Source organism: Flavobacterium fontis (assembly GCF_900129405.1).
Taxonomy (GTDB): domain Bacteria; phylum Bacteroidota; class Bacteroidia; order Flavobacteriales; family Flavobacteriaceae; genus Flavobacterium; species Flavobacterium fontis.
Window position 1 is genome coordinate 1 of record NZ_FQVQ01000006.1, and the last position, 57,671, is coordinate 57,671.

Annotated in this window: 56 protein-coding genes and 2 tRNA genes (1 of these 58 running past the window's edge); 29 read left to right on the top strand and 29 right to left on the bottom strand. The window is 41.7% G+C overall.

All coding sequences use genetic code 11. The annotated features are described in order from the left end of the window. Positions 1–269: 269 nt before the first annotated feature. Positions 270–635 carry a hypothetical protein gene (locus tag BUC17_RS06410; protein WP_073362725.1) on the top strand — a complete coding sequence of 122 codons (366 nt, stop codon included), beginning with the start codon at positions 270–272 and terminating at the stop codon, positions 633–635. A gap of 190 nt (positions 636–825) precedes the next feature. Here BUC17_RS06410 and BUC17_RS06415 read toward each other — a convergent pair whose 3' ends face one another. From BUC17_RS06415 to BUC17_RS06475, 13 genes are all read right to left on the bottom strand, one after another. After that, positions 826–1,914 carry a hypothetical protein gene (locus BUC17_RS06415; protein ID WP_073362727.1) on the bottom strand — a complete coding sequence of 363 codons (1,089 nt, stop codon included), beginning with the start codon at positions 1,912–1,914 and terminating at the stop codon, positions 826–828. 137 nt (positions 1,915–2,051) lie between these two features. Beyond that, on the bottom strand, positions 2,052–2,852 hold the full coding sequence (locus tag BUC17_RS06420; protein WP_073362728.1) for a hypothetical protein: 801 nt from the start codon (positions 2,850–2,852) through the stop codon (positions 2,052–2,054). Between the two features lie 174 nt (positions 2,853–3,026). Next, entirely contained in the window at positions 3,027–3,518 is a 492-nt protein-coding gene (locus tag BUC17_RS06425) for a hypothetical protein (protein ID WP_073362730.1), read from the bottom strand. Further along, positions 3,515–4,474: a hypothetical protein gene (locus BUC17_RS06430; protein ID WP_073362732.1), complete on the bottom strand. Its 960-nt coding sequence runs from the start codon at positions 4,472–4,474 to the stop codon at positions 3,515–3,517. Before BUC17_RS06430 ends, BUC17_RS06425 begins: the two co-directional genes overlap by 4 nt. A gap of 404 nt (positions 4,475–4,878) precedes the next feature. Beyond that, the gene (locus BUC17_RS06435; protein WP_073362733.1) at positions 4,879–5,655 is read right to left on the bottom strand and encodes a hypothetical protein; all 777 of its coding nucleotides are present in this window, start codon (positions 5,653–5,655) and stop codon (positions 4,879–4,881) included. A gap of 266 nt (positions 5,656–5,921) precedes the next feature. Next, positions 5,922–7,169 (bottom strand): peptidase T, encoded by a 1,248-nt coding sequence (gene pepT / locus BUC17_RS06440; protein WP_073362735.1) that lies wholly within the window; start codon positions 7,167–7,169, stop codon positions 5,922–5,924. A gap of 117 nt (positions 7,170–7,286) precedes the next feature. After that, entirely contained in the window at positions 7,287–10,628 is a 3,342-nt protein-coding gene (secA, locus tag BUC17_RS06445) for a preprotein translocase subunit SecA (RefSeq protein ID WP_073362736.1), read from the bottom strand. A 100-nt stretch (positions 10,629–10,728) separates the two neighbouring features. Further along, on the bottom strand, positions 10,729–10,950 hold the full coding sequence (locus tag BUC17_RS06450; protein WP_073362738.1) for a DUF2795 domain-containing protein: 222 nt from the start codon (positions 10,948–10,950) through the stop codon (positions 10,729–10,731). Between the two features lie 146 nt (positions 10,951–11,096). Next, positions 11,097–11,666, bottom strand: coding sequence for a cob(I)yrinic acid a,c-diamide adenosyltransferase (locus BUC17_RS06455; protein WP_073362739.1), 570 nt, complete (start codon positions 11,664–11,666; stop codon positions 11,097–11,099). 99 nt (positions 11,667–11,765) lie between these two features. Further along, positions 11,766–14,696: a M16 family metallopeptidase gene (locus BUC17_RS06460; protein ID WP_073362741.1), complete on the bottom strand. Its 2,931-nt coding sequence runs from the start codon at positions 14,694–14,696 to the stop codon at positions 11,766–11,768. Between the two features lie 40 nt (positions 14,697–14,736). Next, entirely contained in the window at positions 14,737–15,426 is a 690-nt protein-coding gene (locus BUC17_RS06465) for an ABC transporter ATP-binding protein (RefSeq protein ID WP_073362743.1), read from the bottom strand. Between the two features lie 84 nt (positions 15,427–15,510). Beyond that, positions 15,511–16,296 (bottom strand): O-methyltransferase, encoded by a 786-nt coding sequence (locus BUC17_RS06470; RefSeq protein ID WP_073362744.1) that lies wholly within the window; start codon positions 16,294–16,296, stop codon positions 15,511–15,513. Positions 16,297–16,394: 98 nt separating this feature from the next. Continuing rightward, positions 16,395–18,260, bottom strand: a complete 1,866-nt coding sequence (locus tag BUC17_RS06475; RefSeq protein WP_073362928.1) for an ABC-F family ATP-binding cassette domain-containing protein — start codon at positions 18,258–18,260, stop codon at positions 16,395–16,397. A 112-nt stretch (positions 18,261–18,372) separates the two neighbouring features. Between BUC17_RS06475 and BUC17_RS06480 the strand changes: the two genes are divergently transcribed. Both BUC17_RS06480 and BUC17_RS06485 read left to right on the top strand, forming a co-directional pair. After that, the gene (locus BUC17_RS06480) at positions 18,373–19,512 is read left to right on the top strand and encodes a glycosyltransferase family 2 protein (protein WP_073362746.1); all 1,140 of its coding nucleotides are present in this window, start codon (positions 18,373–18,375) and stop codon (positions 19,510–19,512) included. An 84-nt stretch (positions 19,513–19,596) separates the two neighbouring features. Then, positions 19,597–20,904, top strand: coding sequence for a dihydrolipoamide acetyltransferase family protein (locus BUC17_RS06485; protein ID WP_073362748.1), 1,308 nt, complete (start codon positions 19,597–19,599; stop codon positions 20,902–20,904). Between the two features lie 38 nt (positions 20,905–20,942). Here the strand turns inward: BUC17_RS06485 and BUC17_RS06490 are convergent, their stop codons facing one another. Next, on the bottom strand, positions 20,943–21,353 hold the full coding sequence (locus BUC17_RS06490) for a hypothetical protein (protein ID WP_073362750.1): 411 nt from the start codon (positions 21,351–21,353) through the stop codon (positions 20,943–20,945). 9 nt (positions 21,354–21,362) lie between these two features. Beyond that, complete coding sequence (locus tag BUC17_RS06495) at positions 21,363–21,749, bottom strand: hypothetical protein (protein ID WP_073362751.1); 387 nt, start codon at positions 21,747–21,749, stop codon at positions 21,363–21,365. Between the two features lie 675 nt (positions 21,750–22,424). Between BUC17_RS06495 and BUC17_RS06500 the strand changes: the two genes are divergently transcribed. The 9 genes from BUC17_RS06500 to BUC17_RS06540 all read left to right on the top strand — a co-directional run bounded on the left by BUC17_RS06500 (position 22,425) and on the right by BUC17_RS06540 (position 27,459). Beyond that, on the top strand, positions 22,425–23,198 hold the full coding sequence (locus tag BUC17_RS06500; protein ID WP_073362753.1) for a 3'-5' exonuclease: 774 nt from the start codon (positions 22,425–22,427) through the stop codon (positions 23,196–23,198). A gap of 46 nt (positions 23,199–23,244) precedes the next feature. Continuing rightward, complete coding sequence (locus BUC17_RS06505) at positions 23,245–23,856, top strand: fumarylacetoacetate hydrolase family protein (RefSeq protein ID WP_073362754.1); 612 nt, start codon at positions 23,245–23,247, stop codon at positions 23,854–23,856. A 24-nt stretch (positions 23,857–23,880) separates the two neighbouring features. Further along, complete coding sequence (locus BUC17_RS06510; protein ID WP_073362756.1) at positions 23,881–24,225, top strand: Hpt domain-containing protein; 345 nt, start codon at positions 23,881–23,883, stop codon at positions 24,223–24,225. An 18-nt stretch (positions 24,226–24,243) separates the two neighbouring features. Then, complete coding sequence (locus tag BUC17_RS06515; protein WP_073362758.1) at positions 24,244–25,494, top strand: CinA family nicotinamide mononucleotide deamidase-related protein; 1,251 nt, start codon at positions 24,244–24,246, stop codon at positions 25,492–25,494. 74 nt (positions 25,495–25,568) lie between these two features. Continuing rightward, positions 25,569–25,802 (top strand): 50S ribosomal protein L28, encoded by a 234-nt coding sequence (gene rpmB, locus BUC17_RS06520; RefSeq protein WP_073362759.1) that lies wholly within the window; start codon positions 25,569–25,571, stop codon positions 25,800–25,802. A gap of 25 nt (positions 25,803–25,827) precedes the next feature. Next, positions 25,828–26,010 carry a 50S ribosomal protein L33 gene (gene rpmG, locus BUC17_RS06525; RefSeq protein WP_073362761.1) on the top strand — a complete coding sequence of 61 codons (183 nt, stop codon included), beginning with the start codon at positions 25,828–25,830 and terminating at the stop codon, positions 26,008–26,010. Positions 26,011–26,057: 47 nt separating this feature from the next. After that, positions 26,058–26,210 (top strand): DUF4295 domain-containing protein, encoded by a 153-nt coding sequence (locus BUC17_RS06530; RefSeq protein ID WP_073362763.1) that lies wholly within the window; start codon positions 26,058–26,060, stop codon positions 26,208–26,210. A 96-nt stretch (positions 26,211–26,306) separates the two neighbouring features. Continuing rightward, positions 26,307–27,260: a signal recognition particle-docking protein FtsY gene (ftsY, locus tag BUC17_RS06535; protein WP_073362765.1), complete on the top strand. Its 954-nt coding sequence runs from the start codon at positions 26,307–26,309 to the stop codon at positions 27,258–27,260. A 1-nt stretch (position 27,261) separates the two neighbouring features. Beyond that, a complete protein-coding gene (locus BUC17_RS06540) occupies positions 27,262–27,459 on the top strand; it encodes a hypothetical protein (protein WP_073362767.1) in 198 nt (65 codons plus the stop codon). Positions 27,460–27,469: 10 nt separating this feature from the next. Here the strand turns inward: BUC17_RS06540 and BUC17_RS06545 are convergent, their stop codons facing one another. Continuing rightward, complete coding sequence (locus BUC17_RS06545; protein ID WP_073362768.1) at positions 27,470–28,552, bottom strand: serine hydrolase domain-containing protein; 1,083 nt, start codon at positions 28,550–28,552, stop codon at positions 27,470–27,472. 102 nt (positions 28,553–28,654) lie between these two features. On the opposite strand from BUC17_RS06545, the gene BUC17_RS06550 reads away from it, so the two are divergent. Both BUC17_RS06550 and BUC17_RS06555 read left to right on the top strand, forming a co-directional pair. After that, positions 28,655–29,074: a lipocalin family protein gene (locus BUC17_RS06550; protein WP_143161738.1), complete on the top strand. Its 420-nt coding sequence runs from the start codon at positions 28,655–28,657 to the stop codon at positions 29,072–29,074. Then, a complete protein-coding gene (locus BUC17_RS06555) occupies positions 29,074–29,370 on the top strand; it encodes a DciA family protein (protein ID WP_073362772.1) in 297 nt (98 codons plus the stop codon). The genes BUC17_RS06550 and BUC17_RS06555 overlap by 1 nt, the downstream gene beginning before the upstream one ends. A gap of 170 nt (positions 29,371–29,540) precedes the next feature. On the opposite strand, the gene BUC17_RS06560 is transcribed toward BUC17_RS06555, so the two are convergent. The 3 genes from BUC17_RS06560 to bshC all read right to left on the bottom strand — a co-directional run bounded on the left by BUC17_RS06560 (position 29,541) and on the right by bshC (position 32,940). Then, complete coding sequence (locus BUC17_RS06560) at positions 29,541–29,960, bottom strand: nucleoside-diphosphate kinase (RefSeq protein WP_073362773.1); 420 nt, start codon at positions 29,958–29,960, stop codon at positions 29,541–29,543. Positions 29,961–30,086: 126 nt separating this feature from the next. After that, positions 30,087–31,244, bottom strand: a complete 1,158-nt coding sequence (locus BUC17_RS06565) for a T9SS type A sorting domain-containing protein (RefSeq protein WP_073362775.1) — start codon at positions 31,242–31,244, stop codon at positions 30,087–30,089. Positions 31,245–31,344: 100 nt separating this feature from the next. Then, on the bottom strand, positions 31,345–32,940 hold the full coding sequence (gene bshC, locus BUC17_RS06570) for a bacillithiol biosynthesis cysteine-adding enzyme BshC (protein ID WP_073362776.1): 1,596 nt from the start codon (positions 32,938–32,940) through the stop codon (positions 31,345–31,347). 98 nt (positions 32,941–33,038) lie between these two features. Here bshC and BUC17_RS06575 point away from each other — a divergent pair, with 98 nt between their 5' ends. From BUC17_RS06575 to BUC17_RS06615, 9 genes are all read left to right on the top strand, one after another. Continuing rightward, complete coding sequence (locus BUC17_RS06575; RefSeq protein WP_073362778.1) at positions 33,039–35,219, top strand: B12-binding domain-containing radical SAM protein; 2,181 nt, start codon at positions 33,039–33,041, stop codon at positions 35,217–35,219. A gap of 118 nt (positions 35,220–35,337) precedes the next feature. Beyond that, on the top strand, positions 35,338–36,126 hold the full coding sequence (locus tag BUC17_RS06580; RefSeq protein WP_073362779.1) for a T9SS type A sorting domain-containing protein: 789 nt from the start codon (positions 35,338–35,340) through the stop codon (positions 36,124–36,126). Further along, positions 36,127–36,516 carry an OB-fold protein gene (locus BUC17_RS06585; RefSeq protein ID WP_073362781.1) on the top strand — a complete coding sequence of 130 codons (390 nt, stop codon included), beginning with the start codon at positions 36,127–36,129 and terminating at the stop codon, positions 36,514–36,516. It begins immediately after the preceding gene. A gap of 2 nt (positions 36,517–36,518) precedes the next feature. Beyond that, positions 36,519–37,376 carry a DUF5777 family beta-barrel protein gene (locus tag BUC17_RS06590; RefSeq protein WP_073362934.1) on the top strand — a complete coding sequence of 286 codons (858 nt, stop codon included), beginning with the start codon at positions 36,519–36,521 and terminating at the stop codon, positions 37,374–37,376. Positions 37,377–37,387: 11 nt separating this feature from the next. After that, on the top strand, positions 37,388–37,747 hold the full coding sequence (locus tag BUC17_RS06595; RefSeq protein WP_073362782.1) for a hypothetical protein: 360 nt from the start codon (positions 37,388–37,390) through the stop codon (positions 37,745–37,747). An 11-nt stretch (positions 37,748–37,758) separates the two neighbouring features. Then, on the top strand, positions 37,759–38,292 hold the full coding sequence (locus tag BUC17_RS06600) for a YceI family protein (RefSeq protein WP_073362784.1): 534 nt from the start codon (positions 37,759–37,761) through the stop codon (positions 38,290–38,292). A gap of 138 nt (positions 38,293–38,430) precedes the next feature. Next, positions 38,431–38,919: an acyl-CoA carboxylase biotin carboxyl carrier protein subunit gene (locus BUC17_RS06605; RefSeq protein WP_073362785.1), complete on the top strand. Its 489-nt coding sequence runs from the start codon at positions 38,431–38,433 to the stop codon at positions 38,917–38,919. 5 nt (positions 38,920–38,924) lie between these two features. Next, on the top strand, positions 38,925–40,367 hold the full coding sequence (gene accC / locus BUC17_RS06610; RefSeq protein ID WP_073362936.1) for an acetyl-CoA carboxylase biotin carboxylase subunit: 1,443 nt from the start codon (positions 38,925–38,927) through the stop codon (positions 40,365–40,367). A gap of 9 nt (positions 40,368–40,376) precedes the next feature. Further along, positions 40,377–41,918, top strand: a complete 1,542-nt coding sequence (locus BUC17_RS06615) for an acyl-CoA carboxylase subunit beta (RefSeq protein WP_073362787.1) — start codon at positions 40,377–40,379, stop codon at positions 41,916–41,918. Between the two features lie 105 nt (positions 41,919–42,023). Here BUC17_RS06615 and BUC17_RS06620 read toward each other — a convergent pair whose 3' ends face one another. The 3 genes from BUC17_RS06620 to BUC17_RS06630 are packed head-to-tail and all read right to left on the bottom strand — an operon-like array spanning position 42,024 to position 44,808. Beyond that, positions 42,024–42,812 (bottom strand): tetratricopeptide repeat protein, encoded by a 789-nt coding sequence (locus BUC17_RS06620; protein WP_073362788.1) that lies wholly within the window; start codon positions 42,810–42,812, stop codon positions 42,024–42,026. A 48-nt stretch (positions 42,813–42,860) separates the two neighbouring features. Beyond that, positions 42,861–43,550, bottom strand: a complete 690-nt coding sequence (locus tag BUC17_RS06625) for a response regulator transcription factor (RefSeq protein WP_073362790.1) — start codon at positions 43,548–43,550, stop codon at positions 42,861–42,863. After that, entirely contained in the window at positions 43,543–44,808 is a 1,266-nt protein-coding gene (locus BUC17_RS06630) for a sensor histidine kinase (RefSeq protein WP_073362791.1), read from the bottom strand. Before BUC17_RS06630 ends, BUC17_RS06625 begins: the two co-directional genes overlap by 8 nt. 172 nt (positions 44,809–44,980) lie before the next feature. On the opposite strand from BUC17_RS06630, the gene BUC17_RS06635 reads away from it, so the two are divergent. After that, a complete protein-coding gene (locus BUC17_RS06635; RefSeq protein ID WP_073362793.1) occupies positions 44,981–45,397 on the top strand; it encodes a DUF1573 domain-containing protein in 417 nt (138 codons plus the stop codon). Positions 45,398–45,462: 65 nt separating this feature from the next. Here BUC17_RS06635 and BUC17_RS06640 read toward each other — a convergent pair whose 3' ends face one another. From BUC17_RS06640 to BUC17_RS06655, 4 genes are all read right to left on the bottom strand, one after another. Beyond that, positions 45,463–45,912, bottom strand: coding sequence for a hypothetical protein (locus BUC17_RS06640; protein WP_143161739.1), 450 nt, complete (start codon positions 45,910–45,912; stop codon positions 45,463–45,465). A 28-nt stretch (positions 45,913–45,940) separates the two neighbouring features. Further along, positions 45,941–47,242 (bottom strand): 30S ribosomal protein S12 methylthiotransferase RimO, encoded by a 1,302-nt coding sequence (gene rimO / locus BUC17_RS06645; RefSeq protein WP_073362796.1) that lies wholly within the window; start codon positions 47,240–47,242, stop codon positions 45,941–45,943. A gap of 109 nt (positions 47,243–47,351) precedes the next feature. Then, on the bottom strand, positions 47,352–48,884 hold the full coding sequence (locus BUC17_RS06650; protein WP_073362798.1) for an OmpP1/FadL family transporter: 1,533 nt from the start codon (positions 48,882–48,884) through the stop codon (positions 47,352–47,354). Positions 48,885–48,917: 33 nt separating this feature from the next. Beyond that, positions 48,918–49,955 (bottom strand): hypothetical protein, encoded by a 1,038-nt coding sequence (locus tag BUC17_RS06655; RefSeq protein ID WP_143161740.1) that lies wholly within the window; start codon positions 49,953–49,955, stop codon positions 48,918–48,920. Between the two features lie 101 nt (positions 49,956–50,056). Between BUC17_RS06655 and proS the strand changes: the two genes are divergently transcribed. The 4 genes from proS to rpsT all read left to right on the top strand — a co-directional run bounded on the left by proS (position 50,057) and on the right by rpsT (position 52,212). Beyond that, positions 50,057–51,535 (top strand): proline--tRNA ligase, encoded by a 1,479-nt coding sequence (gene proS / locus BUC17_RS06660; protein WP_073362801.1) that lies wholly within the window; start codon positions 50,057–50,059, stop codon positions 51,533–51,535. A gap of 76 nt (positions 51,536–51,611) precedes the next feature. Beyond that, positions 51,612–51,683, top strand: a tRNA-Glu gene (locus BUC17_RS06665). A 50-nt stretch (positions 51,684–51,733) separates the two neighbouring features. Next, positions 51,734–51,805 (top strand) — tRNA-Glu (locus BUC17_RS06670). Positions 51,806–51,960: 155 nt separating this feature from the next. Next, positions 51,961–52,212 (top strand): 30S ribosomal protein S20, encoded by a 252-nt coding sequence (gene rpsT / locus BUC17_RS06675; RefSeq protein ID WP_073362803.1) that lies wholly within the window; start codon positions 51,961–51,963, stop codon positions 52,210–52,212. Between the two features lie 49 nt (positions 52,213–52,261). On the opposite strand, the gene BUC17_RS06680 is transcribed toward rpsT, so the two are convergent. Continuing rightward, a complete protein-coding gene (locus tag BUC17_RS06680) occupies positions 52,262–52,672 on the bottom strand; it encodes a response regulator (RefSeq protein ID WP_073362804.1) in 411 nt (136 codons plus the stop codon). 1 nt (position 52,673) lies between these two features. Further along, positions 52,674–54,374, bottom strand: a complete 1,701-nt coding sequence (locus tag BUC17_RS06685) for a sensor histidine kinase (RefSeq protein ID WP_073362806.1) — start codon at positions 54,372–54,374, stop codon at positions 52,674–52,676. A gap of 137 nt (positions 54,375–54,511) precedes the next feature. Between BUC17_RS06685 and typA the strand changes: the two genes are divergently transcribed. Then, complete coding sequence (gene typA / locus BUC17_RS06690; protein WP_073362808.1) at positions 54,512–56,317, top strand: translational GTPase TypA; 1,806 nt, start codon at positions 54,512–54,514, stop codon at positions 56,315–56,317. A gap of 80 nt (positions 56,318–56,397) precedes the next feature. Here the strand turns inward: typA and BUC17_RS06695 are convergent, their stop codons facing one another. Continuing rightward, positions 56,398–57,671: the end of a T9SS type B sorting domain-containing protein gene (locus BUC17_RS06695; RefSeq protein WP_073362809.1), read on the bottom strand. Its footprint extends 3,826 nt past the window's final position; 1,274 of the gene's 5,100 nt are visible here — the last part of the coding sequence; its start codon lies beyond the right edge, outside the window; it ends in the stop codon at positions 56,398–56,400.

Genomic DNA, 57,671 nt, shown 5'->3' on the forward strand with positions numbered 1-57,671 from the left:
CGTAGTGACACTACTCAAAATGCGTACTATTACTACGTAAAAAGCGTAGTCACACTACGCATGATGCGTAGTCCTACTACTCAAAAAGCGTAGTCCTACTACGCAAGATGCGTACTCACACTACGTAAAAAGCGTAGTAATACCACGCAAGATGCGTAGTCGCACTACGCAAAAAGCGTACTCTCACTACGCATGATGCGTAGTAAACGATAGAAAGGGCGTTCCTTTCCGTGAAAGCCGAATTGTTATTCAATTAAAACCTTGCTTCTATGCCAAAATCGATCAAAAAATACCAGACCCTCCAAGACGACGATGTCCCACACGTAGGCCAACGCTTAAACCAACACGTAAAAACCCTCGGCATCAAAAAAGCCTTCATCCAACGGGCCTTAAACGTCAACCAAACCACGATTAGCCGCTACTTTCGGCAACACTCGATACAAGTCGCGATCCTGTGGCGGTTTAGCCGCGTTTTGAAATTTAACTTTTTTATGGCCCTGGGCGAACAACTCCAAATTCCCTACACCACCCAAGCCGAAAAAGAACTCCGCAACACCCTCCACCTCAAAAACCACGAAATCGAACTGCTTCAGGCGAAAGTTCACTACCTCGAATCCCTACTCAAAAAGACATAAAAAAAACCGGGGATGCCGGTTTTTTTGTTTTTATGTCACGGGAAGGGATTGAGTTAAGGGAATTTTATTTCGGGGGAGCGCACGGATTGCACCCGAGGCTTTAGCCGAACAGACGAAGTAAATCCGCGCGATCGGGTAGCGGGGCATAGCTGGTATGTTGCGCACGGATTGTAAATCCGCGCGATCGGGGTTAATTTTTTTCTACACTTTCGGGTAATTGCAATATTGCTTTTCCTTTCGCTTCAATGTAATCTATGTTATTTGCGGATTTTTGAATTGATTTAATTAGTTCTACATTACTCTCGTATTGTTCATCTTTATCTTCTGTTTTCGGTTTAGGCAATGGTTCTACACGTATTTCAACGCTAAAACCGTTGTCAATTCTATTCGCTAATTTATTTAAGGCAATATTCAATCCATTTTCAATTTCATTTTTTCTACCTTTTTCTTCATTATAATGTTCATCTATTATTTCTTTTGCAATTTTTTTAATTTCTGTTTCCATTAAACCGTTAGCATACTTTTCAACAGAAGCAGTTTCTTTGGCAGGAACACCTTTTTCTGCGAGTTGATTTCTTAACACTTTAATTTCTAAAATTTGCTTGTAATGATTTAATATTCTTTCTGTTGCTTTTGATACTGCATCCGCAACTTGCAAACCAAGTATTACATATAGAAGAAACTCGCTAGACGAAATGGTTTTAACTTTATGATCTTCAGTTTTTCCTGTGACAGCTTCAGTAAACATATTTAAAATAAAATTCAGTTCAGAAATTTCATTTTTTAATTCGACTAACTTGTTATCTATGTATTTTCTAGGAATAGTATAACCTAACTCACACGTTCCAGGCTCAAGTTCTTCTTTTTCAATATTTAGAGATTCAAGACCGCCGATTGTATTTGTAATTCCTGTTTGAATTTTAATAATTTCGTTAACTATTTTATCTATGTCTTCTAATGCTTTAGCTGGTGTAATTATATTAGATGCAAAAATACTATCTATTTCACTTTTTAATTCCTCACCAAAATTCATTTCATTAGTTATTTCTGCAATAGTTTCTTTGAACATTGGAGTGTACGAATTGTATTTAGAAGTATGAAGAGCTTTGTTTAATTCTTCTATACTTGCCACAAGGTTGGTTTGATAAGCTGGCTGATTTGGTTGATTTACTATGTTTTGTAAATTTTCTCTAACGGCTTGAAGATTTCCAAGTAAGTTTGTTTTCTGTAAGTCATTTTGAAAATCAAAAATAACTCTATGTAATCTTTCTACATTCATTTATATTTCGTTTTAAGGTTAATTCGAAAGAAGCTTGCTGGTAACGCCGCTACCGCGCGAATCCTTTCGCGTGGTAACAAATACTAATTATCAGGTAGTTTTAGAGCTACGAAGTCAGGAGACTTCGCAGAGCGGGTTTATTCAGGGGGGAGCGGGAGGGAGGTATGGTTGCTATCAACTATTTCCATTTGATCATTTCTGTAAAGATTCAATAAATATTTGATTTGTTCATTAATTACTTGAGATGTATTTTTCTTATTTAGATATTCCAGAAAATAGTTAAACTTTGAAAAGTATGTATATTTAAGAAGAGTATTTAATTCAGCTTTTGAAACATTATCTAAATCAGAATTCTCAATATCTATATGAAGATTGTGATAGGAAGTTATAATACTAAAAATATTTTGAATTATTGCATGATATGAGTCTTCAACTCTAAACTCTTTTTTTCCTGATGAATTATTTTCTTCTTTTTTTTTAAAGTATTCGATTAAATAAAGATTGATTGCCTGAATTCCTATGAAATTATATTTTTTAGAACTTTTATCTGTTAGTAAACTAATATCAGAAATTAAGCTACCGCCGTGAAAAGATATATTGAAAGAATTAATTTCATTTATAAGGAGCATTATTCTAGTTTTATAATTTGCAAATAAAAAGTCTTTATGCTGACTAACTTTCTGTTCTTTGAATTGATTTTTAATTTCATCATTAGCAATTTTTTGAATGTAAAATGCTAAGAAAGTTAAAAGAGCACCGACTATTCCAATTATAGGTCCTAATATACCGCCAATTGCATCTCCAATAACACCAAAATTTTGTGGTTTGTTATCATAAAATAGAAGTTGTGATAAAATTAATATTACACCAAATGCAACTAATATTATAAGAAAAAAGCTAGCTAATCGGGTTTCATTAATTACTTTCTTAGAATCCATTCAAATTATATTTTTAAGATAATTTTTTAAAATTTTCACTTGTGTTACAACGCTTTTCTGTTACTAGGAGTCAACTATGTTGGTACTTTTTTTACTTTAATGAATTTTTTTTAATGAAAGAAGTTCAATTCAAGAAAAACCAGCAATAGCGCGAAACCGCTTTTAACTGCAGTTTTAATTAGGCTTTTGAAGTTTCAGGACTTTACTAAGAATTAATAGACATCTCCATATAGTTAGTATAGTTATAATTAGTCCAAACATATTATAAAAGAAAAAGTATTTTCTATAACCACCCAATAAAAACAATTTTAAAAAAAAACCAAGCGCAGCAATTATAATGATTGACTTAATACAATTCTTTAGATGTTTAACAGTTTCATAATAAAAATCTGTATTGAAAAATTTATTAAATGTTGGTTCGTTTTCATCTTCGATTGTTTCTTTAGAGTTGTCTTTGAATGTTATAAGGACGGTTAATATTGTCAATATAAATCCGGCTAAGGTTAATGTAATATTTGTTAAATCACCAGTAAGGCTATATGAATCTTGAACATCAGGAATTGAAATTTTATTTTTGCTGTACAAAATTATTATAGTTACAGAACTTATAGAGGCAATTATGTAATCCCAAAATAGTGGTTTTCTAAAGTATACATCTAAGATCATAAATTTTCAATAAAATTATCAAATTCAGGTTTTATCAAATTATACCACTCTCTCGCAGCTTTTATCTGCTTAACATCAACATCAAGAACTATTTCTCTTTTACCGCTTAAAAGGTTGAAGAGTTCATCATTACCATCAATATCTTCATATTTGAACATAAATGATTTAAATGCATCAATATCTAATTTGTTTCCTTTGATTCTAGTTAATAAGTCTTTAATCATATTATTGGCACTAGTATTTAGCGCTTTACTTTGTAAACTGCCACCTGGTGATTGAAAATATGCCTCAATTCTTAAAAATTTCGGATTTAAAATATTACTTAAATTTCTCATTCCAGAGAAATACTTATTATGGACATCTTGGGTGAGTTTATTCAAATCTTGAGGAGCAATTTTTATATCGATATTTAGAACATTTTTTAGTTTAGCTAATGTTTCATCAATCGGAGCATCAAGATATGCGCTAACTTCCGTTGCCTTGCTCTCTTTTAAAACTTTATGAGCAACGTTTCTAAAATAGTATTCTATGTCCGAAATTCTTGGTCCATGATGATTATATTCACAACAAATTATAACAGAGTTTTTGCTGTAATCTATAAAGAAATGTGTTTCCTCTGCAATACTACCTTTAATTGTGTCTGATATAGGGATTAACTTGTACTCTTCCTTCGGCTTTATTAATGGCACTTTTCCATTTCTAAGCAACGCTAATGAACAGCGGATTCTTTTTTCCATATGCATAATTACAGCTCTATTCATAAAGATTTCTCGCTGACTGCCTTGTCTAGATTCATGTCTGTCAATCAAATGTCCTTGATTTTCTTTCATCAACTTATTAGAGATATAAGTAATAATGTTGAACGTTATATCTTTACTGTTGAGACGAACTCCTTTCAAAGGTGTAAACTTTAATGAAAAGAATTGATATTTAATTTCAGTAGTATTTTCAATCATAATTGTGGTCGTGTATTAAAATTGCAGTTAACGTATTACTAAGTACTTCAACTCCTCTCTCATCCCCCCAAAATAAAAAAATCCTCACTCCCTGCACTTAGGGTTTTTCCCTGTTTTTTGAGGTATTTTTCCCCAGCGTTGGGGGTGTTTTTCCGGAGGGCTTGAAATTCAAGGGGTTCCGCAGGGAGTGGTGGTACAGCAAGTAGCTATAAAAACGGCGCTGGGGGGCGCCGTTTTGCTTATTTGTGAAATTATTCTTACTGTTGTAAGGGGATTAAAGACCACGCGAAAGGATTGACTTTGTTGAATTTATTTTTTTGGGGGGAGCGGGGGACTATGAAGCACTTGCTTTAATTTTAACACTAAACCCGCCATTACGCCAAACCGCTGTTAGCTGCTGTTTTTTAGAATATTCCAAGGCTTGTATTTATCCCGATTCCAAACCATGGTCTATTTTGGTAACTCCACTCTTTTGAATTCTCACCAAAATTATTGTCAAACCCAAGCGACAGAACTAATCCAAAATTGTTTCTAGCAAAAATTGAGTTTATACCATAAGTAAATGCTGCATTCGTTCTGTCTGTTGTCCAAGTTGTTGGGCTTTTTACTGTACTTTTTTTCAAGTCTACTGATGACAAACCAATAAACGGTCCAACTGTAATAGAAAAATTATTTATTGCCCTTGGACTAATTGTTGACCAGCCGAATGTTCTTCCATAGTTAATTGTCACGCCTAAACTTGTTGAGATGGTTGAAAAGGATGCTTCAGTTTTTGGTCTATATCGAAATGGTGTCGCACCAACTCCCCAAGTCCAAGCACGAAATGGAACAACAATGTAATTAGTTGGGTCGCCTACTTTGTTTCTTGGAGTCAAATCAATTTCAAACCGTCCAAGTTCAGTGTTGTTTGATATGCAATTAGCCTGACTAGAATATTTGTCGTCTGTAATTGACCAAAAGTCTATCACGGGAACTCCTTTGTCGAGTGTAATAATACCTTTTAGATATTTGCCACAAACTGAAATATCTTTCGATGCTCCACTTTTATCTCTATAAATGAGTTTTAAGTAGCCGCTATCAATGTCTTCCTTTTTTATTTTATGATAAAAATTAGACCTATTCTGTGCAAAAGTTGTTGTCAAAAAAGTGAAAACAAAAAGTAGTAGTAATGTTGGTTTCATATTTCTTTGTTTTTGGTTGTTCTGTTTTTTAAAATATATGCTAACGTCTTGCTTAGTACTTCAAATCTCTATTCAACCTAAATTAAAAATACTATGCGACCCGCCCTCAGGGTTTTTACCTGTTTTCCAAAGTATTTTCCCCCTCTTTTTCCGGTATTTTTCCTGAGGGGTAGAAAACGCAAGGGTTTGCAAGGGTTTGATAATTAGCGGTATAGCCAAAAAAAAGGAGCCCGAAGGCTCCTAGTGTCTTAAAGGTAAAGGTATTCTTACTGGAATTTCGTCGTGGCCGTCAACTCCGCAATCTTTACAATCACGTCTACCGCTTTTTGCATGCTTTCAACGGGTACGTATTCGTATTTGCCATGAAAGTTATGGCCGCCTGCAAAAATATTGGGGCAGGGGAGTCCCATGTACGACAAACGCGATCCGTCCGTGCCGCCCCGTATGGGTTTGATCAAGGGTTCGATCCCCAATTCGCGCATCGCCTGTTCCGCCAAGTCCACAATAAAGTACATCGGCTCGACTTTCTCCCGCATGTTGTAGTACTGGTCTTTTACCTCGGCGATACAAATGTCCTCGCCAAACTGTGCCGCAAAACGCGCGTTAATGTCGGCCGAAATCTGGAGCACCAAGGCCTTTCGGGCTTCAAACTTCGCCCGGTCGTGGTCGCGGATAATGAGTTCCAAATGGGTTTCTTCCAAACTGCCGTTCAAGCCCGTCACATGGAAAAAGCCTTCATACCCTTCGGTCTCCTGCGGAATTTCGTGTTTCGGTAAGGCATTGATAAAATCGTTGGCAATCAACATCGAGTTAATCATTTTCCCCTTGGCATAACCCGGGTGTACGCTTTTTCCTTTGAAGGTAATTTTCGCGCCCGCCGCATTGAAGTTCTCGTACTCCAATTCGCCCAACTGACTCCCGTCCATGGTATAGGCCCATTGTGCGCCAAATTGTTCTACATCAAAAAAGTCAGCTCCACGGCCAATCTCTTCATCCGGCGTAAAGCCCACGCGAATTTTCCCGTGTTTGATTTCGGGGTGTTGCACCAAGTATTCCATCGCCGAGACGATTTCGGTTAACCCCGCTTTGTCGTCGGCACCCAATAAGGTGAGTCCGTTGGTGGTAATCAAGGTTTGCCCTTTGTACAACAACAAATCCTCAAAATACGAAGGCGAGAGCACAATATTCTTTTCAGCATTGAGCACGATGTCGCCGCCGTCGTAATTGCGCACAATTTGTGGCGAAACGCCTTTTCCGGTAAAATCGGGCGAGGTATCGTAATGCGACACAAACCCAATAGTAGGGACCTCATGGTCCACATTGGAAGGAAGGGTTCCCATCACATAGCCTTTTTCGTCGATGGTGACTTCGGTGAGTCCGATGGCTTGTAATTCGTGTACCAGTAAGTTGGCCAAGTCCAATTGTTTGGCGGTACTGGGTGTGGTCGGCGAATGGGCATCCGACTCGGTATCGATGGTGACGTAGCTGATAAAGCGGTCAATAAGATGTTGCATAGGTGCGGTTTTAGTGCCACAAATATAGCAAATCGGTGAGGAGCTGTGGTGCGTTTTCCCCAAAAAAAATCCCCGAATCATACGACTCAGGGAGGTTTTTTTAGCAGCGTTTGGGTTTTATTCTTGCACCAAAACCCATTCGCCCGTGGCCAACATCGACTCGGCTTTTTTGTACTTCATCGATTCGGTTTTGCCACTCAAAATATGTTTAATCGTCACGGTATCGTTGCGATTGATTTTGGGCGTTTCCCGCACAATAGTTTCGGTGCGTTGTGGCATTTCTTGTGCCGCTTGATTGGACTCAGCCACCTCGTTTTCATTGCGCGATTCAGTGTACTGTTCCCGTGGGCGAGTTTCTTGACGCGCTTCGTGTATGTTTTGTGCCGCCTGTTGTTGGGGCAAATCACCTTTAAACAAGAACGAAATTACTTCTTTATTCACGGCATTCAACATGTTTTTGAACAAGTTGTAGGCTTCGAGTTTGTAGATCAACAACGGATCTTTTTGCTCGTGAACAGCCAACTGTACCGAAGTTTTCAACTCGTCCATTTTGCGTAAGTGCTTTTTCCAAGCCTCGTCCACAATGGCCAGCGTGATATTTTTTTCAAAATCAGCAATCAACTGCGCGCCTTGGGTTTCATAGGCTTTCTTCAAGTCGGTCACCACATTCAACGATTTGATGCCATCGGTAAACGGCACGATGATGCGTTCAAATTGGTTGCCCGGATTCTCATACACGTTGGCGATAATCGGAAACGCTTCCCGCGCCGAGCGTTCGCATTTCTCGTTGTAGTATTGGTAAGCCGCTTTGTAGAGACGGCCTGTAATTTCCATCGGATTGCCTTTCTCAAACTCACTCGCCGTAATTGGAGAGGTGATCGAGAAATAACGGATGACTTCAAACTCAAAGTTTTTGAAATCATTGACGGCTTTGTTCTCGCCTACGATGTTTTCGCAGGTGTCATACAACATGTTGACAATATCGAGTTTCAAACGCTCTCCATGCAAGGCATGACGACGGCGTTTGTACACCACTTCCCGTTGGGCATTCATCACGTCATCGTATTCCAACAAACGTTTACGAACCCCAAAGTTATTTTCTTCAACTTTTTTCTGTGCGCGTTCAATCGACTTGGTCATCATCGAGTGCTGAATTACTTCGCCCTCTTTCAAGCCCATGCGGTCCATGATTTTGGCCACACGCTCAGAACCAAACAAACGCATTAAGTTATCTTCAAGCGAAACATAAAACTGCGAACTTCCTGGATCTCCTTGACGTCCTGAACGACCGCGCAACTGACGGTCCACACGACGGGAATCGTGACGTTCGGTACCAATGATGGCCAATCCTCCTGCGGCTTTCACTTCGGGCGTGAGCTTGATGTCGGTACCACGACCGGCCATGTTGGTGGCAATGGTTACCACACCGGCTTTCCCAGCTTCCGCAACGATGTCGGCTTCTTTTTTATGCAATTTCGCGTTCAATACGTTGTGCGGTATATTGCGAATTTTCAACATACGACTCAACAATTCTGAGATTTCCACCGAAGTCGTACCAATCAATACCGGGCGACCTGCTTGGGAGATTTGCACCACATCTTCGATAATGGCATTGTATTTTTCACGTACCGAGCGGTAAATCAAATCGTCTTTATCGATACGGGAGATGCCGCGGTTGGTTGGAATTTCAACCACATCCAACTTGTAAATTTCCCAGAATTCCCCAGCTTCGGTCACTGCTGTACCCGTCATCCCCGCCAACTTGTTGTACATACGGAAATAGTTTTGCAGCGTGATGGTGGCAAAGGTTTGGGTGGCGGCTTCGATGGTTACATTTTCTTTGGCTTCGATGGCTTGGTGTAACCCATCGGAGTAACGACGACCGTCCATGATACGCCCGGTTTGCTCATCGACAATCAAAATCTTGTTGTCCATGATAACGTATTCCACGTCTTTTTCAAACAAGGTATAGGCTTTGAGCAATTGCGTAAGGGTGTGAATCCGTTCGCTTTTCACCCCAAAATCTTGGAACAAACGTTCGCGGGCTTCTGCTTCTTGATCTTTGTCCAAGTTCATTTTCTCGATGGCGGCAATTTCAGTACCGATATCGGGCAAAACGAAAAAGTCGTCGGCGGTATCTTGCGAAAGGTATTTGATACCGTTGTCGGTCAATTCTACCTGGTTATTTTTTTCATCAATCACAAAATACAAGGCTTCATCCACTTTGTGCATGTCGCGGTTGTTGTCTTGCATGTATTGATTTTCGGTTTTTTGCAACAGTTGTTTTACCCCTTCTTCGCTCAAAAATTTGATCAACGCTTTGTTTTTGGGTAACGAACGGTAGGCGCGTAACAATTGGAAACCTCCGTCTTTGGTGTTGCCTTCTTTGATTAAGCGTTTGGCTTCGGCGAGGAATCCGTTGGCCAACTGCCGTTGTAAATTGTATAAGTTTTCAATTTTGGGTTTTAATTCCGTAAACTCATGACGATCGCCATCGGGTACGGGTCCAGAGATGATCAAAGGCGTACGGGCGTCGTCAATCAATACCGAGTCAACCTCATCGACAATCGCATAATTGTGTTTGCGTTGTACCAAGTCGTCGGGCGAGTGGGCCATGTTATCGCGGAGGTAGTCAAAACCAAATTCGTTGTTGGTACCATAGGTAATATCGGCTTCATAGGCTTTACGGCGCGCGGCGGTATTGGGCGAATGGTTATCGATACAATCCACTGTCAAACCGTGGAATTCAAACAATGGGGCTTTCCAGGTGCTGTCGCGTTTCGCCAAATAATCGTTGACGGTAACGAGGTGCACTCCGTTTCCTGTTAGCGCATTTAGGTAAAGCGGAAGGGTAGCCACTAAGGTTTTTCCTTCTCCCGTTTGCATTTCCGAGATTTTCCCTTGGTGCAAAACGATACCCCCAATAAGCTGCACATCGTAGTGGATCATGTCCCAAGTAATTTCTTTCCCGGCAGCATTCCACGAGTTGGCCCAAACGGCATCCTCGCCCTCAAGGGTGATGTATCCTTTGGTGGCAGCCAATTCTCGGTCTAAAGGGGTAGCGGTAACGCGTAAAGACGTATTTTCTTTAAAGCGTTTAGCCGTTTCTTTCACTACAGCAAAGGCTTCGGGTAGAATTTCGTTGAGTGTTTTTTCAGAGGCTTCGTAGGCTTCTTTTTCGAGGGCGTCGATTTGGTTGTACAATTCTTCGCGGGCATCGATATCTTGCGTAGCTTCTGATTCAGCTTTTAAGCGCACAATATCGGCATCAAATTTAGCGCGAGAAGCTTTGATTTTTGCTTTGAATTCGGTGGTTTTCGCCCGCAATTCATCGTGACTCAAACCGGTCAGCGACCCTTCTAAGGCTTTGATTTTGTTGACCAGCGGTTGGATGGCTTTGATATCCTTTTCGGATTTATCGCCGACAAAAATTTTAAGTATACTATTGATGATACTCATGGGAAATTCAGTTTAATATTAGCCCTTACAGGGTGTGCAAATTTACATAAAAAAAAAGCCCCAAAAGAGACTTTTTTTTCAGTTGTGATAGGTTTATTTTTTAGTATTCGTCCTCATTCCACAGATAATCTTCGTCTGTGGGATAATCCGGCCAAATTTCTTCCATCGACTCATAGATTTCTCCTTCATCTTCAATGGATTGAAGGTTTTCAACCACTTCCAAAGGAGCTCCGGTTCTGATGGCAAAATCGATTAATTCATCTTTAGTAGCAGGCCACGGGGCATCACTTAAATACGATGCTAATTCTAATGTCCAATACATCTTCTTCCGATTTTTAAATTACTGCAAAAATAAATTTTTAACTGAGAAAGTCAAGTAAAAATTGATTTATTTTAAGTTTAAAGTTAAGAACGTTTTTTCTTTCGAGAAATCGCTCATTTTTTCTGCGAAAATGGCAACTCAAAAGCTTACTTCCTCGGAATCCATGGGGTTTCCGTGGCGTTTAAGTCTTGGGTCAACTTCCGTGCCAAGACGAAAAGGAAGTCAGAAAGTCGGTTTAAATAGGTAATCACCAACGGTTCTGTGGGTTCGATGTCATTCAAATGCACCGCCAAACGCTCGGCTCTACGGCACACGCAGCGGGCAATATGACAATATGACACGGTGGGATGACCGCCTGGCAATACAAAGTGGGTCATGGGTGGCAGTTCGGCATCCATTTTATCCATTTCGGTTTCCAAATAGGTAACATCGGCTTCGGTGATGCCAAGGTTTTGCAACCGTTTTTCGCCGTTTTTCAATACGGTTTTCTCGGGGGGTGTGGCCAATATGGCGCCTACCGTAAACAACCGGTCTTGCACTTCGACCAATAGCGCTTGGTACAACGGGTTGATGGCTTGGTCGCGCAACAAACCGATGTAGCTATTGAGTTCGTCTACCGTGCCGTAGCTTTCAATGCGAATGTGGTGTTTGGGCACGCGATCGCCGCCAAAGAGGGAAGTGGTTCCGGCGTCACCGGTTTTTGTATATACTTTCATATAGCTTTGCTCTAGGAGTTCAAAAATAGAAAAACCCTTTGGATAATAACGCAGAAAGCAGCCTTTTTAGACTGCTTTCTGTAAATTATCGAGGAACGATTAGTATCCAAAAAGTTCTTCCAAGCTCAGTTTTTTAAATTGTCCTAGTTTGGAAAGGGTTTCGGGACTCAAGCGTTTTTCTGAACCTAAAATCACATAAGTGTAGGGTTTGTGGGCCAAATGCGAATCGTGGTAGGCTCTGATGTCCTTCATGGTGATTTGATCCACTTGGTTGTACACTTGTTGGCGCAGGTCTTGCGAAACGCCCAATTCTTTGGCATTCAAATACGTGTACAAAATGCCGTCTTGGGTGATGCGTTCGGTTTGAATGTCTTTTTTGATTTGCATTTTGGCCAGTTCCAAATTGTCATTCAATTCGGGCATCGTCGTTAGCAAGGCATTCATGGCCACTACGGCTTCTTCAAACTTATCCGCCTGACTGCCAACGTAGGCCAACAGTTGGTACTGATCCTCTGCTTTTTGAGGTTCGACAGTATATCCATAGGTGCTGTAAGCCAGTGCTTTACTCTCGCGAATGGTTTGGAAAACAAGCGAACTCATACCGCCTCCAAAATAGTTGTTGAAGGCCGCAATGATGGTTTTTTGATTCGGATCAAAACGCTCCAAATTACGCACCCAACGGGTTTCGGCTTGTACCATGTCGTAATCGGTAAACAAAACTTGGTTGCTGTTTTGTTCGGTTCGCACAAAGGTTTTAGCCGGAGCAGGCGTGAGGGTAGTCGCAGGAATGGGGTGTAATTTTTTGAGCGATGCCGTCAATACGTTCAGCGGTTGAGGTCCGTAGTACAAAATGGTTTGCCCGCATTGGGTTACATTTTTGATTTTATCGATAAGCTGTTTTGCCGTGAGCGCTTCCAACGTTGCATTGCTGTAAGTATTGTTGAATTTATTGTTGGCTCCATAGGTGGCATAACTCGTTAACGCTTGTAGAATGGCCCCTTTGTTGGCTTTGGCATCTTTACGCGACTTGGCAATTCGGGCTTTCATCGCTTGCAAAGCAGTTTCATTAGGTTGCATATTGGCCATCACATCTTCATACAATTTGACGGCGGCTTCAAAGTTTTCTTGCAATCCTTCAATGGTTACGGTCGTATAATTTTCGCCAGTGGAAACATTAAAACTACAGGCGATTTTGTAAAACGCTTTGGTGATTTGCTCGGCGGTTTGTGTATTCGTTCCGAGGAATTGAACATATTGTGCTGCTAGACCCAAGGTATTGTCGTTAAGGGTCCCGATGTTGTAACGGTAACGCAAACGGAACAACGAATTGTCTTTGTTGGGAACATACAACACTTCGGCATTGCCTATTTTGGCTTTTTGAATGTCTTTGTCAAAATTTAAAAATACAGGCGTAGCGGGCGTTGCAGGCATGTCGTTTACCATTTTCACAAAAGCCGATTGCTTATCGGGGTTGGTCGCAACGGGTGTGATTTGCGGTTTTTCAATTTTCGACGATTGAGGTGCATCTCCTTTACGTTTGAAAACGCATACATAATTGTTGCCCAAGTATTTGTTGGCAAAAGCAATGAGGTCGGCTTTTTTGATTTTCGACAGATTGTTTACATAAGCGACCTGATCTTTCCAATCCAATTCAGAGGTAAAAGCATCCATCAAGGCACTTGCGCGATCGCCATAACTCTCAGATTCATTGATTTTGCTTTTCTTGATATTGTTGATGATGGAAACAATCAATTCTTCATCAAAATTTCCTTTTTTCAAGTTTTCAATTTCACCCAATACCAATGCTTTCACTTCTTCAAGCGATTGGCCGCTGGTAGGGGAAGCCGAGAAGTATAACACTCCATGATCGATAAGGGCATACGTAAACGCATTGGCACGCAGCAATTTTTGCTTTTTCACCAAATTCAAATCCAATAATCCCGCACGACCATTGGTCAACACTTGTCCCACCAAATCTGCCAACAAAGCATCTTTATCTTTGTTGCCAGGTAAGCGGAAGCCGATGGTCAAACTCTCGGCGTCGGGGCCAACGATTTCTTTTTCAACTGGAGCAGCAATCGGATCTTCGGGAGCGAAGGTGTATTTTTTTACAGGTTTGGATTGCATATAGCCAAACATACGGTCGATAGTGGCAATTACCGTATCGGGATTAAAATCGCCCGAAAGGATAATGCCCATATTGTTGGGAACATAGTAGGTGTTGAAGTACTTGCGAATTTCAACCAACGACGGATTTTTCAAGTGCTCTACGGTTCCAATGGTAGTTTGCAATCCGTAATTATGTTTTTGAAATAAGGTCGCAAATAAGGTTTCAAATACCTTACGTCCGTCGTTGTCTAGCGAGCGGTTTTTCTCCTCATAAACGGCTTCCAATTCGGTATGAAAGATGCGCAAAATCGGGTTGCGAAAACGCTCAGCTTGCACGGTAAGGTATTTGTCGATAGCACTGGCGGGCACATCGTCGGTGTAAACGGTTTGTTCAAAAGAAGTAAACGCATTGGTTCCTTGCGCCCCCATTGCAGTCATCATTTTGTCGTATTCGTTGGCAATGGCATAGGTACTGGCAACGCCTGAAATCGAGTCGATTTTTCGGTAAATGATTTTGCGTTGGGCTTCGTCTTTTGTGGTGTTGTATTGTTCGTAGAGCGCATCAATTTTGTCGAGTTCCACTTTTTCTTTGGCCCAATCCAAACTACCATATTTGTCGGTGCCTTTAAACAACATGTGTTCCAAATAGTGCGCGAGTCCTGTATTGGTTGCGGGGTCGGTTTTGCTTCCGGCTTTCACCGCCACATAGGCTTGAATGCGTGGGTCTTTGGGCGTTGGACTCAAAATAACGGTCAACCCATTTTTTAAGGTATAAAACCGCGCTTTCATCGGGTCATTGGTGACATACTTGTAGCGATAGCCAGCAGCTTCGGCTTCTTTCCATTGGTGGTCGGTTTGTTGTGCTTGGGTTTGGTAAACCGCGGAGACGACAAAGAATAAAAACAAAATTGATTTTTTCATGGATGTAAATTTGATGTGTAAAGGTATAAAAAAACCCAACTTATCGGTTGGGTGTATCACTTTCGATGATGCCGTCTCTCAAACGGATAATACGGTGCGCATATTGTGCAATGTCTTCTTCGTGGGTGACCAAAATCACGGTATTGCCGTTGGAATGAATTTCATCAAACAGCTTCATTATTTCAACCGAGGTTTTACTGTCTAAGTTTCCCGTAGGTTCGTCGGCCAAAATGATCGAAGGCTTGTTGACCAAAGCGCGCGCTACGGCTACCCGTTGGCGTTGTCCCCCCGAAAGTTGGTTGGGTTGGTGGTCCATTCGATCGGCGAGTCCCACTTGCGTCAACACTTCTTTGGCGCGGGCATGGCGATCGGTTTTATTGTATCCGGCATAGACCATGGGTAAGGCTACATTATCAAGCGCGGTGGTTCGGGGTAAAAGGTTAAACGTTTGAAAAACAAAACCGATTTCTTTGTTGCGCACTTCAGCCAAATCGTCGTCGTGCATTTGCGAAACGTCTTTTCCGTTGAGAATATAGGTGCCTGAAGTGGGGGTGTCTAAACAGCCTAGGATATTCATCAAAGTCGATTTTCCCGATCCCGAAGGTCCCATTAAAGCCACGTATTCTCCTTTATTGATTTGGAGGTCAATACCTTTGAGTACATTAATGGTTTCACTTCCCAATTGGAAATCGCGTTTGATGTCGGTGATGTTAATGAGTGATTCAGCCATAAGGGTATAATTCAGCTTGCGGCAAAAAAGCCTGTCCTCTTATAAGTAAGCTGCTTTGTAAAAATGTTACAGCGGTACGAAAATTTAAACCCTTAGGGTAAAATGTTCTTTGGCCAAGCGTTGTTCGTTGCGAAAAAAAACGAGACCCCATTGAAAGGTATCGAGACTTACGGTAACGTTGGGATGATTTTTGATGTTTTCCCAAGCCTCCTCCATGTCTTTTGACCAATGAATATCGTCAAAAATCCACACGGAATCGTTAGTGGCAGTAGGTACTAATTGTTCGAAATACGTTAAAGTGGCGGCTTTCGAATGATTGCCATCAAAATAGATGAGGTCAAAAGAGGACGTTGTTTGAAGGTTGGATAAGGCTTCCGAAAATTCGGTGGTGATGAATTCAATCGAACGCGTGGTGGGTTGCCATTTTTGCAGTTCCGATTGGGCGACGGTATGCGTGTTGCGACATCCTTCGAGGGTAGTAATCTTTGCCTTCGGATTTCCCAAATGCAGGGCTGCAGTCGCTAATCCCAGCGAGGTGCCAATTTCTAGCATGGATTGGGGTTGAAAATACTGCACGAGTCGAAATAACAATTGCGCTCTTTTGGGCGAAATTCCTGCGTTTTTCGCGATGGCATTAATGGCTCGGGTATTGGATGTGAACACGCGCGAACCCGCACCGAAGTCGGTTACTTCTATGGTGTTGGAGTTTGCTAAAAGTTGGGTTCGGTAGCTAGCGAGCTTTTCATACGCCGGGTATTTTTTTTTATCGTAAAAACATTGGGTCACCAAATCAAATACAAACGGCGAATGGACTCCATGTTCGTTTTTGGAGTGCCATAAGAAATGGATGTACGCTAAAATTTGGTTCATAGGTTTTCGACTGCTTTCTTCAATTACTGTACACTGATCACTTTAAACTGCGGCTGCCCACTGTGACTGCCCACTGATCACTGATCACTGCATACTGCTCAAGACTCCATCTTCGCCGACAATTCAAACCAGCGTTCTTCTTTCTCTTCCAAGGATTTGATGATTTTTTGCAATTCCAAAGCCTTGGTTTCAATGGCATCGGGGGCTAATGTACCAGCGGTGAACTGTTGTTCAATTTGTTTTTTTTCGTATTCCAAGTCTTTGATTTCGCGTTCTATTTTCTGGAATTCTTTTTGTTCGTAGAAGGAAAGTCCTTGTTTGACCTGCTTTTCTTTCCAGTTTTTGGCCGTGTTACCGTCTGTTTTTTCCTCTTTCTCAGGCGCAGTACTGTCTTCATAGGCCCGGAAATCAGAATAGTTGCCCGGAAAATCTTCAATTTCTCCTTGCCCTCGGAAAACAAAAAGGTGGTCGACAATTTTGTCCATGAAATAGCGGTCGTGGGAAACGACCAATAGACAGCCAGGGTAATCCAACAAGAAATTTTCCAACACATTCAAGGTCACAATATCCAAGTCGTTGGTAGGCTCGTCGAGAATCAAAAAGTTTGGGTTCTGAATCAACACGGTACACAAATACAAGCGCTTCAATTCGCCTCCACTCAATTTTTCGACATAATCATGTTGCTTTTTGCGATCAAACAAAAAACGCTCGAGTAAACCGCCTGCAGAGATGGTGCGTCCTTTGGTCAGCAGAATGTATTCGCCGTATTCTTTAATGATATCGATGACCTTTTGCTCGGGTTTGGGGTTGATGCCACTTTGGGTGTAATAGCCAATTTTAATGGTGTCGCCGATAACCACTTTTCCTGCATCGGGTTGTAATGTTTGGGTAAGAATATTGAGAAAGGTCGATTTTCCCGTACCATTTTTACCAATAATTCCGATGCGTTCGCCCCGATTGAAGGTATAATCAAAGCCGTCGAGAATGACTTTATCTTGGAATTTTTTGGAGACTTTATGCAGTTCGACTACTTTGCTGCCCATGCGCTCCATATTGATTTCCAGTTCTATCACATGTTCTTTCCGTCGGGAATGCGCTTTTTCTTTGATGACATAAAAGTCGTCGATACGCGATTTGGACTTGGTCGTCCGGGCTTTGGGTTGGCGACGCATCCAATCCAATTCTTTCACAAAAAGGTTTTTTGCTTTTTCAACTGAAGCATTCTCACTAGCGATGCGCTCTTCTTTTTTCTGCAAATAATAGGAGTAATTTCCTTTGTATTGGTAGAGTTTGCCGTTGTCGAGTTCGATGATTTCATTGCACACGCGTTCCAAGAAAAAGCGGTCGTGCGTCACCATAAACAAGGTCATGTTTTCTTTAGCGAAATAATTTTCCAACCATTCAATCATCTCTAGGTCGAGGTGGTTTGTGGGTTCGTCCAAAATCAATAAATCGGGACGGTTGATGAGAATTATCGCGAGGGCTAAGCGCTTTTTTTGACCTCCCGACAAACTTTTCACTTTGAGTTTTAGATCATCGAGTTTGAGTTTGAACAAAATCTGTTTGTATTGCGTTTCAAAATCCCACGCATTATGCCGTTCCATGTTTTCAAAAGCTTTTTGATAGGCTTCTTCGTCCTCGGGATTTTCTAGTGCTTTTTCGTATTGTTCGATAATTTTCAGGGTATCATTATCACTGGCAAAAATGCTTTCCTCGATGGTGAGCTCGGGTTGCAATTGCGGTTCTTGAGCCAAAAAAGCCATTTTGATGTCCTTACGCATTACGATTTGCCCTGTATCGGGGGTGTCTTCGCCGTTAATCATTTTGAGCAAGGAGGTTTTTCCTGTACCGTTTTTGGCTACAAAAGCAATTTTTTGGTCCTTGTTAATGCCAAACGATAGGTTTTCAAAAAGGGTGCGTTCTCCGTAGGATTTGGCGATATTTTCAACCGATAAATAATTCAAAATTGAGGGAATTTTAAGTTCTGATTTCAACGAACAAAAGTAACGGATTCAGGGGCAATCACCAATTTTATTTCCACGTCAATTAATAATAGGCAATTCCTATCTTTGTGCCATGCAACTCTCGGTCGTTATATTGAATTACAACGTTAGATACTTTTTGGAGCAATGTTTATACAGTGTTCAAAAAGCAATTGCACCGTTGGAGGCCGAAATTATTGTGGTGGACAATGCCTCTTCCGATGCCAGTTGCGCGATGGTTCGAGAACGTTTTCCCGAAGTCAAGTTGATTGCCAATACAGAGAATTACGGTTTTCCAAAAGGGAACAACCAGGGCGTTGCTGCGGCAAAAGGGGAATACATTTGTATTTTAAATCCCGATACCGTGGTGGCTGAAGATACCTTTACCAAAATTTTTTCGCATTTGGCGACACATCCCGAGTTGAAAGCAAATTTGGGCATTTTGGGATGCAAGTTGATCGACGGCACGGGCCATTTTTTACCCGAAAGCAAACGCGGCATTCCTACGCCATGGGTGGCTTTTACCAAGATTTTTGGCTTGTACAAAGTGTTTCCAAAATCAGCGCGATTTACACGGTATTATGCCGAGCATCTCACTGAAAATCAATCGGGAGCGGTCGATATTCTGGTCGGTGCTTTTATGGTGATGCCACGGGAGGTGTATCTCGAGTTGGGCGGCTTTGATGAAAACTGTTTTATGTATTCCGATGATATTGATTTGAGTTATATGAGTTTAAAGTCGGGACGAACAAATTATTACTTCGCAGCGACTACAGTGGTTCACTACAAAGGCGAGAGTACAGTGCGCGATGGCCTGTATATGAAGCGTTTTCGGGAGGCCATGCAGTTTTTTTACCAAAAGCATTTTCGTCGTTCCCTTATTTTTGACGGCATGATGTATGGAGGGAGTTTTCTTTTTTCGTTGTTCAAAAGTAGGCAACAAAAGAAGCGCACGCTTCCTTTTCAAGCGATTGTTGTTTTTACCAAACACCAGTTGCAACTCCCATCGGTTTTCCCTGTGACTTATTTGAATACGTTGCATGATTTTCCCTCGCAGAAGTACAAGGCTGTTCGCATCATTTTTGACACCCGGTCGTTCTCCTTTGAGGAAATTATAGCATTTATGCAACAGTTCAAGGGTTCAAGCGGTAGCTTTCGCAACTATATGCCCCATTATGAGGGTTTGATAGGAAGTGATCACGCAAACGATGTAGGTGGGGTAGAATTTTTGTGAAATTTTACACAATGAACTGTAAAGACACGTAAGAATTAGTATTTTTGCAATCCAAAATAGCAAACACAACGATATACTACGAATATGGCAAAGTTTGAATTGAAATTACCGAAAATGGGGGAGAGTGTTGCAGAGGCAACCATTACCAATTGGTTAAAAAACGTGGGCGATACCATTGCTGCTGATGAAGCGGTTTTGGAAATTGCCACAGATAAAGTGGATAGCGAAGTACCCAGTGAAGTTTCGGGAACGCTTTCTGAAATCTTATTTCAAGTCAACGATGTCGTAAAAGTAGGACAAACGATTGCCATTATCGAAACCGAAGGTGGTGCTGTTGCTGAACCCGTTGTCCAAGCCGTAGCAGCTGCTCCTGTGGTTGAAGCGGTGGCTGCTGCTGTGGAAGTAGCGAAAGAGATGGCTGCTCCAGCTGATTTTTCAGGTTCGGATAAATTTTATTCTCCTTTGGTTAAAAATATTGCCAAGGAAGAAGGAATTTCTGTAGCCGAATTGGATACGATTGCCGGCTCGGGTAAAGACGGCCGTGTCACCAAAGAAGATTTGTTACACTACATCAAAAATAGAGGAAACCAACCTGCAGCGCCTGCCACTACCTCGGCTCCTGTAGCGACACCGGCTCCTGTGGCCGTTCCTGCAACGCAAGCAGTACCTGTTTCAGTAAACGGTGCCGACGAAATTGTCGAAATGGACCGTATGCGCAAATTGATTTCAAAGTACATGGTCGAATCAGTGCAGACTTCGGCGCACGTGCAGTCGTTTATTGAGGTTGATGTGACCAATATTGTGAAATGGCGCGATAAGGTGAAAAATGAGTTTGAAAAGCGCGAAGGGGAGAAGCTTACCTTTACTCCGATATTTATGGAAGCGGTGGCCAAAGCGTTGAAAGATTTCCCCATGATGAATATATCTGTTGAAGGCGAATACATTATCAAGAAGAAAAATATCAATTTGGGAATGGCTGCGGCCTTACCCAATGGCAATTTGATTGTTCCCGTGATTAAAAATGCCGATCAGTTGAATTTGGTGGGTATGGCCAAAGCGGTGAATGATTTAGGAAACCGCGCCAAAGCAGGGAAATTAAAACCCGATGATACCCAAGGCGGAACGTATACTGTAACCAATGTAGGAACGTTTGGTTCGGTTTTTGGGACGCCAATCATCAATCAACCTCAAGTGGGAATTTTGGCTTTGGGGGCGATCCGAAAAGTGCCAGCAGTCATCGAAACGCCAGAGGGCGACTTCATTGGTATCCGTCATAAAATGTTTTTATCACACAGTTATGATCACCGCGTGGTCGATGGTGCTTTGGGCGGAAGCTTTGTGAAGCGCGTCGCCGATTATTTGGAAGCGTGGGATAGTAACCGTACGATTTAATACAACCTATAAAACCCGACATCACGTCGGGTTTTTTCTTACGCACTCGGTTTGATGGTAATCACCACAGATTCCTCAAATCGGTATTCTCCTTTTTTATAAATCTCTTTATTCGAGAGTATTACCTCATAAGTGTAAATTCCTTTGGGGAGTTCCAACAAACACTCTTTTCCGTCGTTTTGGACAACAAGTTCTTTCTTGATTTCCTCACCATCTTCTCCTTTTCCAGTAATTCGGAACGTTATTTTCTCGGTTAATTTGTTTTTGATGCATACCTGATCGAGGGTTGTTTTGGACGCGTTGGAATTTCCTTTAGCGATTTTAAAAATCGTTAGTCCGTTCAACAACAATTCGCCTCCCCGAATCACCGTTTGTAAATCTGCTTGGGCTTGAGCACCCGAAAAACAAAATATCCAGAAAAAGAGTCCAATTGTACGAAATTGTAACATCCTTAAGTCTTAACCTGTTATGGATGCGATGAGCATTCTTCGTAATCGGGTAACTGTGGCTGCTACTTCAGCGCAGCCCACGGTTGCAGAAGCAGTAACGGTAACACTCGCCAAACCCACAGACATGGTAACACTAACTTCAAGAGAGACTTCGCATTTATCTGCATTACGTTGCGTTTCGGTGTTGACTAGAGCACCTTCTTTAAGAATAATTTCCAGTCCTTCATCAAATTCGGCTAGGGATTTAAATTGGTAGGCTACCTTGTCGGTATTCGTTTTACTGACCAAAGAAATGGATTGCACAATCGCTTTTTCGGTCAATGTTTCTTTGTTTTGCGCTTGGGAGGGGATTCCGATGAATAGAGTGGCGATAAGGCCAAAGATTAGATTTTTCATAATTTTGAATGGCTTAAAAATGAGGTCCGAAGACCGGTTTTGATTTGTTAGTTCTGTCCTTTGAAGTATAACAAATCGTCTAATTTCTTCAAAGGTTCCTTTCCATTAAGTAATGCGCGGAAACAGCATTACGGGGTCACAGTTGGGGGTTAGCCACGATTTAACCGAAGTTGGACTTTAGTTATGGATTAAAAAATTAGTATCAACACCTTCAAGTTTTTCGAAATTCAACTGGAAATGTTCAGATTCCCATTACAGGAAATGAGTTGATTTAAGGGCATCCCTATGGGAGTTGAATTGGACTATATTTTAACGAATTAAAAAAAGAGTATCTAAGAATTCCGTCCTTACTATAAATTCACAGGAGGTTTTACGATCCTACGTCTCAGCGCCTTCCTTTTTCTATTTATCGCTTTCATTGGGCATGGAGTTGAAATCATTTTAAAGGTGTTTATTGTTGAGGTAAAACTATCGCTTTTTTTCAAAGGAGCTTTACACTAAAAGTGTACTATTTGTTAAATTTTATCATTCTTTGTGCTATAAAATGCTAGTAATAAATTGAATATATATAGCTTGTGCTTCAAAAAAGCACCAATACAACATGCGGTAAATTATGTTGAAATATCGATTAACGGTACATGCAATCCCGTATATTTGTCCGCTTGATTTGTAAAAATGGAATTAAAATTAAACCGACCGCTTTGTTTTTTTGATTTAGAAACAACCGGAATTGATGTGGCGCGTGACCGCATTGTTGAAATTTCAATTGTTAAGGTATATCCCAACGGGAACCAAGAAAGTCGCACGTGGTTGGTAAACCCCACCATTCCCATTCCCCCACAAGCAACGGCTGTGCATGGAATTTCCAATGAAAAAGTTGCCCAAGAGCCTACCTTTAAAGAATTGGCCCCTCAAATCCATGCGATGATCAAGGACTCTGATTTGGCCGGATACAATTCCGATCGCTTTGATATTCCGTTGTTGGCCGAGGAGTTGTTGCGCGCGGAGGTGGATTTTGACATGAAAAATCGCGTCGCCGTTGATGTGCAAACCATTTTTCATAAAAAAGAGGAACGTACTTTGAGTGCAGCCTATCGTTTTTATTGTAATCAAACTTTGGATAATGCCCACAGTGCTGAAGCAGATACCAAAGCAACTTTTGAAATTCTCAAAGCGCAATTGGACCGTTATCCCGATTTACCCAACGATGTTAAAGCACTTTCAGAGTATACAACACGAAAAAAAGCGGTTGATTTTGCAGGGTTCATTGCATTGGACGATAAAGGTCGCGAGATTTTTACTTTCGGGAAGCATAAAGGCGCTCTTGTGGAAGATGTTTTTGAAAAAGAGCCCGGTTATTTTGGTTGGATTCAAGGAGCTGATTTTCCATTGTACACCAAAAAGGTGCTTACAGGCATCAAACTCCGTAAGTTAAATACTAAATCCTAATCGCTTTTTAAGTTAGGGTAGGGTAAAACCGCTTAAAACTGTTACCATGAAAATCATTTGTATCGGAAGAAATTATGTGCAACACATTGCCGAACTTCAGAATGAGCGTCCTGAGGCCCCGGTTGTGTTTTTAAAACCGGATTCTTCGATTTTACTGAAGCAACACCCTTTTGTGATTCCCGAGTTTTCCAACGATGTGCATCATGAAGTAGAGGTTTTGGTCAAAATCAATAAAGTCGGAAAATACATCGATGTTAAAATGGCGCATCAATACTATGACGAAATTGGATTAGGCATCGATTTTACAGCCCGCGATCTTCAAGAACAACTCAAAAAGAAGGGATTACCTTGGGAAAAAGCAAAAGCATTTGACGGTTCAGCGGTTATTGGTGAATTTTATCCGAAATCTGATTTTGAATCGGTTGAAAATATTAATTTTGAGTTACATTCCAACGGAAACGTGGTTCAAAAAGGAAATACAGCGCAGATGTTGTGGAAAATAGACGAGCAAATTGCGTATGTTTCACAGTATTTTACGTTAAAAAAAGGAGACATCTTATTTACGGGAACCCCCGAAGGTGTCGCCAAAGTTCATCCCAATGATAAATTGGAAGGATTTATTGAAGGAAAAAAAGCATTTCGAATACACATTAAATAAAGGCAAATAATCGAATATCTACGAATGGCAATTAATTACAACCTAGCAAAAGTATATGCACTATCGGATAATGATCCGGAGTTTGTCATGCAAATCATCACCTTGTTTGTTACTGAAGTTCCACAAGACTTGCAACAAATAGAATTGGGCATCAAAACCAAAGACCACAAATTGGCCTATGCGTATGCTCATAAAATCAAACCCACACTCGATTTGTTGGGGATGACTATGGCCCATGAAGAAATTTTACAAGTGGAAGCTTGGACCAAAGCTGAAGGAAAACGCAAAGAAATTGAAGCTACTTTTGAAAGTATTCAGGTTCAAGTTGAAAAAGCGGTTAAAGAGATAAAAAAAGATTTCGAAATTTAATCGGAAATTGATTTTCTTATGAAAGCTGCCATTGTCACCATTGGAGATGAGATCCTTATTGGGCAAATCGCCGATACCAATTCAACATTTATTGCTAAAGCTTTGGATAGAATTGGGGTGCAAACCGTGGAAATGCGTTCCATAAGTGATCAACGGGAAGCGTTGCTGCACACCTTTTCGGCCTATCAGAATCAAGTCGATTTTGTAGTGATGACCGGAGGTTTGGGACCTACCAAAGATGATATCACCAAAAAAACCTTAGCCGACTACTTTGAAGACACTTTAGTGCGCAACTCCGACGTTGAACAGCATGTAGTTGCGCTCATTGAAAAGGTTTTACAACGGCCTGCTTCACAGCTGAATAAAGACCAAGCGTTGGTACCTTCCCAAGCGCAGGTACTTTTCAATGCTGTCGGAACAGCTCCGGGGATGTGGATTCAAAAAGAGCAAACGGTATTTATTTCGATGCCCGGTGTTCCTTATGAGATGAAACATTTGATGGAACAACAAGTCATTCCCAAAATAGCCGCCGAATACCAGCGTCCTTATATTCTTCACAAAACCTTACTAACCTATGGTTTGGGCGAAAGTGTCGTCGCAGAGCGTATTGAGGCTTGGGAAAATCAATTGCCCGAATACATAAAATTAGCCTATTTACCTGCTCCGGGGCGCGTACGTTTACGTCTTACTGCACGCGGAACCGATTTAAAACTATTGGAAGAAGTAGTAGCTCAAGCAGTAGCAGCGGTTACCCCGTTGATTAGCGATATTCTGGTTGGTTTTGAAGAAGACGAAACGATAGAAGTGGTTGTGGGTCGATTGTTAGCACAAAGCGGTCAAACGTTGGCCACCGCTGAAAGTTGTACGGGAGGAAAAATAGCCCAACTGCTCACATCCGTTTCAGGCGCTTCTGCCTATTTCAAAGGAAGTGTAGTGTGTTATGCGACCGAAATAAAAACAAAACTTTTGGGTGTCGACCCTCAGCTGAATGCCACCCATAGTGTAGTCAGTGCCGAAGTGGCAAAAGCGATGGCTTTGGGCGTGCAAACGCAAATGCAATCCGATTATGCTTTGGCGACAACCGGTAATGCCGGACCCCAAAAAGGCGAATCGGATGCCGAAGTGGGCACCGTATTTATTGCCTTGGCTACCCCGCAAGAGGTTGTTGTTGAGCGCTTTAATTTTGGTCAACCCCGTGAGAAAGTAATAGACCGAGCTACCGTTAAAGCCTTGGAAATGCTGCAAAAAGAAATTTTAAAAAATCTATAATATTTTTTTGTGTGTAAGGTTTCTTTTTTGTTTCTTTGCACCCTGATTTTGAATAACGATAAAAGAAAAGCATAATGTCAAGAGTTTGTGACCTTACAGGTAAGAGAGCGATGGTTGGAAACAACGTTTCTCACGCGATGAACAAAACGAAACGCAAGTTTTCTGTGAACTTAGTTAAAAAACGTTTCTACCTTGCTGAAGAAGATAGATGGGTTACCTTACGTGTAGCTGCATCAACGATTAAAACAATCAACAAAAAAGGCATTGCGGCTGTATTGAAAGATGCAAAAGCAAAAGGCTTTATTTAATCGGTAATCCTTAATATTAAAGACAATGGCAAAGAAAGGTAATAGAATCCAAGTAATCTTAGAATGTACTGAGCACAAAGAATCAGGGATGCCTGGTACGTCTCGTTATATCACGAAAAAGAACAAAAAAAATACGCCAGATCGTATGGAGTTGAAAAAATTCAACCCGATCTTAAAGCGAATGACTGTACACAAAGAAATTAAATAATTACGAGATTTTTATTGTTTTAAAAATTTCAAATACCCTTTTGAATCATGGCAAAGAAAACCGTAGCAACGTTACAAACCGCTTCAAAGAGATTAACAAAAGCCATTAAAATGGTAAAATCTCCCAAAACAGGTGCTTATACTTTCGTAGAGGCGATTATGTCTCCTGAAGAAGTTGATGAGTATTTGAAAAAGAAATAATCAGAAGCGAACCCAATATATTAAAGCTACTTTCACTTGAAAGTGGCTTTTTTATTTATATTTGTCGAACAAAATTCACTGTAGTTGTAGTTCCTTATGAGCTTTTTTAAACGCATATTTTCCTCCGAGAAAAAAGAGACCTTAGATAAAGGTTTGGAAAAAACAAAAACAAGTTTCTTTTCCAAACTCACCAAAGCTGTTGCCGGGAAGTCTAAAGTTGATGATGAGGTGTTGGATAATTTGGAAGAAATTCTTGTTTCCTCCGATGTTGGGGTTAATACAACTCTTAAAATTATTGAGCGTATTGAAGAACGCGTGGCCCAAGACAAATACCTCGGAACCGATGAATTGAATCAAATTTTACGCGAAGAAATTGCAGGGTTACTCTCCGAAACCCAATCGGGTGAAGAAACGGAATTTGTTATACCCACCTCCTCACGACCTTACGTGATCATGGTCGTAGGGGTCAACGGCGTAGGAAAAACAACCACCATCGGAAAATTGGCCCATCAATTCAAAAAAGCGGGGCACCAAGTCGTACTCGGAGCTGCCGATACCTTTCGCGCCGCAGCGATAGATCAATTGCAAATCTGGGCCGATCGCGTGGAGGTTCCCATTGTAAAACAACAAATGGGTTCTGACCCAGCTTCTGTAGCATTTGACACCTTACAATCGGCTGTCGCGCAAAAAGCAGATGTCGTTATTATCGATACCGCGGGCCGTTTACACAACAAAGTGGGCTTAATGAACGAATTGTCTAAAGTTAAAAAAGTAATGCAAAAAGTAGTCCCCGATGCCCCACACGATGTGCTTTTAGTATTGGATGGCTCCACGGGACAGAACGCTTTTGAACAAGCCAAACAGTTTACTGCGGCCACTGAAGTGAGTTGTCTCGCAGTCACCAAATTGGACGGAACCGCCAAAGGAGGCGTCGTTATTGGGATCTCCGATCAGTTTCAAATCCCGGTTAAGTATATCGGAGTAGGTGAAGGGATCAATGACTTACAAGTGTTTAATAAATACGAATTTGTAGATAGTTTTTTCGCGTAACATGAAAAAAGTTATTCATTGGTACCGTAATGTACCTTTTTTAATTCTCATCCTCTTAAGCTTCGGCATTGGACTCTTATCCAAACTCGTAGAAGGACATTTTACCGACATCGCCATGGGCATGCAGCTTATCGCTTTCTTTTTCCTGCTTTCCGGTTTGATTCGTTTTTTTGACCGCGTTCTCTTTAAAACCAAATAAAAAAATGCGCCTAAAAAAGCGCATTTATTTTTGTCCATAACGTATCATCAAAATCCGATAAAGCCATATTCACCGAATCTGCAGCCTCACCCATTCGTATCACGACCATCTTTTTACTTGGAACCACATAGATTTTTTGATCGTTTTTCCCCAAAGCACAATACATATCCGCAGGCCCATTGGGGATGATCGAACCGTTAAATTGAAACTGAGTTTGCGGCAATCGATATGTCGATTTTCCATTCAACCACCACATATAGCCATAGGCTTGATTTAAATTTTGGGACGTATTCACCGCCTCATTAAAAAATGCTTCATTGACAACCTGTACGCCATTCCATTTCCCTTTATTCAACGCCAAAAGTCCAAATCGCGCCATATTTCGCGTGGTACTCCAATACACACTCAAATCATCACCACTCGCAATCCAAGCACCACCAGTCATACCAATACGGTCCCGAAGTTTGGTGTTAAAATACGTACTCCACGATTGACCACTCGCCGCAGCCACTACATCCTGTAATTTTACATACACATTGTGATAGGCCCAACGCGTTCCTGCATCGGCGACGTACAACAAATTTGACGGATTCACACTGTCGCCCATGCTGTCATCCAAGCCCGAATTCATCGACAACAAATTTTTGCATGTAATCAAATTCTCCTTGGCCAAAGGAGCGCTCGTCCAACCTGTTCCCAAATAATCGGATACTTTGTTGTTAATATTGATAAGCCCCTCTTGCTGCGCTATCCCAGTGACGGCTGCCGTCAACGTTTTCCCTGCACTCGCCCAATACCAAGGCGTTGTAGCGCTGTGCCCGTTCAAATAGTACTCCATGACAATGCGACCATTGACCAAAATCATAAACGATTTGGTGTTTTTTAAAGTCAAATAATCGACCAAAGGTTGTACTGCAGCTTGATTCCAACCCAAGGCAGCTACCGATTGCGTCTCCCATGTATTACTTCCATCACTAGGCGGAAAATACATTGTTTCCTCGGGAGGCGTTGGACTGCTATTGTCCGAATCCGAACAGGAAACGGTGAGTAACAAACTGACAATAAGCAATGAGGCGTAGGCTATTTTTCTCATGATCAACGATTTTTGAGGTTAGAGTCTTTTTGGAGAAAAAGGTTTAATCAAAGGTACTAGAATATCGCACAAAATCGATACCTTTAGGTTTTTAGAATGACTATGAAAAGAAGCTTATTTTTAGGAGGAATGGCCGTGCTTTTGTTCGCATGTTCTTCTCCCATTCCCGAAAAAGATTTGGTTAAATTAAATGGCTATTGGGAAATTACCAAAGCCGAACATCCCGAAGGAGAACCGATTGACTACAAAGCGAGCACCACAGTCGATTACCTTCAAATCAAAGGCAAATCGGGTTTTCGTCAAAAAGTAATGCCACAACTTGATGGAACATTTCGCACCAATACGTTGCAAGAAAAAATTACATTAAAGGACTCCAATGCCACCTGGTACCTGCATTATCAAACCGATTATGGACGCTGGAAAGAAGCCCTAGTTAAACTTTCCGACTCGGTGCTTGTGCTTAAAAACGACGAAAATATCGAATACCGTTACAAGAAATTCAAACCCTTCTCTCGAAAGTAATCATGAAACGTCAAAGCAATGAGAATTCACTTGCCGAAGTATTAAAAGCCTTCGTACAAACGCATAAACTGGAGGCAGGACTCGATCGCGTCGATACCGAGCACGTATGGCGCACCCTTTTGGGTAACGGAGTGAATAGCTATACCCGCGAGGTCGTTCTCAAAGGCAGTACGCTCTACGTGACACTTTCCTCCGCCGTATTGCGCGAAGAGTTAAGCCACGGTAAGCAGAAAATTATCAGCATGCTCAACGAAGCCTTAGGCAAAGAATGTATTAAAGAATTGGTGCTGCGCTAAAATAAGAAGCATCAACCTCACCGACATAACAACCCCCTTCCTGCTATCCGCTTTATCTCCCGAAGGGTCGGGAGGATGCCGCTTCTATCAGGGCTAAAACGAACCGAAGGATTTCAAAACAAAAAAAGCCGATGAACAATCATCGGCTTTGTATGGTAGGGTGTTTTGCATTAAAACTGCTCTCTTCCTGCAAAGTGGAAAGCACCTTCAATCGCTGCATTCTCATCTGAGTCCGAACCGTGAACGGCATTCTCTCCGATAGAAGTTGCATATTTTTTACGGATTGTTCCTTCCGCAGCCTCCGCTGGATTGGTCGCTCCAATCAAGGTACGGAAATCGTCTACCGCATTGTCTTTTTCTAAAATTGCAGCCACAATCGGACCGCGTGTCATGAATTCTACCAATTCCCCAAAGAACGGACGCTCTTTGTGAATGGCATAGAATTGCTGCGCATCGGCTACCGTCAATTGCGTTAACTTCATCGCTACGATTCTGAATCCACCTTCAGTAATCATATTTAAAATCCCACCGATGTGGCCTTTTTCAACCGCATCCGGCTTAATCATGGTAAATGTTCTTGTACCTGCCATTGTGTAAGTATTAATTTTCGGGTGCAAAAGTAGTGTTTTGATTCAGAAATCGGAAATCATTTGACCATAAAATAAAAAATCCCCAACAGTTGCCCATTGGAGATTTTTACTAACGTAACTCACTATTTAATTTTTGATCGCTTTCAATGTTTGTGTTCCTTGTGCGCTTACCATTTTTAGTAAATACATCCCTGGAACTAAATGAGCGGCTTCCACCGAAAAAGAAGTTGCATTCGGACGGTATTGCCCCACTTGTTTACCGCTTAAATCTAAAATTTCGACAACATCCACTACGGTAGTGCCCTCAACCTGCCAAGCTGTTGCGGTGGGATTGGAAGTTAAAACAAAACGAGGCGTTGAAAAAGTCGGTTGACTCAATAGGTCCGTAAAACTATACGCTCCCGTCAACGGTTCAAACTGAACCAAATAGGTACTGGCTGTTGTAATATTGATATCGTTTCCATTGTTGGTCGCGGTTCCAGTTGGGAAATCATTGCCCCCCCAATTAATATCCCAAGTATTGTTTTTACGGAATTTTACAGCGCCAGTAGTTAAGGCAACTTGTAACGAATAATTAAATCCATCGGTCGTATTCATATCCACATCCGTATTCCATCCGTTTAAGGCCGAACCCAAAATTCCAATTAAAGGAAATTCAAAGTTGTATTGCCCAGTCGTGCGGTTAAAAGTCACATACCACTCTCTTCCCGTTACGGGAATAGTTGGCCCCGATGCAACAGCCACTCCCGATGGAAATGCAGTGCTCCCGAAGGTTAGATTGTTGTTGCCATTCAAACGGAAATAGGCATTCCCCGAAGTAAAAACAAAGTTGGATAATGTATAGTTCACTTCATCACTGGTAGCCATAGCAACCCCCGGACCTCCAAAGCCCAATTGCGCATCGACAGCCGGTCCCCACAACTCTACTGTTTGAGCTGTGGTATTGCCTACAAAAGAGTATGCCCCCGTTAATCGGTTGAAGGTAACATCATACGTTCCCGCCAAAGTTGGAATATTAGTACCTCCAGGCGCCCCATTTCCATTCGGAAAAGTCGTACCGCCCCAGTTATTGGCCCAGCTAAAATCTTGACGAAACTTAACCTCTCCTGTGGTTACCACCAAATCATTGACGGTATAAATGATATTGTCGGTGCTAGCCAACGTAATTTCAGGGCCATTGGTAGGAGGCCAGCCGTTGACGCCCGTTCCCACAATGGAAATGGTTTGTGCTGAAGCACTCAACGCAGTCACAAGCAACGTTGAAAAAAGTAGTTTTAGTTTCATCTAGATTTTGTTAAAAATTTTAACAAAACTAAAGTAAAATGCTGATTTACAAAATCTAAAAGTTGGACTTTACCTACGATAACGTTGTAGTGTTTATAAATTATTCCCAAACCATCACACTAAAGTAGGGATGGAGTGGATCGAGTTCTGCATACAATCGAGTAATCCACTCGGGACCGTAGGCGAGATAAAAGGAACTAAAATTGACGCTGCGTTCTTGCAATCCACGAGAAGGGAACAATTCCAATTGCAAAGCCTCAACGGCATTGAGGTGAACTTCATGTTTCTTTTTTTCGGCGCGTAGCAGTCTTTTTTCGAGATGTTCCAATCCTTTAAGCTGCTTTTGGGTTTGTGCTTTTACCGCCCCCATGAAGGAAGGGTCGGTTTGTACGGCAAGTTTTTCCAAGGCCGCAAACTGTTCCTGCAATAATTTCTTTTGCGCTGTAAAGTCGTAATGAACGGTTTGAATCGTTTGTACTACACGGGTACGAAGAGCTGAAGTGCTGAGAAACAAATCGGCGAAGCTCACTCCCAGTTTGGCCGCCTTTTTGGCTTGTTTCGCCGTGGCATGAAGTACAGCATTGCGTAAAATCAACATGGGAAAGGGAACCTCAAATTGCTGAAATTGCGTTTTTAATTGCAGCCAATAGGCAATTTCACCACCCCCGCCGATATACGCTAAATTGGGCAATACAATTTCTTGATAAAGCGGACGTAGCAGTACATTCGGACTTAAACAATCGGGTTGTGTTTCGCAAAGGCGTTCAAAATCTTCAAGCGCATACCGAATGCCACTGTCGTGGCGAATAATCCAATCTCCTTCTCGGATGAGTCGCTCTCGAATACCCGATTCCAGGTAGAACAAATTGAGTTCCCTCGGATTCACTTGCGCTTTGTAGGAGGACATTCGCTCGAGTGTTTCCTGATTGGTTTTATACGTGATTTGTTCATGAATTTCCCGCAACGCATAGGGTAAAAAAGCTGTTTTTCCCCAGGTTTGGTCGCCATCAAAAATGAGCAAACCTTCCTTATCAAAAAGTTGATGCACCAGATAGCGCGTAGCCTTAGCCAACGTGCGACCTTCAGCATACGAGGCGTGAAAAAGGGCTTTCAAATAGTGTCCGCGTTCACTATCGGGAAAGACGGTATTAATTCTATTTCGAACGCCTTCAAAAGACGCATCAAGTACAAAACGACCCACAGCCCCTTGTTGCGAAGTCTCCCAAGTAATTTTTTCATCGCCCCATCGAAACGATTGAATTTCCTCAAAATCATGATCTTCTGTAGCCATCCAATAGACAGGCACAAAACGGTAGTGAGGATAAGTTTTTTGTAAGCTTTTGCAGAGATTAATGACGGAAATGATTTTATACCAAAAAAACACGGGACCCGTAAACAAGTTCAATTGGTGTCCTGTTGTGATGGTAAATGTCGTCGGTTCATGTAGGGCATTCAAATGCGCTTCGGTAGCTTCCGAAAGCGTAAAGCCTTCGTATTGCCGACGCCATTCGATAACCAAACCATTACGTAGCGCGGTGCTGTAATGGGCTGCTTTTTCTTGGCATTGTGCTTCAAAATGCGAAAGGCTTGGATAGCGATGGTATAACGGTTGTACCGATGCCTTTTGGTCCAAATAATCCCGAATGAGTTCGGAAAACTGGGGCAATTCACGGTAGTCGATACAATCGGTGGGCATGGGCTAATTTTTGTCAAATGTAAAGAATTTTAAAAATAGCTTCCTTTTCAAATTCCTAATTGTGCGTTAAATTCTATTTTTGTAAAAAATCCGAATCCTTGGCAGCACTGCTTCTTATCACACCTCCATTCACGCAACTCAATACGCCCTATCCGGCAACAGCGTACTTGAAAGGGTTTTTAACAACCCGCTCGATTTCGTCGTATCAAATGGATTTGGGACTCGAAGTGGTATTGGATTTGTTTTCCCCCAAGGGGTTAGAAGCCATTTTTGAAGCGTCAAAGGTCCAAGAATCAATGTCCGAAAATGCGCAACGGATTTACCAGATGCGCTCAGTGTATATTCAAACTATTGCTGCTGTAGTCGGTTTTTTGCAAGGCAAACAGCCCAACTTGGCCCGACAGATTTGCTCAGGAAATTTTTTGCCTGAAGCCTCTCGGTTTTCGCAGTTGGATGATTTAGAATGGGCATTCGGTGCCATGGGATTGCAGGATAAGGCCAAACATTTGGCTACCCTATATCTCGAAGATGTATCGGATTTCATTGTGGAGTGTGTCGATGCAAATTTTGGATTTTCGCGCTATGCCGAACGCTTGGGCCGCAGTGCCAACAGTTTTGATCTCCTCTATGAGGCGCTGCAACAAGCGCCTACCTTTGTCGATGAATTTACGGTACAACGCTTAGCGGCGACCATGCAACGCGAGCAACCTGCTTTGGTTTGTTTTTCGGTGCCATTTCCAGGCAATTTATACAGTGCTTTTCGCTGTGCCCAATGGATAAAATCCCATTATCCCAATACAAAAATCGCTATGGGTGGGGGCTTTCCCAATACGGAGTTACGCCAACTGACCGATCCGCGAGTTTTCGATTTTTTTGATTACATCACCCTCGACGATGGAGAGCGCCCTATCGAACTTTTATATGCCAACCTTCAGTTGCCAGCGGTACAACAGGTGTGGAAACGAACCTACCTCCGGGAAGCGGGTGAAGTGGTGTATAAAAACGATGCCACACTAGGCGATTATAAGCAAACCGAAGTGGGTACTCCTGACTATTCCGATCTTTTGTTGACGGAGTATCTTTCGGTGATTGAAATCGCCAATCCGATGCACAGTTTGTGGAGTGATGGCCGATGGAACAAACTGACGATGGCGCACGGTTGTTATTGGGGCAAATGCACCTTTTGCGATATTTCACTCGATTATATCAAAGTTTACGAACCCATTCACGCCCGAATGTTGGTTGATCGCATGGAAACGTTGATCGCGCAAACCGGCGAATCGGGTTTTCATTTTGTCGACGAAGCAGCGCCTCCTGCGTTGATGCGCGAATTGGCGCTTGAGATTTTACGGCGCAATTTGGTAGTGACGTGGTGGACGAATATACGGTTTGAAAAGAGTTTTACCCGCGACCTCTGTTTGTTGCTCAAAGCGTCAGGATGTATTGCGGTTTCTGGGGGACTCGAGGTCGCCTCCGATCGGTTGTTGGCGCTCATTCAAAAAGGGGTCACGGTAGCGCAAGTGGCACAGGTAACCCGAAATTTTACCGAAAGTGGTATCATGGTTCATGCCTATTTGATGTATGGGTATCCTACGCAAACCGTACAGGAAACTATTGATAGTTTGGAAATGGTGCGTCAATTGTTTTCCTTAGGGATTGTACAATCGGGTTTTTGGCATCAATTTGCATTAACAGCACATAGTCCCATTGGATTAGATCCCGAGGCTTATGGAATTATTCCACAAAAGCAAGCGATCTCTTTTGCCCATAACGATATCGAATTTACCGATCAAACAGGTATCAATCACGACCGTTTCAGCTATGGATTACGGAAATCGTTGTTCAACTATATGCACGGACTCTGTTTGGACGATCCGTTGCAAAATTGGTTTGATTTTAAAATTCCACACCCCAAAGTTTCCCCCAATTTTATTGTATCGGCGCTTGATGACGAGCGAATTCTCTTACCTAAATCCACGGCTAAAATAATTTGGGGCGGACTTCAACCGGAGTGTACTTCTTTTCAAAAACAAAAAAAAGGGAAAACCTGGCCCATGCTCCACATACGAGTGCATGCTCTTCATGGAGTGATAGAAACGGTACTCTCTGAGCCAGAAGGACGGTGGTTGATGAATCAAATAAAACAATTAACGCCAAGCCATCCGCAACAAACCTGGGGAGCATTGCAAAAATCGTTTGAAATGGAATTTGAAGATTTTGCTTTGTTTTGGACTTCAAAAGGTGTTTTGCCCTTACGGGAAATGTTGTGGGTATTATAGTATTTTTTTAATTTTTATAGTAGGGGAAAAACCTTTCTGAATGTTTTACGTAAATAGAATAAGGAGAACATTTGTTTTGTTCGAACATTTTTACGTATCTTTAAACAAAAATAAAACTATGAAAAAAATTACTCTTTTACTGTTTTGCTTGGGAGCTTTCCATGCCTTTGGGCAACAAAAAGCTACGGGTGTAGTGAATCTTTCGACCAATGTGCGTGCCAATTTTTTATTGGATAGCAACACATCAACAGTTACTCTAACGATGATTGGCCCCAATGACCGTTGGTTTGGCTTGCAATTTGGTTCGTTTACAGGCACCCAAGGAATGGCCGTTGGGCAAGATTTGGTGTACTGGAACAATACTGCAAATGTAGTTGACGCGCGTTTCAATGGCGAAGGTTTTTCGCCCATTACCGACACGACCAATCACTGGACACTGGTATCCAATTCCAACAACACACCCTCTACGGGGTTACGTACCATCGTTTGTACGCGTGCCTTAAGTACGGGCGATAGCAGTGATTATACTTTTAATTTTGACGATACGACCCTAGATATTGCTTGGGCAAGAAGTAGTACCGCTAATTACACAATAAATAACCATGGTGGAGCCAATCGCGGGTATGCTATCGACACTCCATTTACTAATTTAAGTACGCAAGAAATCGCTCCAGTGGCCGTAAGTGTTTATCCCAATCCCTCCCGCGGAGCGGTAACCGTTAGTGCAACTTGGGGTATTGAAACGGTGAGTGTGTACGCGCTTTCAGGACAGTTAATTCGCACGCTTTCATTTTCCACTACTGAAAATGCTAAAGAAGTTCAAGTAGAGGGTCTAGCCGTAGGTTCCTATCTTCTAGAAATCCAAGGCGAAGGACAAAAAGCTTGGAAGAAAATAATTGTCGAGTAAATGAAAAAATCCTTTAAAATAGGGCTTATAGGTTTACTGCTTGTAGCTGTTGCGGGATATTTTGGGTATCGATATGTCTATCACTCCGAACGACGTGATGTTCAAAAGGAAGCCGCTGCATTTACACTGAAAGCCCTAGACTTACATCAAGCTTTTGTTGCTAACACCGAAAAAGCAAATGCTACATATTTGGAAAAAGCCACTGAAGTTTCGGGAACCGTCACTGCGACTGAAGGGAACCAACTAATACTGGATGAAAAGGTTGTGTGTATTAGTCAAACGCCTTTGACAACCAAAGTGGGGGCTAAAGTCACCGTAAAAGGACGTGTCATCGGATATGATGATTTTCTCGATGAAATAAAAATGGATCAATGTACTTTAATTCCTTAACCATGAAAAAAATAGTAGCCTTGGCTTGGATCGCAATGGGTTGTTACTCTACATCCTTGCATGCACAAGACGATTTATTAAACGAACTCAATCAAGACCAAAATAAGAAAGAAACGGTTAGCGCAGCATTTAAAGGACAACAAATTTGTACCATGCAGTCGACCAAAATGGCGGCAAAAGGCGAATGGTATTTTTTAGTAGCCCACCGTTTTGGAGATTTGACCAACGGTTTTGAAAACTTTTTTGGATTGGATAATGCCCTCACAAAATTAGGAGGCTTATACGGTGCAACAGAGTGGCTTACTTTAGGTTTTTCGCGTCATACGCTTGCAAAAACGTATGAATTTTCGGGTAAGTACCGTCTAATGGCCCAAGAGGTAGATGGTTTTCCCGTGACCATTGTTGGGTACCATACCATGGATATTAATTCCCAATTGGAAAAGGAAGAGTATCCAGAATTATCAGGAACCGATCGGTTTGCTTTTTCCAATCAGCTGTTGATTTCACGTAAGTTTTCAGAGAATTTTTCGCTACAACTTACTCCAATGTACATTCACAAAAACTTGTACGACCCGTTACTGGAAGAAAAGAGTCAGTTTTTAATGGCTTTAGGAGGACGTTACAAGTTCTCTAAACGCTGTAGCTTTAACTGGGAATACGCGCAACGTTTCAATACCGTTTCCAATGACCCTTATCAAAATCCACTTACCGTGGGTGTCGATATCGAAACGGGAGGCCACGTCTTTCAGTTGGTATTGTCCAACAGTCAAGCGATGAATGATGTGAGCTATTTTACCACAGCGACAGGGGATTTTAATCGTGGAATCTTCTTCGGATTCAACTTATACCGTGTATTTTAATTGCAATTGCTATGAAAACGAATTATTTTAAATTGTCCTTAATCGGAATATTGTTTTTGGGACTTATAGGGTTACAATATGCTTGTGAATCGTCTACATTTGAAGAGGCTTCGGGTATCGTTACGAATCCCTCCTACAACAAAAATGTCAAACCTATTATGACCAATAATTGTACAGGTTGCCACAATGGAGTGGATGAGTTTTCGTTGTTGACCTATGAAGACGTAAAAGACAATACACAAAATGGTAATTTATTGTGCCGAATTAAAGGAACAGCCTGTGGTGAAATTATGCCTCCTACCGGAAAAATGAATACCACACGGATCGCCATTATCGAAAACTGGGCGGCCAACAACTACCCATTGGATTAATACAAAAGGCTATGAAAAAGAATTTACTGTGTTTGCTACTCCTGCTCAGTGGAATGCTACACGCCCAAAAAATGATCACCCGAACGGGGGTTGTTAAGTTTGATGCCACTGTTCCGGGAGCTACCGATCAAGTGGCCGCCACCAACAATGCCGTTTCGGCCCTCTTGGATAAAAATAGTGGTGATTTTGCCATCCAAGTGATGATTAAGTCTTTCCGCTTTAAAATTCCGTTGATGGAAGAACATTTCAACGAGAATTACATGGACAGCGATAAGTTGCCCAAAGCTACCTTTAAAGGGAAAATCGTTGGTTTTCAACCTCAAAACGGGACCTATGATGTAGAAGGTGATTTGACAATTCACGGAGTGACACAGAAAGTGAAAACCAAAATGACATTGAAAGTCGAAGGCGGAAAAATTCATTTGGACGGTACCTTCACGGTCAAGCTCAAGGATTACGATTTAACAGTACCCGCTTTGGCCAAGAAAACTTTGTCAGAAACAGCCAAGCTTACGGTTGATTTGACCTTAGAAAACAAAGCTTAAAAAAAACATATTAGGGTAGTAAGACGAACTTCGGTTCGTCTTTTTTTTGACCTATACGTAATTACCAAATTAATTGATTTTTGTCATAGCGCAATCGATTTCGATTCCCTAAATTTACAATCCTAAAATAACAGCACTATGCAAAAATCCTATACCCTTTCTGTGCATACAGGGGCCACATTTGAGCTCGACGAAAGTTCGTTGCAACAACTCGATGCCGTGGCTACGGGACACCATTCGTTTCATGTTTTAAAAAACAATCGGTCCTATACGGCCGAAATCATAGCGGCCGATTTTGTCGCCAAAAAATATACCATAAAGGTCAATAACAATACCTATGAAGTATCCATAGCCGATGAATTAGATCAATTGATCAGTCGCATGGGAATCGAGCGGGGACGCCATAAAGTGGTCAATGCCATCAAAGCCCCGATGCCAGGGTTAATTTTGGAAATTAATGTTCAGGTTGGCGATGCGGTTCAAGAAAACGACCCGCTGTTGATTTTAGAAGCCATGAAAATGGAAAATAGTTTTCTATCCCCACGGGAGGGCAAAATCAAGTCCATTGCGGTGGTGAAAGGACAAGCGGTAGATAAAGGCCAACTTTTAATTGAATTTGAGTCATGAAAAAAATAACCAAATTATTAGTGGCTAATCGCGGCGAGATAGCCATCCGTGTGATGAAAACCGCGAAGAAAATCGGCCTCAAAACGGTAGCGGTGTTTTCTGAAGCCGACCGCAATGCCCTTCATGTAAAATTTGCAGATGAAGCCATGTGTATAGGACCCGCACCCTCAGCCCAATCCTATTTGAAAGGCGATAAAATTATAGAAGTAGCGCAGGCATTGGGCGTAGATGCCATCCATCCGGGCTATGGTTTTTTAAGTGAAAATGCATCGTTTTCGGCATTATGTGAGAAAAACGGGATTATTTTCATCGGACCCCAACCGAAAGCTATCGAAATGATGGGAAGCAAATTGGCCGCCAAAGAAGCTGTAATGCACTATGACATTCCGATGGTACCCGGCGTAGACCATGCCATTGTTGATGTAGAAGAAGCGAAAAAAACAGCTAAAGAAGTGGGCTTTCCCATTTTAATCAAAGCCTCTGCCGGTGGTGGAGGGAAAGGAATGCGTATCGTTGAACGCGAGGAAGATTTTGAGTCCCAAATGGAACGTGCCATTAGTGAGGCGACTTCGGCTTTTGGCGATGGTTCGGTGTTTATTGAAAAATATGTGTCCAAACCGCGTCATATCGAAATCCAAGTAATGGCCGATAGCCATGGCAATGTGGTGTATGTGTTTGAACGGGAATGTTCGGTGCAACGCCGCCATCAAAAAGTAGTTGAGGAGGCTCCTTCGGCGGTACTTACACCCGAAAAACGCAAAGAAATGGGGGAGGCAGCTGTAAAAGTAGCCCAGGCCTGTGACTACCTGGGAGCGGGAACCGTAGAGTTTTTACTTGATGAAAACCTGAATTTTTATTTCTTGGAAATGAATACCCGTTTGCAAGTGGAGCATCCTGTAACCGAGATGATTTCGGGATTGGATTTGGTTGAATGGCAAATTCGCGTTGCCCGTGGAGAAGCCTTACCGATGAAGCAGGAAGACTTGCAAATTCAAGGCCATGCGATGGAATTACGTGTCTATGCCGAAGATCCGATGAATGATTTCCTACCCAATGTGGGGAATCTTGAGGTATACCGCTTGCCCGAAGGCGAAGGAATTCGTGTAGATAATGGTATTGCCGAAGGAATGGATGTGCCGATTTATTATGACCCAATGTTGTCGAAGTTGGTGACGTATGGGAAAACGCGAGAGGAAGCAATTGAAAAAATGATTGAAGCGATTGACCAGTATATTGTAAAAGGAGTAGCGACAACTTTGCCCTTTGGGAAATTCGTGATGCAACATGAAGCGTTTCGTTCGGGGGAATTTGATACAGGTTTTGTGAAAAAATATTACGATGCTGAAAAGTTAAAAGTTCAAATGGATACCGAGGCAGAAATTGCAGCTTACCTCGCATTACAACAATATAGTAACGATAAAAAAATCTTGCGCGTACCCAACGCCTAGTTAGAAATCATGGAAGATAAAAATAAAGTTTTGATGGAGAAAATCGCCTTAGCCCAATTGGGAGGAGGCGCCAATCGTATTGCGAAGCAACATGAGAAAAAGCGTTTAACGGCTCGAGAACGTGTTCTTTATTTGTTGGATGAGGGTTCGTTTGAAGAAATCGGAATGCTAGTCACGCACCGAACAACCGAGTTTGGTATGGACAAAGAAATCTATTATGGTGATGGAGTGGTAACCGGTTACGGAACCATCAACGGTCGTTTGGTCTATGTATTTGCTCAAGATTTTACCGTTTTCGGCGGATCACTTTCTGAGACCCATGCGGAAAAAATTTGTAAGGTGATGGATTTGGCCCTGCGTAATGGCGCGCCGATGATAGGTTTGAACGATTCGGGTGGCGCTCGTATTCAAGAAGGTGTTCGCTCATTGGGAGGGTATGCCGATATTTTTCACCGCAATGTTCAGGCGAGTGGGGTGATTCCTCAAATTTCTGCGATCATGGGACCTTGTGCAGGCGGTGCCGTGTATTCCCCCGCGATTACCGATTTTACCATCATGGTCGAAAACAACAGCTACATGTTTGTTACGGGGCCTAATGTGGTAAAAACAGTGACCAATGAAGAAGTAACCTCCGAAGAATTAGGGGGTGCGAGTACCCATTCGACCAAATCAGGCGTGGCCCATTTAACCTCACCGAATGGGATCGAATGTTTGGAAGATGTAAAACGTCTTTTGAGTTACATGCCCCAGAATAATAAAGAAAAAACACCGCAGTTGCCCTATGTATTGGGCGAGGAGTTGCGCGAAAAATTGGACACCTTAGTTCCCGAAAATGCCAACAAGCCTTATGATATGCATGAGGTAATCGATGGCGTTGTCGATGAAGATTCCTTTTTTGAAATACATAAAGATTATGCCGAAAATATTGTTGTCGGATTTGCCCGTTTGGCAGGACGAAGTATCGGTATCGTGGCCAATAATCCCATGTATTTGGCGGGTTGTTTGGATGTAAAGAGTTCGATCAAAGCTGCCCGTTTTACCCGTTTTTGTGATTGCTTCAACATCCCGTTGTTGGTGTTGGTAGATGTCCCCGGATTCTTACCCGGAACGGACCAAGAATGGAATGGAATTATTGTTCATGGAGCTAAATTATTGTATGCATTGAGTGAGGCGACGGTTCCCAAAGTAACAGTCATTACCCGAAAAGCCTACGGAGGAGCGTATGATGTAATGAACTCGAAACACATTGGTGCCGATATGAATTTTGCATGGCCTGGGGCTGAGATTGCCGTGATGGGGGCCAAAGGAGCGTCGGAAATTATTTTTAAGAAAGAAATCAATGAAGCCGCTGATCCCGCCGCTAAGTTGCTGGAAAAAGAAGCCGAATATGCCGAATTGTTTGCAAATCCCTACACAGCAGCGCAACGTGGTTTTGTGGATGAGGTGATTGTACCCCGCGATACGCGAAGAAAATTAATCAAGGCTTTTGCGATGCTGGAACATAAAGCAGTTCCCCTTCCGCAACGAAAACACGGAAATATCCCATTATAAGTAAAAAACCTGCCAGTAGTGCAGGTTTTTTTTGAGTCTATTGAAATAGTTATTGCTAAAGCTTGTGAAGCTTCCTATTGAATAAGCGATGATATTGCAATAAGGCTATTTACAGGTGTTTTGTATTATTTCTTTAGCTTCAGTAACACCAAGACTTAAGGCTTTTTTTAAGTCAGCACAAAAATTACCTTTGGATTTGGTGTTAATGATATAAACCGCACGATTGAAAAAGTATTGGCCATTATTTGGAGCTATAATACACAATTGATTAAAATCAGACAATGCATTTTGTCCTAAACTCGCTTTGCAAAATGCCCGATTTTCCAATGCCGTTTCATTATTTTTCTCTTGCGCCAACACTTTATCAAAAAGTACGATAGCCTCTTTGCATTTGTTTTGTTGGGACCAAAGGATACCTTTATAGGTTAATGCATCGATATCATTCGGTTTGAGACTTAAACAAAAATCAATATCTGTAGTTGCTTTTTCCCAATTATTCATTTGTAAATAGGTATAACCGCGATGTAAGTGACCTAAGTAGGAATTTGGTTTAACTTCTATAAATGAGTTAAAGTAGTGTATCGCTTTTGTGAATTGCTTTTTTTTGGTTTCAATCATCCCTAAATAGCATAGGGGTTCTTCTGCTTGGGGATTTATTTCGAGGCATGAATTCATATCCGTTTGGGCTTCAGCCAACTGCCCAAGTGTAAAATAGTATGTTCCGCGAAGAAAATAATTGTCGTAATTGGATTCGGTTTCGATCATTTTCGTCAATTCTTCAATGCTTTTTTGCAATGCAATTGTTTTCTCTGTTTGTTGTCCATTACATAGGAATACAAAAAAGAAGTTGATCCATAGGAAACATCTAAAAATTGAACACGTTTGTTGTCTCATAAGGTCTTTTATTTTAATGATTTAAATTTGGCTTTAAAAACATTTCCCTTATGCCTCACTGCTAAATTTAAATCCAATACCGTGTAAGTTTTCAATAGTTATCCCCTCTTGTCCAGCAAAAATTTTGCGCAAGCGGGAAATGAATACATCCAAACTTCGACCCATAAAGTAATCGTCTTCACCCCACAAGGCTTTCAAAATTTCTTCACGTTTAAGGACTTGATTTTTATGGTCTAAAAAAAGTTTGAGTAAATCCGATTCCCGTTGGGTGAGCGAAATGGTCTCGGTATCATTAAATATACGATAATTGGCCGCATCAAATTGATAGGTTCCCACGGTATAAAACGGGCTAGGAGGGGGTGTTGTTTTTTTATGGGAACGCCGTAAAAAAATATCGATTTTTAGCATTAACTCCTCAATACTAAAGGGTTTTACCAAATAATCGTCGGCTCCAATTTTAAGTCCCCGAATGCGATCTTCCTTTAATGTTTTGGCGGAAAGAAAAATAATGGGTATTTCCTGGTTCTTTTTTCGAATGGCTTCTGCCAATTCAAAACCATCCATTTTGGGCATCATAATGTCTAAAATGCACAAATCGTATTCATTTGAAAGAAAACCCTCCAAGGCTGCAGTTCCATCGGCAAAATGGTCTACGGCATAAAAATTTTCCAGATGATCTTTCGTCAGAAACGCAATGGTTTCATCGTCTTCGGCATACAGAATTTTGAAGTTATGCATAGTGCTTTTTAGGAATTAAAATCGTTATCGTCAATCCGTGTTCTTTATTATTTTGGGCGCTGATCTTCCATTGGTGTTGGGTGCAAATCTTTTTCACATAAAACAATCCCAAACCAAATCCATTTACCTCATTGCTTTTTTGGTCGGCAACGCGATAAAATTTATCAAAGATCAAATTTAAATTTTTGGGCGCTACTCCAATTCCATTGTCTGTAAATTGCAACCGTAACCCATGGCGTTCCTCGTCAACTCGAATTTGAATACGTGGGGTAAGGTTACAGTACTTGACCGAGTTGTCCAATAAATTGTAGATAATGTTTGAAAAATGAAACCGATCGGCTTCAAGGGTATACTCGCGTTCGGCTTCAATCGTTACAGTAACTTGTTCGTTTTTTAATTTAATGGTTTCAGCGGCCTCTTGCAATAAAGGGAGTAAGGCTAATTTTTCGGGTTGTAGGGCTAGCGGAGATTCATCGCTTTTGGCAATATTCAACACCTTTTCGATATGGTGATTTAGTTTTTTACTTTGATTGATAATGATTTCAGTGTAATCGAGTAATTTTTTTTGCTCGCGTATAACCTCTTGCTTGTTGAGGTAACTCGAAGCAAGTAGGATAGAGGAGAGGGGTGTTTTGAATTCATGGGTCATGTTGTTGATAAAGTCCCGTTGCAATTCGGAGTATTTTTTTTGTTGGATAATGGTGTAAATGGAGTACACATATACCAAGAGCACAATCATCAGCGCAAACGACAACACAAACCAAAACCGAAGCGAGCTTAATAAATACGATGTTTCGTTGGGAAACCGCACGGCAAAATAATAGACGAGATTTTTGTGCTTCGGAAAATAGACATTATGCTTACTGGGTTTTTTATCGCTCATCGCTACATAGTTGCCATACACCATTTCATCACTATTGCAATTGTACATGGCATATTCAAAGTCGGTCGTGATGTTCATTTTGGCAAACTCCGTCTTCAGATAATATTCTAAAATATCGGGCTGAAAATCGTTTTCAACATTGACAATATAGTAGTCGTTGGCCACTTTCTCCACCGGATTGTTGGGGGGTAATTCACTGTCTTTCCCTTCATAGAGTTTTTTAACTACTTCCAAGAGGGCAATATGTGTTTTTTGGGTGAATTTTTTTTCCTCCAAGCTAAAGGCTTCCCGTGTCCAAAGCAATTGAGCAATGAGAATGCCTAAGGTAGCAATCATCCCAAGAACAATGACAATATTGAGTTTTTTGGTTTTCAAAAGTGATAAATTGAGTCTCAAAATTACTTAAAAAATAAGTGGATACCGACTGTTAACAAGTCATTAACAAAGATTCGAGAGCGGTTAACAAACCACAATCGAAATTGGATTTACATTTGTATCAAGAAATTAGAAAACTTACTTTAATTATAAAACCAATAATTCATTTCGTATGAAAACAGTAAAAATTACTTTAGCGGCTTTAGCCTTCGGATTGATGTCATTCACGACAACAACCGTAATTGATCAACCTACTATCGTTTCAGCCAAAGATGCTTCGCCTGTAGTGTGGAAATCAGAAACTGTAGATGTGGGTGAAATTCCACAAGGAACTCCAAAGACCATCGAGTTTTCGTTTAAAAACACAGGAACGAAGTCGGTGTTGATTACCAATGTTAAACCTTCTTGTGGATGTACAGCAGCCGATTATACTAAAGAAGCTGTAGCGCCTGGAAAAACAGGATATGTAAAAGCGACTTACAATGCCGCAGCAGCTGGAGCGTTTGCCAAAACTATCACGGTAACCACCAATGCTGAAGAAACGCCCAAAGTGTTGACTTTTAAGGGAACTGTGGTTGCAAAATCATAAGTTTTCGATATAAAGGTGATTAAGAATAACGAAAAACTCCTGAGGTGACTCAGGAGTTTTTTATTTTAAGAACGGGTCTTCATCGCTTCCATCCTTTTTTGACGGTCCAAAATGATTTCCTTAAACTTTTTCTTTTGTTCGTCATTCAGGAAGTTCATTACATTGCGTTCTGCCGTTTCATTAATGGCACTAATTTCGCTCAACTTTTCATCTTGTGCCATGTTTTCTTTTTTCATAATGGCATTGATTTTTTTGGAGCTGGCATCAAATTCTTTTTGCACAATAATCACTTGTAATTCGTCCAGTTTTAAATCGGTTTTCAGTTTATCTACCGTTTTTTGTACCGATTCAACGCGTTCTTTTTCAAGTTGCTCAGGAGTCTTCTCACGAGCCATCGGCGGTTGCATACCCATACCCGAGCGCCCCATGCCTCCCATACCGTTATTCATCATGCCCATTTGTGCCCAACCCGTGAGCGTTAGTGTACAGCAAAATAGTAAAGCGATTTTTTTCATAAAAACTTCATTTTCGTAAAGATACAAATTATATCGGTTCTCCGTAAAGGTCAAATTCACTCGCATCAAAAATTCGAATCATAGCAAATTCTCCTGTTTTTAAATAGTGTTGAGAAGCGTCAATCAAAACTTCATTATCAACATCGGGACTATCAAATTCTGTACGCCCAACGAAATAATTCCCCTCTTTTCGATCGATGACACAACGAAAGGTTTGACCAATTTTTTCCTGATTTAATTCAAAAGATACTTGCGATTGAATATCCATGATTTCTTGTTGACGCGCTAATTTTGTAGCTTCAGGAACATCATCCTCAAGCGCATAAGCGCCCGTATTTTCTTCGTGGGAGTAGGTAAAACAACCCAAGCGTTCGAAGCGCATTTCTCGAACCCAGTCTTTCAAAATTTGGAAATCCTCCTCCGTTTCGCCGGGATAACCCACGATTAAAGTGGTACGAATAGCGATGCCTGGAACCGCTTTCCGAAATTCATTTAACAGTCGGGTCGTTTTTTCCTGGGTAGTTCCGCGTTTCATCGATTTTAAAATGGCATCGGATATGTGCTGTAAAGGAATATCGATATAATTGCAAATCTTCGGTTCCCGTCGCATGACCTCCAATACATCCATAGGAAATCCTGAAGGGAAGGCATAATGCAAACGAATCCACTCAATCCCCTCCACCTTTACTAAGGCTTCCAAAAGTTCGGCTAAGTTTCTTTTCTTGTATAAATCCAAACCGTAATAGGTGAGATCTTGAGCAATTAAAATCAATTCTTTTACGCCATTTTTGGCCAATCCCTCGGCCTCTTTTACCAATTTTTCAATCGGTTGGGACACGTGTTTTCCGCGCATCAAGGGAATAGCGCAAAAACTACAAGGACGGTCACATCCTTCGGCGATTTTTAAATAAGCATAATTTTTAGGTGTTGTAGTGAGTCGTTCTCCCAAAAGTTCATGCTTATAATCGGCACCTAAAGCCTTTAGCAAAAGTGGTAACTCTGTGGTTCCAAAGTACTGGTCGATATTTGGAATCTCTTTTTCCAAATCGGGGCGGTATCTTTCAGAAAGACAGCCGGTGACAAATACTTTATCTACCACGCCACGTTCTTTTTTATCGGCATATTCCAAAATGGTATTTACCGATTCTTCTTTGGCATTATCAATAAATCCGCAGGTGTTGATGACCACAATATTGCCTTCTTGTTCATGCACAACTTCTTTTCCGTTGGCGCGCAATTGTCCCATTAAGACTTCACTGTCGTACGTATTTTTGGAACACCCTAAAGTGATGACGTTGATCTTGTTTTTTTTGACCGATTTGGTTCTCATAGTTTTTGAAAAATGGACTGCAAAATTAGGCTATTTATTTCAGTCTCAAAAAGGAAACCGCATAAAAAAAGCCATCGATAACCGACGGCTTTTATAAGGTATAGTGAAATTATAATTCAAAAAGAAGGGTCACCGAGATGTTGTCAAATACGGCACGACTGCGCGCTGTATCGGTTAATCCGCGGTTGAACATTTGTTGGTTGAAATTGCGCCAACCGTGACTGTAGGATACATCTAGACGCGTATCCCCAAAATTGTACCCCAATCCTCCCGAATAGGTTGTCAAATTACCCATGGTATAGTGGTTTTTATAGGGACTTTCAGACCAACGATATCCTCCGCGAAGACTCCATTGTTTGTATTTGTATTCTGTTCCTAAGCGAATTTCTGTAGCCGCCTGTAATTGATTGTCGATAGTGGCATTTTCGGCGCTAAAATCGCGTTGCGGGGTAAAGGTGTTGCCTTGGTAAAACTGCTGCGAGATATCAGCACTGATTAAACCGCGTTTGCCAAACAAAAAGACCCCCGATGCGGTAACTCGATCGGCTGTACGCAAACGATAAGGTTCGAATATCATGGTCACATTCGGATCCACGACCACCGAATTATACTGCGTATTATTGGCATCTGCATTCAAACCAAATCCCGATGTTGCAATGTATTGACGTAACTCATCGTTCAAGCGAAACCATGTCGGCGATTGATAAGCAAGTCCCAAACGCGCATTTTTATGTACTTTAAAAATAGCCCCTAATTGAACAGAGAACCCGTTGCCATAGGTATATAAATCATTGTTGAAACGCACCCGATCTACTGTAGAGCCGGTGGGATAGCGGGGATTTGAATTGGCTTCAAAGAATGAAGTGCTTTGGCGGTAATCGACAAAATGAAAGTTCAAATTGATTCCAAGCATCAACCAATCTTGGTATTGTGCTGAACCATTTACCGATAATTTACTGGAATACCCTGAGGAGTTCAATAAAAAGCTTTGCGCATAATTTCCACCGGGGGCAATATTCGTAAAGTAGGAAGTATTGTTTGGATTATTGCTTACCGGGTCTATGATATAGGAGTTGTATCCTAAATAGGCTTGTTGTTCGTTAAAAAACAATTCATCGTAAAAGAAATCGTTGAGCACTCCAAAAGGAACGGCTTCAGAAGGATTTCTACCGTTGGCAAAACTAAGGAAGTATTGGTCAATGGAGTTGTTGGGATTGACGCCGCTTAGAAACACTGAATTGTTCAGGTTTTGCGTGTTCTCGTAATTCAAGGCTACCGCAAATTTATTCCAATCAGATTTTTTTAAAGGGTCAACAAAAACCAACACACCGCCCGCTTGATTGATGTCAAAGTGATTGTTGTTCTCCCGTTGTTGGGTCCCAAAATAATTGGTACGATTGGTCGTGTTAAAATTGGTAAGCGTGGCGCCAGCTTGATTGTTGCTGAAAATTACGGAACCTGCTGGATTGACTGAAATGGCACTTAAATCACCGCCTACGGCACCAAAGGCACCTCCCATAGCGCGAAATCGAGCCGTTCCATTAAGGTCTTGCACCGAATACCGTAAGGCATCCTGAATGTCTTGACTCCAGCCAGAGGTCATCACCAACCCTGTGAAGCATAAGGCAAATATCTTTTTCATAGTAAACAAGTCTTAGTGAGTAAAGGGAACAAATTAACGACGACCACCGCCACCGCCTCCTGAACGGCCACCACCGCCAAAACCGCCACCGCCGCCGTAGCTTCCGCCACCGCCATAACTTGAACGCGATGGAGTATAGCTTCGGGTGTTGGACTCACTGCGTGAAGGGCTACTACTCGGAGTAGTGTTATTACGCACGGTTCCTGTGTTTGGCGCACTATTGGGACGTGTGTTATTGGTAGAATAGTTTTGACGCACGCCGCTATTGCCGCGGGTAATGTTTACGGGACGCACCCCATTGGTGTAATCTGCACGTCCGTTGCGAACAGTATTGCCTCGGGTAAAATTATTGCTTCGAGTGAAACCATTATTTGCACGTCCGATTCCGCTGTTGCGTCCATTAAGTGCGGTTGGATTTCGGTAAATGGTGTTACGACGTCCTCCGTTGTAGGCGAAGTTGTTGTTCCAACCGCCACCCCAGCCCCAGCCCCAACCGGGTCCGTACCAAGAGTTCCAACCCCAGCCCCAACCAGGACCATACCAGTTGTTCCAACCCCAGCCGCCCCAGCCGCCCCAGCCCCAGCCGGCATTCCAACCGAGACCCCAGCCGCCGTTCCAACCCCAGTTGTTCCAGCCCCAGCCGCCCCAGCCAGCATTCCAACCAAGACCCCAGCCGCCCCAGCCGCCATTCCAACCCCAGCCGTCATTCCAAGAATCATAATAGTTGACGGTGACATTGGTAGCATTATTCCCCCATCCATTGTAGTTGGAAGAAGCCGTGCGTGCCGCTGTGTTTTGAGTACTGTCTTGTGGTGTGGTATAATTTTCAACATCCGTAATCAATTCTTGACTCTCCTCATTTAAGGAGCTGAAATAATTACGGTAATATTCGCTGTTGCTATTGTCCTGTCTTGGAGCACTAGCTCGAGTGGTTCCAGTGCTGCCATATACGCCATCATTATCGTAATAGGAAGAGTTTTGATAGGAGCCGCAAGAAGTGACCAAAATTCCCAAAGTGACTACGGGGAGCCAACGGAAATTACGGATTTGGGAAAGGAAATTTGTTTTCATATCTATAGCATTTTTATTGTTGGTCATTACAAAAATAGTTAGTTTTGCCAAACTAATTAGTTAAAATTTGATTAAACAATTTTTGTGCCAAACTGTTCATTATGAGTAAGAACTTAACAAAGCGAGAAGAGGATTATTCCAAATGGTATAACGAGCTAGTAGTAAAAGCCGATTTGGCTGAAAACTCTGGGGTGCGTGGCTGTATGGTGATCAAACCTTATGGATATGCCATTTGGGAAAAAATGCAAGCCGAGTTGGATCGGATGTTCAAAGAAACCGGTCACAGCAATGCCTATTTTCCTTTGTTTGTGCCCAAAAGTATGTTTGAAGCAGAAGAGAAAAATGCGGAAGGATTTGCGAAAGAATGCGCTGTAGTGACGCATTACCGTTTAAAAGCTGATGAAACCCAAAAAGGGAAACTTATCGTTGATCCACAAGCCAAATTGGAGGAAGAATTAGTCGTTCGACCTACCAGTGAAGCGATTATTTGGTCAACGTATAAGAATTGGATTCAATCCTACCGTGATTTGCCCTTGCTTATCAATCAATGGGCAAATGTAGTGCGCTGGGAAATGCGTACCCGTTTGTTTCTTCGTACCGCTGAGTTTTTGTGGCAGGAAGGGCATACCGCGCATGCTACCCGTGAAGAAGCCATTGCTGAAACGGAACAAATGATGCAAGTATATGCTGATTTTGTTGAAAATTTCATGGCTATTCCCGTAATCAAAGGGGTGAAAACACCCAATGAACGTTTTGCCGGAGCGGAAGAAACCTATTGCATCGAAGCTTTGATGCAAGATGGAAAAGCCTTGCAGGCGGGGACATCCCACTTTTTAGGGCAAAATTTTGCACAAGCTTTTGACGTGAAGTTTGCCAACAAAGAAGGGAAACAAGACTATGTGTGGGGCACCTCTTGGGGGGTTTCAACACGCTTGATGGGGGCTTTGGTTATGACGCATTCCGATGATAATGGGTTGGTGTTACCACCCAATTTAGCGCCAATTCAAGTCGTTATTGTACCCATTTATAAGAGTGAAGAAGAATTGGCGGCTATTAGTACGGTGGCTCATGAAATCACAGCGGCTTTACGCAAGTTACGCCTCTCGGTTAAGTTTGACGATCGTACGACACAAAAGCCAGGATTTAAATTTGCCGAATGGGAACTCAAAGGCGTACCCGTTCGTATGGCGATTGGTCCCAAAGATTTAGAACAAGGAACGGTGGAACTAGCCCGAAGAGATACGTTAACCAAAGAAGTGGTTCGCCGCGAGGGCGTAGAAGCCTACCTTGTTGATTTGATGGAAACGATTCAACAGAGCTTGTATCAAAAAGCATTTTCGTACCGCGACAGTCATATTACTCAGGTGGATAATTTTGATGAATTCAAAACGATTTTGGAAACAAAAGGAGGATTTTTGGCAGCCCATTGGGATGGTACGCCAGAAACCGAAGAAAAGATCAAAGAATTGACCAAAGCAACCATTCGCTGCATTCCTTTAGACCAAGTAAAAGAGGAGGGGAAATGTGTGTTTTCAGGGGCTCCTTCCACAGGTCGTGTCTTGTTTGCCAAGGCATATTAAAAAAAATAAAAAAGTTTAAAAGCGGACTTGCACGTGTAAAAAATAGTTGTATTTTTGCATCCGCATTTGAGCAGTAGGCCCGTTCGTCTATCGGTTAGGACTCAAGATTTTCATTCTTGCAAGAGGGGTTCGATTCCCCTACGGGCTACAAAATAAAGGCAATTGAAGTGTGACATTTTATGTTACTGCCACTCAAATGGCCCGTTCGTCTATCGGTTAGGACTCAAGATTTTCATTCTTGCAAGAGGGGTTCGATTCCCCTACGGGCTACAAATTAGTTGTAAATTAGTTTTGTAAAACAAAGGTTTTGTGTCTCAAATCGTTGTTTTATTAGTTAAAACCAAAGTGATTACCGAGTAATTGTGGGAGGTTTTTCTTTTTTAACTAATAGTTATAAATAATTATTACAATTAAATTACAAAACAATGGCAAATCACAAGTCAGCGCTAAAGAGAATTAGAAGTAACGAGAAACGAAGAGTTTTAAACCGTTATCAACACAAAACAACACGTAATGCCGTGAAAGCGTTGCGTATGTCTACGGATAAAGCAGATGCAGCAGCCAAATTGGCAAGCGTTATTTCTATGATTGACAAGTTAGCAAAGAAAAACATCATTCATGATAACAAGGCTTCCAACTTGAAGTCCAAGTTAACGAAACACGTCAACAAACTGTAATCTATTTTTATAGTATAGTATGCAAAAGCCTCCAATTCGGAGGCTTTTTTTATGTGTTGTTATTCTTTAACTCTTCGAGCATCTCTCTTGTTATCGGTTTCGATAAAAAGTCCAATACCATAGGATACGATTTTGATTTTTCGATGTCCTTTGGGTCTATAGTCGAGGAGAGCACAATTACTTTTAGCTGTGGAAAAATTTCGTTGTAACGTCGTTCCGTAATGATATCTAGAAATTCCCAGCCCCCCATTACGGGCATATTCAAATCCAAAAAAAGAAGTTCGGGCAAATCGGTTGTCGGTGTAATTCCTTTTTGCGAAAACGACTCTAAATAGGCTAACGCGTCTTCTCCATTGTTGGCAATCTCAATGGTTTCGGAAAACTCACACTTTTGAATGACTTTTTTACATAACATTAATGTAATGGGGTCATCGTCTACACAGAGTATTTTTTTGTACATTTTAATTGTTTTTAAAGGTAATCGTAAATGTTGTTCCTACGCCTACCTCACTATCTATTGTGATGCTTCCTCCCATGGACTCTACTTGCGATTTGACCAAATATAAGCCCAAACCTTTACTGTCGGGATTGTCATGAAAACGTTGGTATAGTCCAAATACTTTATCGCGATGGCGTTTGAGGTCAATTCCCAAGCCATTGTCTTTGAAGGTAATTTGTGTTTCGGTGCCTAAATTTTTAGCAGCGACTAAAATTTTCAATTGACGGGAAGGATCGCTGTAGCGGAGTGCATTGGTAGTCAAATTTAGTAAAATACTTTCAAAATACGAGCGATTTAAGAACAAGGTATTTACTTTATCGACATCCAGTTTAATAATTGGATTTAAGTTGCTGATTAAAAAACTGAGTTGGTTAAAGATGTTTTCAAACACATCCCGTATCACAATCGGCTCTTTATCTATAGCTAAACTGTCTTTGATGATAATGATATTCACCAAATCATTGACTGTATCGTTGAGTTGTTGGGTTGATTTGCTAAATCCTTGAAGGATTTCTTTTAATTCATAATCCTCAATTTCAATATCCTCCAACAAATTTAATAATCCGGTCAAATTAGAGAGAGGAGCGCGTAAGTTGTGAGAAGTGATGTAAGAGAACTGCTTTAAGTCGGAGTTGTTTTGTGTCAATTCTTTAATCAATTGTTCGCGTTCTTTTTCCTGCTCTTTTTCCTCGGTGATGTCGCGTTGAATGGAAATCCAATGCGTGTGTTGATTTTCATGGTTGGTAATGGGAATCAAACTTAAATTCACCCAATAGTTAGTGTTGTCCTTACGTTTGGTCAGGGTTTCCAAGGTAAAAGCCTCTTTCTTTTTTAAGGCATCGGCAATTTTTTTGACATCCCTTTTGTTTTGAATACGTTTAAAAAAGAAGGTAGCCGACTGGTGTAAAACTTCTGCTTGGTCGTATCCTGTCATTTTCTCGAAAGCGGGATTCACATATACGATTTGATCTTCAGCATTTTCAGAGGCACCAACAGCGGTAATCAATACGGTATCACGATTTTGAATAATTACCGTTTCCAATAAACGCAATCGTTGTTCTTCTTCTTTTTGTCGAGTGACGTCCTGCATGGCACCAATCATTCGCACCACATTGCCTTCCTCATCTTTGACCAGAAATCCACGGTCATATACATAGCGGTATTGCCCATTGGCGTCCATAAATCGGTATTCATCCTGCCATTTATCCGAACGTTGGGCGATATACGAATATAGTTTTACCGACATCTTTAAACTGTCTTCCGGGTGAATTTTGTCAAACCACCACTGTAAATTGGCCCCAACCTGGTCTTTTTTATACCCAAAAACACCTTGTATTCCTTTGTTCCAAATAAAACTGTTGGTTTTAACATCCCAGTCCCAAATCGTATCGCTTGTAGCTTTGGAAACAATTTCAAAACGTTCGTTGGAAATAGACAATTCTGAGAATTCCGATTCAAACTGCGCCATGTAGCGCTCTGTAGTTCCAATTTTTTGCGCTAGAAAGTACGTCGTAAAAAGCGCAATTCCCAACGCCAAACCCAATCCGATTCCCAGCTGCCATGATGGATTGTTCCATTGTGTAACCACAACCATACCTGTAAAAATCAGGGCAAATAAGGTGAGGAATACCGGAAGAAAAAAACGTGGGTTTGTGTGTTTCATTATTCCAAAAATAACAAAAAAATAGGATAAAAAACATGTTGTAGTATTAATTCACTTTTACATAGCGTAAAACTATTGCCTTGAGGATGCCTGATTTCAGAAAATAAAAACTACCTTTGCGCCTTCAAAAAAATCACATGGAATCAATACGAAATATTGCCATTATTGCCCACGTTGACCACGGAAAAACCACCTTGGTTGACAAGATTATGTACCACTGCCAGTTGTTTCGCGAAAACGAAAATACCGGCGATTTAATTTTGGACAACAATGATTTAGAACGCGAACGCGGCATTACCATTACCTCCAAAAACGTTTCGGTGGTATACAAAGGAACCAAAATTAACATTATCGATACACCAGGCCACGCCGACTTTGGTGGCGAAGTAGAACGGGTATTGAATATGGCCGATGGCGTATGTTTGTTGGTTGATGCCTTTGAAGGTCCGATGCCCCAAACACGTTTCGTATTGCAAAAGGCCATCGACTTAGGGTTGAAACCTTGTGTGGTGATCAACAAAGTGGATAAAGAAAACTGTACTCCTGAGGAAGTGCATGAAAAAGTATTCGATCTCATGTTTGAATTGGGTGCCGAGGAATGGCAGTTGGACTTCCCAACAGTTTATGGTTCGGCCAAAAATAACTGGATGTCCGAAGACTGGCAAAACGTGACCACATCTATCGAACCTTTGTTGGATATGGTGGTGAATCATGTTCCTGCGCCTAAAGTGTCAGAAGGAACCCCTCAAATGTTGGTTACTTCGTTGGACTTTTCATCGTTTACGGGTCGAATCGCTATCGGACGCTTAGAGCGCGGTACGCTGCGTGAAAATATGCCTGTTTCTTTAGTGAAAAGAGACGGTTCAATCACCAAATCCAAAATCAAAGAACTACATACTTTTGAAGGTTTGGGCCGTAAAAAAGTAGCCGAAGTACACGCGGGAGACATTTGTGCTTTGGTAGGTATTGAAGGGTTTGAAATTGGAGATACCATCGCTGATTTTGAAAATCCTGAAGCCTTAAAAAGTATTGCGATTGATGAACCAACCATGAGTATGTTGTTTACCATCAATGACTCTCCGTTCTTTGGTAAAGAGGGGAAATTCGTTACTTCACGCCATATCAAAGATCGTTTGACCAAAGAACTAGAGAAAAACTTGGCCTTACGCGTGAGCGAAACCGATTCGGCCGATAAGTTCATGGTGTTTGGTCGTGGGGTATTGCACTTGTCTGTTTTAATCGAAACCATGCGTCGCGAGGGGTATGAATTGCAAATCGGTCAACCCCAAGTTATCATCAAAGAAATTGACGGGCAAAAATGTGAACCTATTGAAGAATTAACCATCGACTTACCTGAGAATGTTTCGGGTAAAGCGGTCGAATTCGTAACGGTTCGTAAAGGGGAAATGCTGAGTATGGAACCCCGTGGCGAGCGAATGATTATCAAATTTAACATTCCATCTCGTGGAATCATCGGATTGCGTAATCAATTGTTGACGGCTACTGCGGGAGAAGCTATTATGGCGCATCGATTCATCGGGTATGAACCTTTAAAAGGAGATATTTCGGGTCGTATTAACGGTTCGTTGATTTCTATGGAAAATGGAAAAGCCATTCCGTATTCCATCAATAAGTTACAAGACCGTGGTAAGTTTTTTGTTGATCCCAACGAAGATATTTACGAAGGACAAGTGGTCGGTGAAAACTCTCGTGCGGATGATTTGGTGATTAACATTACCAAAACCAAACAGTTGACCAACTTCCGTTCTGCGGGCGCCGATGATAAAACGCGTATTGTTCCCGCCATCAAGTTTACTCTTGAAGAAGCTTTAGAATATATTCAAAAAGATGAGTATGTGGAAGTAACACCCAAGTCGATTCGTTTGCGTAAAATTTTGTTGAGCGAAAACGATCGTAAGCGTTTCAAAAATGCTATGGTGTAACACCTCCATTCTAACAATAAAAAAAGCCATCAATTCTTTCATTGATGGCTTTTTTAGTATATGCTTTTTAAGCATTCAGGCTAACGCTTCAAGGCAAAATTTCCTTTCACTATTCGACCGTCCTCCAGTTGAATGACATACCAGTAATCATCGCCTGGCAGTAAGGCTCCATTATAAGTACCGTCCCAACCCGCGCCCAATGCCCCGATTTGTTTCAATAACTTCCCATAACGGTCGTAAATAAAGATTTGCGTATTGGGATAAAAAGTATTCGTAACGCCCCGAATGTTCCAAGTATCATTAAATCCATCGCCATTGGGTGTGAAATAGGCGGGGATGCCCAACACAGTGACCAAATAGGAAGCTATACCACATCCATTTAAGTCTTTTACATAGACCGTATGCACGCCCATGGGGACTTGCGTAAATACATTTGAACTTTGATGCGGGCCATACGATTCATCAATGCTGTACACATAATCACCATTGCCAGAAACGTTTACCGTGATGGTGTTATTATCGACCAAATCTACAACGGTTACCGAATCTATCGTCGCAATAACAGAGCTGTTCACTTCGACAACGCGCACAACAGTACATCCTTGAGGATTGGTAACTTCAACGCTATACGTCCCTTCTTGATTGACCGTGAGGCTATACTGGGTTGCCCCCGGAATGAGGGTTCCCTCAAAATACCATTGGTACGTGTAGGTGGGAATCAAGTTGTCTTGCGCCACATCGGCTGTTAGAGTGGCAGTGAAAAAAGGTAAATTAGAACAAATCAAGGTATCATCCCAGCCTTGGGCATTGATGTCGACCAAAGGCCTTGGATGCACCACAAAGGATAGCGGATAGGTTGCCGAACAGTTCGTGTTAATTGGATTGGTCAATGTGACCAAAACCGTTTGTGTTCCACTGATAAACGGATTTGGGAGTTGATTGGCGTAAACTGTACCGTTGGCCAAGGTGTAGGTCAACGTAAATCCAGTTTGCCCTTGAAGTAAATCTTGCGTGAGCGTTGTGGTGTCAAAAGCTACCGTGCCGTTTTGAAGCGCGGGATCGGTTTCATCATCACAAACCTCAAATCGATTGGGGGCTACCGCAAACAATTCGGGTAAATCATCAACAATAAAAGTTACCGTAGTGGTACGGAAACAGGGCCCATCCACAGGAATGTTGTTGGCATTAGCTACTCTTACCTGAATCGTTTCGGTACCGGTTACCGTATAGGTAGGAGGAAACGGTGCAGGAATTGGCGTCCCATTTCCAGCAAGGTATTCCACAACAACACCCGTTTGCCCTTGAAGAAGGCTACTTTGCAACGTAGCCGTATTGAAGGTAAAACTACCGTCTT

Excerpts from the sequence above, each read along its gene's own strand:
- BUC17_RS06410 (WP_073362725.1), top strand. The coding sequence starts at position 270 with ATGCCAAAATCGATCAAAAAATACCAGACCCTCCAAGACGACGATGTC.
- BUC17_RS06415 (WP_073362727.1), bottom strand. The coding sequence starts at position 1,914 with ATGAATGTAGAAAGATTACATAGAGTTATTTTTGATTTTCAAAATGAC.
- BUC17_RS06420 (WP_073362728.1), bottom strand. The coding sequence starts at position 2,852 with ATGGATTCTAAGAAAGTAATTAATGAAACCCGATTAGCTAGCTTTTTT.
- BUC17_RS06425 (WP_073362730.1), bottom strand. The coding sequence starts at position 3,518 with ATGATCTTAGATGTATACTTTAGAAAACCACTATTTTGGGATTACATA.
- BUC17_RS06430 (WP_073362732.1), bottom strand. The coding sequence starts at position 4,474 with ATGATTGAAAATACTACTGAAATTAAATATCAATTCTTTTCATTAAAG.
- BUC17_RS06435 (WP_073362733.1), bottom strand. The coding sequence starts at position 5,655 with ATGAAACCAACATTACTACTACTTTTTGTTTTCACTTTTTTGACAACA.
- pepT (WP_073362735.1), bottom strand. The coding sequence starts at position 7,169 with ATGCAACATCTTATTGACCGCTTTATCAGCTACGTCACCATCGATACC.
- secA (WP_073362736.1), bottom strand. The coding sequence starts at position 10,628 with ATGAGTATCATCAATAGTATACTTAAAATTTTTGTCGGCGATAAATCC.
- BUC17_RS06450 (WP_073362738.1), bottom strand. The coding sequence starts at position 10,950 with ATGTATTGGACATTAGAATTAGCATCGTATTTAAGTGATGCCCCGTGG.
- BUC17_RS06455 (WP_073362739.1), bottom strand. The coding sequence starts at position 11,666 with ATGAAAGTATATACAAAAACCGGTGACGCCGGAACCACTTCCCTCTTT.
- BUC17_RS06460 (WP_073362741.1), bottom strand. The coding sequence starts at position 14,696 with ATGAAAAAATCAATTTTGTTTTTATTCTTTGTCGTCTCCGCGGTTTAC.
- BUC17_RS06465 (WP_073362743.1), bottom strand. The coding sequence starts at position 15,426 with ATGGCTGAATCACTCATTAACATCACCGACATCAAACGCGATTTCCAA.
- BUC17_RS06470 (WP_073362744.1), bottom strand. The coding sequence starts at position 16,296 with ATGAACCAAATTTTAGCGTACATCCATTTCTTATGGCACTCCAAAAAC.
- BUC17_RS06480 (WP_073362746.1), top strand. The coding sequence starts at position 18,373 with ATGCAACTCTCGGTCGTTATATTGAATTACAACGTTAGATACTTTTTG.
- BUC17_RS06485 (WP_073362748.1), top strand. The coding sequence starts at position 19,597 with ATGGCAAAGTTTGAATTGAAATTACCGAAAATGGGGGAGAGTGTTGCA.
- BUC17_RS06490 (WP_073362750.1), bottom strand. The coding sequence starts at position 21,353 with ATGTTACAATTTCGTACAATTGGACTCTTTTTCTGGATATTTTGTTTT.
- BUC17_RS06495 (WP_073362751.1), bottom strand. The coding sequence starts at position 21,749 with ATGAAAAATCTAATCTTTGGCCTTATCGCCACTCTATTCATCGGAATC.
- BUC17_RS06500 (WP_073362753.1), top strand. The coding sequence starts at position 22,425 with ATGGAATTAAAATTAAACCGACCGCTTTGTTTTTTTGATTTAGAAACA.
- BUC17_RS06505 (WP_073362754.1), top strand. The coding sequence starts at position 23,245 with ATGAAAATCATTTGTATCGGAAGAAATTATGTGCAACACATTGCCGAA.
- BUC17_RS06510 (WP_073362756.1), top strand. The coding sequence starts at position 23,881 with ATGGCAATTAATTACAACCTAGCAAAAGTATATGCACTATCGGATAAT.
- BUC17_RS06515 (WP_073362758.1), top strand. The coding sequence starts at position 24,244 with ATGAAAGCTGCCATTGTCACCATTGGAGATGAGATCCTTATTGGGCAA.
- rpmB (WP_073362759.1), top strand. The coding sequence starts at position 25,569 with ATGTCAAGAGTTTGTGACCTTACAGGTAAGAGAGCGATGGTTGGAAAC.
- rpmG (WP_073362761.1), top strand. The coding sequence starts at position 25,828 with ATGGCAAAGAAAGGTAATAGAATCCAAGTAATCTTAGAATGTACTGAG.
- BUC17_RS06530 (WP_073362763.1), top strand. The coding sequence starts at position 26,058 with ATGGCAAAGAAAACCGTAGCAACGTTACAAACCGCTTCAAAGAGATTA.
- ftsY (WP_073362765.1), top strand. The coding sequence starts at position 26,307 with ATGAGCTTTTTTAAACGCATATTTTCCTCCGAGAAAAAAGAGACCTTA.
- BUC17_RS06540 (WP_073362767.1), top strand. The coding sequence starts at position 27,262 with ATGAAAAAAGTTATTCATTGGTACCGTAATGTACCTTTTTTAATTCTC.
- BUC17_RS06545 (WP_073362768.1), bottom strand. The coding sequence starts at position 28,552 with ATGAGAAAAATAGCCTACGCCTCATTGCTTATTGTCAGTTTGTTACTC.
- BUC17_RS06550 (WP_143161738.1), top strand. The coding sequence starts at position 28,655 with ATGAAAAGAAGCTTATTTTTAGGAGGAATGGCCGTGCTTTTGTTCGCA.
- BUC17_RS06560 (WP_073362773.1), bottom strand. The coding sequence starts at position 29,960 with ATGGCAGGTACAAGAACATTTACCATGATTAAGCCGGATGCGGTTGAA.
- BUC17_RS06565 (WP_073362775.1), bottom strand. The coding sequence starts at position 31,244 with ATGAAACTAAAACTACTTTTTTCAACGTTGCTTGTGACTGCGTTGAGT.
- bshC (WP_073362776.1), bottom strand. The coding sequence starts at position 32,940 with ATGCCCACCGATTGTATCGACTACCGTGAATTGCCCCAGTTTTCCGAA.
- BUC17_RS06580 (WP_073362779.1), top strand. The coding sequence starts at position 35,338 with ATGAAAAAAATTACTCTTTTACTGTTTTGCTTGGGAGCTTTCCATGCC.
- BUC17_RS06585 (WP_073362781.1), top strand. The coding sequence starts at position 36,127 with ATGAAAAAATCCTTTAAAATAGGGCTTATAGGTTTACTGCTTGTAGCT.
- BUC17_RS06590 (WP_073362934.1), top strand. The coding sequence starts at position 36,519 with ATGAAAAAAATAGTAGCCTTGGCTTGGATCGCAATGGGTTGTTACTCT.
- BUC17_RS06595 (WP_073362782.1), top strand. The coding sequence starts at position 37,388 with ATGAAAACGAATTATTTTAAATTGTCCTTAATCGGAATATTGTTTTTG.
- BUC17_RS06600 (WP_073362784.1), top strand. The coding sequence starts at position 37,759 with ATGAAAAAGAATTTACTGTGTTTGCTACTCCTGCTCAGTGGAATGCTA.
- BUC17_RS06605 (WP_073362785.1), top strand. The coding sequence starts at position 38,431 with ATGCAAAAATCCTATACCCTTTCTGTGCATACAGGGGCCACATTTGAG.
- BUC17_RS06615 (WP_073362787.1), top strand. The coding sequence starts at position 40,377 with ATGGAAGATAAAAATAAAGTTTTGATGGAGAAAATCGCCTTAGCCCAA.
- BUC17_RS06620 (WP_073362788.1), bottom strand. The coding sequence starts at position 42,812 with ATGAGACAACAAACGTGTTCAATTTTTAGATGTTTCCTATGGATCAAC.
- BUC17_RS06625 (WP_073362790.1), bottom strand. The coding sequence starts at position 43,550 with ATGCATAACTTCAAAATTCTGTATGCCGAAGACGATGAAACCATTGCG.
- BUC17_RS06635 (WP_073362793.1), top strand. The coding sequence starts at position 44,981 with ATGAAAACAGTAAAAATTACTTTAGCGGCTTTAGCCTTCGGATTGATG.
- BUC17_RS06640 (WP_143161739.1), bottom strand. The coding sequence starts at position 45,912 with ATGAAAAAAATCGCTTTACTATTTTGCTGTACACTAACGCTCACGGGT.
- rimO (WP_073362796.1), bottom strand. The coding sequence starts at position 47,242 with ATGAGAACCAAATCGGTCAAAAAAAACAAGATCAACGTCATCACTTTA.
- BUC17_RS06650 (WP_073362798.1), bottom strand. The coding sequence starts at position 48,884 with ATGAAAAAGATATTTGCCTTATGCTTCACAGGGTTGGTGATGACCTCT.
- BUC17_RS06655 (WP_143161740.1), bottom strand. The coding sequence starts at position 49,955 with ATGAAAACAAATTTCCTTTCCCAAATCCGTAATTTCCGTTGGCTCCCC.
- proS (WP_073362801.1), top strand. The coding sequence starts at position 50,057 with ATGAGTAAGAACTTAACAAAGCGAGAAGAGGATTATTCCAAATGGTAT.
- rpsT (WP_073362803.1), top strand. The coding sequence starts at position 51,961 with ATGGCAAATCACAAGTCAGCGCTAAAGAGAATTAGAAGTAACGAGAAA.
- BUC17_RS06680 (WP_073362804.1), bottom strand. The coding sequence starts at position 52,672 with ATGTACAAAAAAATACTCTGTGTAGACGATGACCCCATTACATTAATG.
- BUC17_RS06685 (WP_073362806.1), bottom strand. The coding sequence starts at position 54,374 with ATGAAACACACAAACCCACGTTTTTTTCTTCCGGTATTCCTCACCTTA.
- typA (WP_073362808.1), top strand. The coding sequence starts at position 54,512 with ATGGAATCAATACGAAATATTGCCATTATTGCCCACGTTGACCACGGA.